Source organism: Sphingomonas sp. 37zxx, assembly GCF_000786205.1.
Lineage (GTDB): Bacteria > Pseudomonadota > Alphaproteobacteria > Sphingomonadales > Sphingomonadaceae > Sphingomonas.
Window position 1 is genome coordinate 1 of the sequence record NZ_JROH01000027.1, and the last position, 46,066, is coordinate 46,066.

Below are 46,066 nucleotides of genomic sequence, written 5' to 3' on the forward strand. Positions count from 1 at the left end.
TGCACGACGCGCCGGACACCGCGGTTCGGGTGCGGGTGTTGTGAGGGGGGCTCGATCGTCGGGAATGAAAGCGACAACTCGTAGCTTTTAGCCCACCGACTGCATTCCCTGTGCAATAGCGCCATTCAAAAAAGTGGGTGGGCAAAATGTAAGCAAATCCAAAAATGACTTGCCAAAACCGTCCTCGATACAGATTTTATGTATTGTGGCTTAGGCCATAGATTAATGGCTTATTGCCTTTAATCGCTCTGCCAATCGCAATGACCTATTGGCCAACTCAGTATCTGACATGGTTCGTATTGAACTCAAATCTTGCTTCGACGTAACATCAGCAGACATGTCAGAATTGACATTCTCGCCTGTATCTTCATCTAACTCAAAGTTCATGAATTGTATCGCGGCGGCCTCCAGCAACAACAAGTCGGCGCCGTTCAGGGGGTGTGGCCATCGATTCTGCGTTACGTCCGCTAGCAACCGTCCGAGGGCACCTTGGCAGAACAGCGAGGTAACAGACGAGCCTTGGTCGGACAAACCATTGGCCAGCGAAATCGCTGCTACAGACACGGCATGCGGTGACGGATACAATTTCCCATTTATTAGGTCCGCTTCACGATACCATGCGCGTTCTACCAATGCGTTTGCTAACTTCGCGCGAGTTAAAGGTAGTATCCACGGAATGGGCAAACATTCAAACATGGTCTGAATAATCGCCGCAGCCTTCGACTTCTTCACAGCGTCACGCGCCCAGCCAAGCATCGTTCAAACCCCGCTTTTCTCAATTGCCTACAATTGAGCATACACAAGCGTGCTGCAAGCAATGAGTGTGTCAGGTAGTGCTTCCAGTTCGGAAAAACTCCGCCGCTCTATCAGCGGCATCGACGTTATGGTGGAGCCGAGGGGGATCGAACCCCTGACCTTTCGCATGCCATGCGAACGCTCTCCCAGCTGAGCTACGGCCCCACAACGTCGGGAAGGCGGCTCAACTAGGCGGGCCGCGATGCTTTGGCAAGCGGCGTTTTGCGCTTGCCAAAGAAAACTTCCCCGCCCCGATCGAACCGACCGGGGCGGGGACAAAGCATCAGGTTTCGTGCTCGTCCGAAGGCGTCTCGACACCCAGATCCTCGTCGCCACCCAGATCGACATCGTCGTCGGCGGGGGTGTCGTCGTCCTCGACGTCCAGGTCTTCGCCCAGATCCGAATCCTCGTCCTTTTCCTTCATCGGCGCGGCCTTGGCCGCTTCGAACGGCAAGGGCTGCTTCGACTTCAGGATCGGCTCAGGGTTCCAGGTCACGCCGCATGCGATGCAGCTGACCGGGTCTTCCTTGCCAAGATCATAGAAACGCGTTCCGCATTTCGGACAGGCCCGCTTTGTGCCCCATTCCGGCTTAACCATGCCGCAAGTCGCCTTTCAGAGATGTTTGATTTCGGAAGAGTACCTTCCGCAAAGTGGAGCGCGCCTTGCCATAGCATAACCGCGCTGTCAAAAGCCCGCCGCTATGTCGCATGCCATCCCCCTGCCCGTTTCCGTCGTCGCGCGCGGCCCGCTTTTGGGCGAGGTCGTGCTGCCCGGCGATAAATCCATCAGCCACCGCGCGCTGATGTTCGCATCATTGGCGGTCGGCCGCAGCCGGATCGTGGGGCTGCTCGAGGGTGAGGATGTGCTGGCGACGGCAGCGGCGATGCGCGCGATGGGCGCGACGATCGAACGCGATTCGGACGGGGTGTGGCACGTCGACGGCGTCGGCGTCGGCGGATTGCTGCAACCAGCGCAAGCGCTCGACATGGGTAATTCGGGCACTTCGACCCGGCTGCTGATGGGGCTGGTCGCCAGCCATCCGATCACCGCGACCTTCATCGGCGATGCCTCGCTTTCGTCGCGGCCGATGGGGCGGGTGATCGAACCGCTGACGCAGATGGGGGCCGACATCACCGCATCGCCCGGCGGCCGCCTGCCGCTGATGCTGCGCGGCGTCGCGCCCGCCGTGCCGGTCGAATATGTTTTGCCCGTCGCATCGGCACAGGTGAAGTCGGCGGTGCTGCTGGCGGGGCTGAACACGCCGGGAATCACCCGCGTGATCGAGCCGGTGCCGACGCGCGACCATAGCGAGCGGATGCTGGCAGGCTTCGGGGCGGAGCTGACCGTCGAGGAAGGCCCGAACGGGCGAATCATCTCGATTCGCGGCGAGGCCGAATTGCAGCCGCAAGATATTCAGGTGCCCGGCGATCCTTCATCGGCGGCGTTCTGGCTGGTCGCGGGGTCGATCGTGCCCGGATCGGCGATCACGATCCGCAATGCCTGTATGAACCCCACGCGCACCGGCTTGCTCCAGGTGCTGCGGATGATGGGCGCCGACATCAGCGAAACCAACGCGCGCACTGTGGGCGGCGAACCGGTGGCCGATCTGGTGGTGCGCCACGCGCCGCTGACCGCGATCGAGGTGCCGGCGGACGTCGCGCCGAGCATGATCGACGAATATCCCATCCTGTTCGTTGCCGCCGCCTGCGCCACCGGGCGCACAACCGCGCGCGGGGCGCATGAACTGCGGGTCAAGGAATCGGATCGGATCGCGACGATGGCGGCGGCGCTTACCGCGATCGGCGTATCGCTGACCGAGCATGACGATGGGCTGTCGATCGAAGGTTCGGGCGGCACGGCGCTGAAGGGGGGCCTGCCGGGCGGGGCGCAGATCGCCTCGAAACTCGATCACCGTATCGCGATGAGCATGACGGTGGCAGGACTTGTCGCGCGCGCGGCGGTCAGCATCGACGATGCCAATCCGGTCGCCACCAGCTATCCCGCCTTTTTCGAAACGCTTGACGCCCTCACCCGCGCAACCGATTGACCCAAGCATGATTATCGCCGTCGATGGACCCGCCGCTTCGGGAAAAGGCACGATCGCCCGCGCGCTGTCGCGGCATTTCGGGCTGCCGCATCTCGATACCGGGCTGCTGTACCGCGCCGTGGCACAGCGGGTGATGGCCGAAGGGCTGGATCCCACGCGCGAGGCCGATGTGGTCGCGGTGTGCGATTTCAACGATCGGCTGCTCGACGATCCGGCACTTCGCACCGATGAAGCGGGGAAGCTGGCATCGGTGGTATCGGCACACCCGCTGGTGCGCGCCGCGCTGTTGCAGCGGCAGCGGCGCTTTGCCCAGCAGCCCGGCGGGGCGGTGCTCGACGGTCGCGACATCGGCACGATCATCGCGCCCGATGCCGAGGTGAAATTGTTCGTCAAGGCAACGCCGATGATCCGCGCCCAGCGCCGCCACGCCGAATTGCGCGCCAACGGCAGCAATGTCAGCCTCGACAAGGTGCTGGGCGACATCCGCGCCCGCGACGATCGCGACGCCCGCCGCACCGAAGCGCCGATGCGCCAGGCCGCCGACGCCGCACTGCTCGACACCAGCTTCCTGTCGATCGACGCTGCGGTCCAGCGCGCGATCGCGCTGGCCGATGCCCGGATAGCCAAAAAAAATGCCGATTTAGCAGCCCCAAAAGGATTGCCCGCGCCGCGTTAACCTTTCTTTCCGGCGAAGCTTATATGTGGGCTGCGGGGGTATAATGGCGCACATCGCAACGTTCTCGCAAGCCGGACTAAGACGACTGGACAGGGTCGAGCGGATTGCCCTCGCGGCGATTTATGTGTTTCTGTTATATCGTTTTATCGACAGCCTTTCGGACAACAAGTTCAACCTTGTCTATTTGGTTGCCGAAGGGCTCGTGATGATCATGGTGCTGTGCCGCCGATCGACCAACCAGATCAGCATCGCGCCTTTGGATTGGGCGGCAGCTTTTGGCGGATCCTTTATCGGCATGATGATGACGCCCAGCGATTCGCCGGCCGGTCCCGTTGTGGCAGCGGTAGCACCAGTGGTGATGTTGAGCGGCCTCGCGATCAGCATCCTGGCAAAGGTGCAATTGCGGAGAAGCTTCGGGATCGTTGCCGCCAATCGGGGTTTAAAAACGCGCGGTGCCTATGGGCTGGTGCGGCATCCGATGTACCTTGGCTATTTCCTTATCTATTTTGGTATGTTGGCGATGAATGCGACGATCTGGAACGCCGCCGTCGTGTGCCTGTGGAGCATCCTTCAATTGGTGCGGATCACGGCGGAAGAACGCCTGTTGGGCGCTGATCCTGCGTATCGGCTGCACGCTCAGCATGTTCGCTATCGACTACTGCCCGGCGTTTATTGATCGATGCTTGCCGACGCGCTTTTGCTCCTGGCGTTTACCGCGCTGCTGTTCATACCGCTCGAAGTCCTGGTTCCGATGCATCGCGACAAGGCGCTGCGACGTCCCGGATTGGCGACCGATTTGCTGCATGTTCTGCTATCGGGTTTTCTGATCCGCGCTGGATTTGCCACGAGTGTTGCAGGGATCGGCATGGCGACTGCCCATCTGGCCCCCGTAGCAATCGGGGCGACGATTCGCTCACAACCCGACTGGCTGCAATTTATCGAATTGTTCGTGCTTTCGGACCTGTGCTTTTACGTCGGCCACCGCCTTGTCCATGCCGTGCCCTGGCTATGGCGCTTTCACGCGGTGCATCATTCCAGCGAACAGTTGGATTGGTTGGCGTCGTTTCGGGTTCACCCGGTCGATCAGATACTCAACGCTTCGCTGATCGCCTTGCCGGGCATCGCGCTTGGCTTTGGCGGCGAACCGTTGCTGCTGTATGCGCTGCTATATCGCTGGCATTCGTTGCTGCTTCATTCCAACGTTCGGATCAGCCTGGGGCCACTCGACCGTCTGATAGCCACTCCACACTTTCACCATTGGCATCACGCCGATCAGATCGAGGCGCATGACCGTAATTTCGGGGGGCAGACGCTGATTTGGGATCGCCTGTTTCGCACGGCTTACGTGCCACCAAACTTGCCGGATCGTTATGGCGTGAGTGATCCCTTGCCCCGCGACTATGTCGGCCAGTTGCTCGCACCGTTTACGTCGACCGCATCAACCAAAGACCAAGGCCGCGAAACGTCGACGTTGGCAGCAGCCACTCCCGAACGCTGCTAGCTTGCTTCTGGCGGCATGGAGCGCTATGCGCGCACGGTCCGACAAGCGGGTGCTTAAGACGGGGCGGCGCGAGGATTTATCTTTCGCGCCATTATCGCGTTCAAAACGCGATACTCCTTCGGTGGCCCGCTTCTGCTGGACGTCGCATCCAGCATTCGGCTGCTGCGGCACATCGGCCGAAAGACCGCCGGAAAAACCGGCTGGCCGGAAATGAACGACACAGGAACCTGATCCTTTATGGCAACCCAGCCCAACCCTACCCGTGACGATTTCGCTGCAATGCTGGACGATATGTTCGGCGCTTCGGAAAGCTTCGAAGGCCGAGTCGTTATCGGCACCGTCACTGGCATCGAAAATGACCTGGCGGTCATCGATGTCGGCCTGAAGAGCGAAGGCCGCGTGCCGCTGCGCGAATTCGCAGCGCCGGGCCAGAAGGCCGATCTGAAGGTCGGTGACGAAGTGCAGGTCTATGTCGACCGCGTCGAGAACGCCAATGGCGAAGCGATGCTGTCGCGCGACCGCGCCCGCCGCGAAGCCGCATGGGACACGCTGGAAACCGAGTTCGCCAAGACCGCGCGCGTCGAAGGCGTGATCTTCGGCCGCGTCAAGGGCGGCTTCACCGTCGACCTCAGCGGCGCCGTCGCATTCCTGCCCGGCTCGCAGGTCGATATCCGCCCCGTGCGCGACGTCACCCCGCTGATGGACATTCCGCAGCCGTTCCAGATCCTGAAGATGGACCGCAAGCGCGGCAACATCGTCGTGTCGCGCCGCGCCGTCCTCGAAGAGACGCGCGCCGAGCAGCGCAGCGGCCTGATCCTGAGCCTGGCCGAGGGCCAGATCATCGACGGCATCGTCAAGAACATCACCGATTACGGTGCGTTCGTCGACCTGGGCGGCATTGACGGCCTGCTCCATGTCACCGATCTCAGCTACAAGCGCGTCGGTCACCCGAGCGAGATGCTGAACATCGGCGACACGGTGAAGGTGCAGATCATCCGCATCAACCGCGACACCCAGCGTATCTCGCTTGGCATGAAGCAGCTCGAGAGCGATCCCTGGGATGGCGCATCGGTCAAATATCCGGTCGGCGCGAAGCTTTCGGGCCGCGTCACGAACATCACCGAATATGGTGCGTTCGTCGAGCTGGAAGCCGGCATCGAGGGCCTGGTCCATGTCAGCGAAATGAGCTGGACCAAGAAGAACGTGCACCCTGGCAAGATCGTATCGACCAGCCAGGAAGTCGACGTCATGGTGCTCGAGGTCGACCAGGAGAAGCGTCGCATCTCGCTGGGCCTCAAGCAGGCACAAGCCAATCCTTGGGACAAGTTCGCCGAAGATCATCCCGTGGGCAGCCAGGTCGAGGGCGAAGTCAAGAACGCCACCGAATTCGGCCTGTTCATCGGCCTCGACAACGATGTCGACGGCATGGTCCACATGTCCGACATCGCCTGGGGTATTTCGGGCGAGGACGCACTCAACCTGCATCGCAAGGGCGAGACCGTCCAGGCGATCGTGCTGGCGATCGAGCCTGACAAGGAGCGTATCTCGCTCGGCATGAAGCAGCTCGAGCGTGGTGCGCCTTCGGTCGCGACCGGCGGTGAAGTTACTGGCGGCACCGGTTCGCGCGTCAACAAGAACGAGATCGTCACGGTCACCGTGCTCGAAGTCCGCGATGCGGGTCTTGAAGTACAGACCGGCGATGATGGTGCCACCGGCTTCATCAAGCGCACCGATCTTGGCCGCGACCGCGACGAGCAGCGCCCCGAGCGCTTCCAGGTTGGCCAGAAGTTCGACGCGATGGTCACCGGCTTCGATCGTTCGAAGAAGCCAACCTTCTCGATCAAGGCGATGCAGATCTCCGAAGAGAAGCAGGCTGTCGCGCAGTACGGTTCGTCCGACTCGGGCGCATCGCTCGGCGACATTCTTGGCGAGGCGCTGAAGGCTCGTAACGAGAAGAAGTAAGCAATACCCAAATAACGACGAAAGGCGGGGTGAAAGCCCCGCCTTTTTCGTTTCCGCGGCGTAGCTTGGCAGCAGCATGCCTCAGGGTTCCTACGGATTGATTCAGATCAATTATCGGGAGTATGACTGGCGTTACACAAGGGCCGGCGGAGCGACGTTGCAACAGGTGACTTGGCAGTCACGCCGCCCCGGAGAACTAAGTCATGATCCGTTCCGAACTCGTCCAGCTGCTGGTCCACGACAACCCAGAGCTGTCGGTTCGCGACGTCGAGCATATCGTGAACGTTTTCTTCGATGAGATCGTCCAGCGCCTGTCGACTGATGGTCGCGTGGAGTTGCGCGGCTTCGGGGCATTCAGCACCCGCGCCCGCGATGCGCGCAACGGTCGCAATCCGCGCACCGGCGAAACCGTCGCGGTCGATGCCAAGCGCGTCCCCTATTTCAAACCCGGCAAGGAAATGCGCCTCCGCCTCAATATGTGAGCCGCGCGCGCATCGCGATCGCGATTCGCCGACATGCTGGATGCACAGACCATCTCGACGCAGGCCATGTTGCCGCGCTAGGGCGTGTTTGCCCGGCGGACGTGGCGAAATGGTAGACGCAGCGGACTTAAAATCCGCTTGAGCAATCAGTGTGGGTTCGAGTCCCACCGTCCGCACCAGCAAACCCCGAGTCGGCCAGGGGTTGGCATCGTGTGTCGCGAGCCATAGACGGGGTCTCTCCTCGTCGGGAACGCCATGAACCGCCTGTCCGCCCGCCTGCCCCGCTGCCTCCCCGCCCACCTGCCGGTCTGCCTCGTCGCGGCTGCACTGACGCTTGCCGGGTGCCAACGTCGCCCCGATGACGTGCCCGTGGTGGTCAGCGTGATCAACGAACCCGCGGGCAATGCATCGCGCGGCCGAGTCGGGCCGACTGCCGCCTTGCTGGGTGCCACCGCACAGGGGCTGGTCCGCTTCGATGCCAATGGCCGGATCGAACCGGGCCTGGCGGCACGCTGGACGGTGATCGAGGACGGCAAAAGCTATATCTTTCGCCTCGCCGACGCCGAATGGGCCAACGGCACCGAAGTCACCGCGCGGCAAGTGGTGACCGCGCTTCGCCGGGCGGTGCGGCGCGGCGGGCGCAATCGCCTGCGCCCGTTCGTCAGCGCGATCGAAGAAATCGTCGAAATGACCCCGACCGTCATCGAAGTCCGCCTCAGCACCCCGCGCCCCGACATGCTGATGCTGTTCGCGCAGCCCGAAATGGCGATTTTCGAATCGCGCCGACTGGGTGGCTCGGGACCATTCCGGGTGCAATCGCGCGGCCCCGACGGCATCCTGCTTCGCCCCGCCTTTGACCCTTCGCGCCTTGCCGAGAGCGAGTTCGAGGAGCCCGACCCCGCCGAATATATCCGGCTGCGCGCCGAGCGGGCGGCGACGGCGATTGCGCGCTTCGGGGCACGCCAGTCCGATCTGGTCGCGGGCGGCACCTATCGCGACTGGCCCCTGCTCGAACATTCGACGGTCGCGCCGACTAATCGCAAGGTCGATTTCGCTTATGGGTTGTTCGGCCTGTCGGTCGTCTCGCGATCAGGCTTCCTCGCCACCGCCGCCAATCGCGAAGCCGTGGCGATGGCGCTCGATCGCCGCGCGCTGACCGCCGCGTTTCTGCCGAACTGGCCGATTGCCGAAAGCCTGTTGCCCGAACAGTTCGATTCAGGCCGGCCACCCGCGCAGCCCGGCTGGGCCACCGCAGACCTTGCCGCGCGCCGCGACGCGGCGACGCTTCGCGTCCAGCAATGGCGGCGCGACAATGACGATCCGGCGCCGACGCTGCGGATCGCGCTGCCCGACAGTCCCGGCGGCACGCTGATCTGGGCGCATGTCGGCGCATCGCTGGCGGCGGTCGGCATCCGGCCCGAGCGCGTGAGCGCGCGCGATGCCGCCGATCTTCGCCTGATCGATCGGTTGGCCCCCTATGACAGCGGTCGTTGGTATCTGGTCACCGCCTGCCAGCCCTGCGCCGCCGATGTCGCGCGCATCATCCTGGCGGCCCGCGACGCGCCCGATCTACTCACGCGGCGGCTACGCATTGCCGAGGCCGATGCCGCGCTTGCCGCCGACGTCGCCTTCATCCCGATCGCGCGCCCGATCCGCTGGTCGCTGGTGGCGCTGCGCCTGCGCGAATGGCGCGAAAACGCGCGCGCGGCGCACCCGTTGAATCACCTGCGCGGTAATCCCACCTAAAGGCGATGGTAAAGCCCACCCCAATGAAATCCGGTCCTTTTGCAAAGATGGGCGGCAATCTGCCGATCGGTGTCGATGCCGCATCGGTGCGGCAGCGGGTCGAGGTACTCGAACAGGCGCTGGAACGCATGTTCGTGATCCCCGGCATCAACCGCCCGATCGGCATCGATGCCATGCTTGGGCTGCTGCCGGTGGGCGGCAGCTTCATCGGCGCGGCCTTTGGCGCCTATATGATCTGGGAAGCGCGCAACCTTGGCATGGGCAAGCTTGCGATGACCCGCATGGCTGGCAATGTCGGCGTCGACTGGCTGTTCGGGTTGGTTCCGGGCATCGGCATCATTCCCGATTTCTTCTTTCGATCGAACACGCGCAACCTGCGGATCATCCGCAAGCATCTCGACAAGCATCACCCCGCGACGGTGGTGATCCAGGGATAAGTCGCGAGCGTCAGCGCGGCCCGCGCCAGATCTTCAGCGGCAGATTGGCGGCACGCCCCGCACGCGGGCAGGCGCGATACTGGAACTTGGTATCGAGACAGACCCATAGTTCATCGAGCCAACCCTGCCGGTCGGCAGTGACCTTTACCATCGCTGCAGTCATGCCGGGATTGGCGCGCGCCACAGCCTGCGCGAACTGGCCCGTCGTCAGCTTCTTCCGCCGCGACAGCGCATCCATGTCGGGATAGCGAATCCGCGCATACAGGCCGCTGGCGCGATCGAAATAGGCCGCCGGCGCGATATTCATGCAGGTGCCGTGCTTGGCATATTCATGCTGCAACAATTGCACCGAAGGCGTCGTGCACAGATTGCGCTCGATCACCCGCTGATCGAGCAAGGCCGCCGGCTGGCAATATTGCGGCCATTGCGTGCCCTGCCCGTCGGGCCACAGGCCGTGCAGCGTGAAGCCAAACCGGTTGCCGCCGCCGCACTGCATCTTTGCCGAAGCCTGGGTGCCATTCTCGCGGCAATATTGCGGGCTCCAGCTCAGCGCCAGCGTATAGCTGCCGATCGGCACCACCCGGCGCGGTTCGCGCGCGCTGGGGCCGTCGGGGCGTGGCCGCGCGATGTCGCCGGCGGGGATCGCACAGCGATAGGCTTGCGCGAGTGCTGGCATCGGCGCTGCCAATGCAAGCGCGGCGAGCCCGAGGCGCACGGGCCGCGCGGTCATTCGAACGTGTCCGCGCTGATTTCCTCGCCATCGGCGAACCATGCCCGCGCATCGGGGCGGAACAGGAAATACAGCGCCGCGATCTGCAACGCAGTCGCCACCACGCTCAGGAACCCGGAAATCCCAGGGGCCTCAGCGCCCACCGCAAAGGAATATGCCGTCGACATCAGCCCGACGATCAGGAAGATCACCAGGATCCAGCGCGCGATATTGCTGCCCTGCCGCGCGGTGAAGAACCACAGCAGCAGCGAGATCGTCAGGCTGAACACCAGCGACCCGATCAGAAACCCCGGCCCCAGCATCGCCCCATTGGGATCGCTGGCATAAGCGGCGTTGAGCGTATCCCACAGCAACAGCCAGTTGATGACGCCCAGCAGCACTTCAGCCAGATACACTTGCTCGAAGCGCACGATCGATGTTGGTCGCATGGCCGATTCCCCCCCGTTTCCCCGTTGCTACGATAGCCCAGCCGGGCCGGCATGCAACGCCTTCAATCGAGCGCGAAATCGAGGCCGATATCCGCCGCCGGTGCCGATTGCGTCAGCCGCCCGACGCTGACGAAATCGACGCCGGTCGCGCCGATCGCGCCGATCGTCTCCAGGCTGACCCCGCCCGACGCTTCGGTCGGCACTCGCCCCGCCACCAGCGCGACGGCCTCGCGCAGCATCGCCGGACCCATATTGTCGAGCAGCAGGTGAGTCGCCCCCGCTGCCAGCGCAGGCTCGATCTGGTCGATCCGGTCGACCTCGACGATGATCCGCTCGATCCCCGCCGCCACCGCGCGCTCGACCGCCGCCTCGACCGATCCGGCGACCGCGACGTGATTGTCCTTGATCATCGCCGCGTCCCACAGCCCCATGCGGTGGTTGGTCGCGCCGCCCATGCGCGTGGCATATTTTTCGAGCAGCCGAAGGCCTGGGATCGTCTTGCGCGTATCGAGCAATGTCGCCCCGCCATCGCCGATCGCATCGACATAGGCGCGCGTCATCGTCGCGATTCCCGACAGATGCTGGACGGTGTTGAGCGCCGATCGCTCGGCAGTCAGCAGCGCGCGGGCATTGCCATGCACCCGCATCAATTCGCTGCCCGCCGCGACCGATTGGCCCTCGCCCACCAGTATTTCGACCGCCGCATCGGGATCGAGCGCGCGGAAGAACGCCGCCGCGATCGGCAGCCCGGCGACGACGATCGCATCGCGGCTGTCCATCACCCCGGCAAAGCGCGCCGCCGCCGGGATCACCGCCGCCGATGTAACGTCGCCCCCCGGCCCCAGATCCTCCGCCAGCGTCGCAGCGACAAAGGCGTCGAGGTCGAAGCCGCCGTTCGCCAAACCGTCAGGCACCCGACACCCGAAACGGTCCCAGGTCGCCCAGCCCCACCGTCCCGCTCGCCATCTCGAGCATCCGGTCGAGCGACACCTTGGCCTTGAGCCGCATATCCTCGGGGATCTCGATCCGCGGCGTCAGGTCGCGCAGTGCGACGTAAAGCTTCTCGACGGTGTTAAGCGCCATATACGGGCAGATATTGCAGTTGCAGTTCCCATCGGCCCCCGGCGCGCCGATGAAGCGCTTGTGCGGCACCGCCTTTTCCATCTGGTGGATGATGTGCGGTTCGGTCGCAACGATCAGCGTGTCGCCGGTGAAGTTTTCGGCAAAGGCGAGGATGCCGCTGGTCGATCCGACATAATCGGCATGGTCGATCACATGCGGCGGGCATTCGGGATGCGCCGCGACCGGCGCGTCGGGATATTGCGCCTTCAGCTTGAGCAATTCGGTTTCGCTGAACGCTTCATGGACGATGCACACGCCCGGCCACAACAGCATGTCGCGGCCCATCTTGCGGTTGATATAGCCGCCCAGATGCTTGTCGGGGCCGAAGATGATCTTCTGGTCCATCGGGATCTGGCTGAGAATCTTCTCCGCCGACGATGAGGTGACGATGATGTCGGACAGCGCCTTCACCTCGACCGAACAGTTGATGTAGGTCAGCGCGATGTGATCGGGATGCTGCGCGCGAAACGCCGCGAACTGATCGGGCGGGCAGCTATCCTCCAGGCTGCACCCGGCGTCCATATCGGGCAGGATCACGGTTTTTTGCGGGGACAGCACCTTGGCGGTCTCGGCCATGAAGCGCACGCCGCAAAAGGCGATGACATCGGCATCGGTATCCGCCGCCTTGCGGCTGAGGTCGAGGCTGTCGCCGACGAAATCGGCCAGATCCTGAATCTCGGGCTTCTGATAATAATGCGCCAGGATGACCGCGTTGCGCTCCTTGCGCAGCCGGTCGATCTCGGCGAGCAGATCGACGCCCCCAAGCGTGCCGCCGATGCCGTTGCGTGCGTCCATGTGTTCCAACCCTCCGTTTGGGGGCGATGTAGAGAGGGGCCGCGTGATTTACCACCGTCGAACGGGCCGACAACTGCACGCACCGCTCGTGCCAGCCACCTAGCGCCGGTTCGCCAACACCTTCTCGACCGACTTCGAAACGTCCCACCGCTCGCCATCGCGATAGCCACGCTCGGCCGGAAAGGTCACCAGCACCCGCGCCCCGCCATAGCCTAGCGCCTCAAGCGGCGTACCCATCAATGCCGCCACCGACCGCCTGGCATATTCGCGCGCCTGCGCGATCCGCTCGGGCGACCTGGCACCTGATTCAGCTTTCGCCTGTGCCGCCTGTGAGGTGCGGCGGCTCAGTTCCTCGGCAGCCGTTCGAGTCACCACCAGCCCGCTGGTCCGCACCAACGTCCGCGCGCCTTCGTCGGTGTTGGGCTTGCCCACCGTCACGTCGGGCGCATCGACCACCAAGGTGCGCGTTTCCGCATTCCATTGCACATCATCCGGTCCGATCGCCGAGACATCGACGAAATAATCGACCGAATAGGGCATCTTGATGATCTGGTTCGACCTCAGCCAACCAAAGCCGCGCGTGTCCGACGCGGTGCTCTGCACCGTCCCCGCCAGTTCGGCGACCTTCAGCCGGCTCATCCCCGACAGCCGCGCCGTCACCAATTGCGTCACCGCCGGCCCGCCGGGCTCCTCGGCCTCGGTCACGACATAGCGTTCGTTATACCGCTCCCACAAAGTGAAGCCGACCAGCGCGATCACCGCCGCCGCCGCCAGCATCACCAGCAGCCGGACGGTGGGTGTCGCTATACGCTGCGCCATGACGTCCCCTCCTCGATCGCCAGCCCGCGCCGTGCGAGGTCGATCAGATGCGCCAGCACCGATCGTTCGGCGGCGGGCCACATTCGCCGGTCGATCCCGGCATACATCCGCTCGACCATTGCGGGCACGTCGCCGGTGCCCGCGTGGAGCAGCCGCAATATCTGCCCCTCGCGCTGCTTGCGATGCCCCAGCATGCCGCGCACCAGCCGGCGGGGATTGTCGATCGCCTCGCCATGCCCCGGATAATACACCCGATCCTCGCGCTGCATCAGCTTTTCCAGGCTGGCCATATACGCCGTCATGTCGCCATCGGGGGGCGAGACGATCGTGGTCGACCAGCCCATGACATGATCGCCGCTGAACAACGCCTCCGCTTGCGGCAATGCAAAGGCCAGGTGGTTCGACGTATGCCCCGGCGTCGCCACCGCCTCCAGCGTCCAGCCGTCACCCGCAATCGCCTCGCCATCGGCGAGCACGCGATCGGGGGCGTAATCGAAATCGAACGCGGCATCGGCGCGCGGCCCCAGATCCTCCATCGCCAGCGGCGCACAGCCGATGATCGGCGCACCCGTCGCCGCCTTTAGCGCGCGCGAAAGCGGGCTGTGGTCGCGATGGGTGTGAGTGATGACGATCGCGGTGACGGGCCGCGCATCGATCGCCGCCAGCAATGCGGCAAGGTGGCGGGGGTCGTCGGGACCGGGATCGATCACCGCCAGTGTTTCGCGGCCCACCAGATGCGTCTGCGTGCCGGTGTGGGTGAAGGGTGAGGGATTGGGTGCCAGCACCCGCGCCACCAGCGGGGCTAGCGTGATGGCCACGCCGGTCGGTGCTTGGGTCATGCACCCGAAATGGCCGGTCCAGCGCCAGGGCGCAAGGGTGGTTGGCGCATCCACCCTCCACCCCTGCTCACTCCCTTGGGTATCAATCGGGCGTCTGCAGCTCCGCCAGCGCTTTTTCGATCCCCGCCAATGCTTTGCGGCGCTGTTGATCGCCCAGCCCTTCCTGCGATTCGATCGAACGTCGGGCTATTTTCAGGCTTGATAGCGCAGTTGCCTTGCTCAACCAGGCTGATTGGGTCGCCTTCGCAGCCAGCTCGGCCGTCATCTTGGCCCGATCGGCACAGATCGTCACGATCCGCTTGTTGCCCTCGACGACATCTTTGGTGATCGAGGTGCCCTCACCGCAGCGCCCCTCCCGAATTTCGGTTACCTCGACTTCACGCTCCGAACCATTTGTACGCTCGATGCGGCGGATTTCGCTGGTCTTGCCGTCGCGGGTGTAGCGATACACTTGGTTGTTCACCCCCGCTACCGGCCAGGGCGGGCTCACAGCCGCGGGCGGGATCGGTGGCATTGGCGGTACCGGTGCGGTGGGTTCAGCCGGGACCGGGGGGAAAACGGGAACCGGCGGGCTCGGCGGCGGCAGCGGCACATCGGCAAGCTGGAATGGCGCGTCGAACGGCGCGGCTACAGCCTCGGGCGAAGCGGGTATCGCGGGCATGTCGGGCATTTCCGGCATCTCGGGCATCTCCGGCATCGACAAACCGACCTCGTCGAGCGGCATGCCGATCCGCGTCTCCACCCCGGCGCGAAGTTCGTCGGCGGCGGCGGTGCCCGACGCGGTTAGCGCCAGCCCCGCCAGGGTCAGCGCACCGATCCCCGCCGCGCCGATCATCCGCCGCCCCCGCGACGGCTTGCTATGCTTGGTCAACATCCGCAGCCTCCCCTTGATCTCGTTCACGCTGTGCAGGTGGCACGCGGCGGAAACCGCGCCGCCATGCGCCGATTTGACGATCGCGCGGCCATAGGCATGGCGCAGCGCCGGATGACGGTCGCTCAGCACCAATGCGTCGCACGCCATTTCCTGATCAGCGCGAAAGGCGCGATAGGCGCGCCACGCCACCGGATTGAACCAATGAAACCCCAGCATCGCCAGCGCGACCCAATTGGCGATCAGATCGCCGCGCGCATGGTGGCCAAGCTCGTGCGCCAGCGCCAGATCGCGCTCCAACTCGTCATAGCGCTCGTCGAAATCGGCGGGAAACGCGACATATTTGCGCCAGATGCCAAAGGCCAGCGGACCATGCGCGATCGGCGATCGGATCATGCGGACATGGCCGCCCGCAACCGTCACCGCATCGCCCGCATCCGCCATCAGCCGGCGGCAAAAATGCCAATGCGCCAGCAAATGAAAACCCAGAAACCCGATCGCGCCAATCGTCCAGATACCGACCAGCACCAGCAGGATCGGCGCACCGCCCTCGACGATGCTGGGCGGCACCAGCGCCATTTGGGGCGCGTGCTCGAAAACCCATCCCTGCTCGATCACCGCCGGCGGCACGGCTTCGGTCGCCAGCGCGCCAAAGGCGACCGGCGTGGTGGCGGCGTCGGCAATGGTTGGCTGCAGCGCCATGCTCCATTGCGACGCGCCGGGAAGGGCGGGCAGCAGCATCCGGCATACCGGCAATGCCCATAGCAGATAGGCGATGTTCGGCCCGAACGCGCGGCGCACCGGCTCGCGCAGCAGCAGGACCAGCGCCATGAGCAGCGTGGTCGCCACCAGCGTCTCGATGATCCAGCCGGTCATTGCTTCAGCTCCTTCAGCAACGCCTCGATCTCGGCAATGTCGTCATTGGTCAGCGCGTCGCGTTCGGCCAGATGCGCCACCAGCGGGCTAAGCCGGCCGCCGAACAGCCGGTCGATCATCCGCTGCGATTCACCAGCGACATAGGATTGGCGCGCGACGATCGGACGGTACAGATAGCGCCGCCCGTCTTCCTCATGCGCGATCACCTGCTTGCCCAGCAGCCGGCCGAGCAGGGTCTTGACGGTGTTCGCGCTCCAGTCGCGATCGGCGGGAATCCGCTCGGCGACTTCCTGCGCGGTGAGCGGGCTTTCGTCCCACAGCACCTCCATCACCGCATGTTCGGCATCACTGATTCGCTCGGCCATACGCACCTCCTCGACTACGCATGTAATCACACTGATTACGCCCGTAGTCAAGCAGCCGCCCGGCCTGTCGGCTGGCTTTACAGCCGCCGGTTTGTTTATTGCCCGGTTAACGCTCGCGAGCCGCGACCAAGGCGGCGCTGGCCAAACTGGCACGCCCCCTGCAAAGCTACTAGCGTACCTGTCGCGCAAGTGCGCTTCAATGGCGGGTCGTCGCCTCCCCCCTCCAGCGACGACCCGCCTACCCGGTCCAGGCCAAAAGCTGGACGCACAAAAAACCGCCGACCATAACCCCGCAAGGATCACGATCGGCGGTCAAACCCTTCCGAGGGTAGAGTTCAGGCCGCTTGCGCGACGCCCTTGTCTTCCATCAGTTGCTGCAATTCACCGCTTTCGAACATCTCCATCATGATGTCCGATCCGCCGACGAACTCGCCCTTGACGTAGAGCTGCGGGATCGTCGGCCAGTCGCTGAACGCCTTGATGCCCTGGCGGACGCCTTGGTCCTGCAACACGTCGACACTTTCAAACGCGACGCTCAAATGGCCCAGGATCGCGATCGCCCGGCTGGAAAACCCGCATTGCGGGAACAGCGGGCTGCCCTTCATGAACAGCACGACGTCGTTGGCGTCGACCAGCCCTTGCAGGCGAGCGTGGATGTCGTCGGTCATCGATATTACTCCTTGGGGACTGCGGTGGTCAGCTGAAGTGCGTGCAGCACCCCGCCCATCCTCCCGCCAAGTGCGGCATAGACCGCCTGATGCTGGCGCACGCGCGGCAGCCCGCGAAAGCTTTCGGCCACGACATGCGCGGCATAATGATCGCCGTCGCCGGCCAGGTCGGTGATCGTGATCTGTGCATCGGGGATCGCGGTGCGGATCAGCGTTTCGATATCGTTCGCGGCCATCGGCATCGGATCAGCGCACTTCCATCATCTGGCGGCGCGCTTCGATCGTCTGTGCGGCAAGCGCCTCGCGGACCGCCGCTTCTTCGACCTCGACGCCAGCGGCGGTCAGGTCGCCCAGCACCTTGCGGATGACGTCGTCATCGCCGGCTTCCTCGAAATCGGCCTGCACCACCGCCTTGGCATAGGCGTCGGTCTCTTCGGGGGTCAGCTTCATATGGCCGGCGGCCCATTGGCCCAACAGCCGGTTGCGCCGCGCGGTGATGCGGAACTCCATCTCGCCGTCGCGGGCGAACTTCGCCTCGAATGCCCGATCGCGATCGTCGAAATTCGTCATGTGCTTGCTTTCCCTTCAGGCCGTATGAACGGGAGATAGGATACCCGAAACGACCGCGCTAGTGCCCACCGGCACTTTGGACCGCTAGCGCGGTCAGCTCCGCGATGCTTGCCTTCCGCCCGTTCGCGATAAGCGCGGCCAAACGAGCCTTGGCGGTCGTGAGATCAACCATGAGAGCTCTCGAAAGGCTCGAAATAGACATAGTATTGCCATTGCGGCTGCCCGACGCCGAAGCTTGAGCGGTACGCGATCATTGCTTCTTCGATGAGATGCCGACTCTCTGCGTATCGTGGTGAGTCAAGTGCTCCACCGCTGTAGATCTTCCAACATGGCTGTTCATTTGGGGACGGATCAGCATCGCCGAACGCGCTTCTCGTCGAAGTCAGCATTGCATGAAACGAGATCTCCCGATCATTACCTTTGATTTTAAAGGCCATGTACCCGGAAGACCCCCCACCCACGCCTTCACGCACCAACTCAAGCCCGCGGACCGGATCATATGTGCGATAAGCGTCTGGATCGGAAACGAATGGCATAGCGTTCTTTCTTGCAAGCTGCATAAATACTGCGCCACTCGAATACCAAGTCTATCCCACCTGCACCACCAGCTTGCCGATCGCCTGCCGCGCCGCCATTGCCGCTATCGCCTGCCCGCCGTCTTCGAACGCGAAGGTGCGGGTGACGCGCGGCGCAATCGCGCCATTGGCCCACAGCTCGAACAGCCGCTCGACATGCGCGGCATTCGCCTGCGGGTCACGCGCCGCGAACGCGCCCCAGAACACGCCGCACACGTCGCAGCTTTTGAGCAACGTCAGGTTGAGCGGCAATTTGGGGATGCCCGCCGGAAAGCCGACGACCAGATAGCGCCCCTCCCAGCCGATCGAACGAAGCGCGGGCTCGGCATAATCGCCGCCCACAGGGTCATAGATCACATCGGCCCCGTTCGGCCCCAGCGCCGCCTTGAACTGGTCAGCCAGCGCCTTGGACTGCGCCTTGTCGAACGGCGCGCGTTCGTACACCAATGTCTCGTCGGCCCCCGCCTGCGCCGCCGCCTCGGCCTTTTCGGGCGACGACACCGCCGCGATCACCCGCGCGCCGAACGCCTTGCCAAGCTCGATCGCCGCCAGCCCGACGCCGCCCGCCGCGCCCAGCACCAACAGCGTCTGCCCGGGCTTCAGATGCCCGCGATCGAGCAAGGCGTGGATGGTGGTGCCATAGGTCAACAATAGCGCCGCGCCATCCTCGAAGCTTCGCCCCTGTGGCAGCCGATACAGCCGCGCCGCCTCGACCGCGACTTTCTCGCTCAAGCCCCCATGTCCGGTCATCGCGATCACCCGATCGCCCACCGCCCAGCCCTCGACGCCATCGCCGATGCTGTCGATCACCCCGGCGATTTCGCTGCCCGGCGCAAAGGGGCGCTGCGGCTTGAACTGATATTTATCCTCAATGATCAGCACATCGGGAAAGTTGATCGAACACGCCTTTACCGCGACCACGACCTGTCCCAAGCCCGCCACCGGATCGGGCAGCTCGGCCAGTTCCAGAGTTTCAGGTCCGCCCGGCGCCCTTGACAGCAATGCCCGCATTTTGGCTCTCTCCCGCGATCCACGGGCGCGACATCATTGCCTGCGCCTCGTAATTTGAAATCGCGGTATCTCTTGCCAGCGTAATGCCGATCTCGTCCAGCCCTTCCATCAGGCATTGGCGGCGAAACGGGTCGAGCGCAAAGGTGAAGCGATCCTGGAAGCTCGTCGTCACCGTCATCGTCTCCAGATCGACGGTGATCGGCTGGCCCTCGCGCGCCACGTCGATCAGCCGGTCGATCGCGTCCTGCGGCAGCACGACGGGCACGATGCCGTTCTTGATCGCGTTGCCCGAAAATATGTCCGAATAGCTCGGCGCAATCACCACCCGCACCCCCATGTCGGTCAGCGCCCAGGCGGCGTGCTCACGGCTCGATCCGCAGCCGAAATTATCGCCCGCGATCAGGATCGGGCTGCCCGCATAAGCGGGATCGTCGAACACATTGCCCGCCACCGCGCGCACCGTCTCGAACGCGCCCTTGCCCAGCCCTTCGCGACTGGTGGTTTTCAGCCAGTGCGCGGGGATGATGATGTCGGTGTCGACATTCTTTACACCATAGGGATAGGCCTGACCCTCGACGCTGATCACCGGTTCCATGTTACTCAAACCTCTTGCCTATAGGGATGGCCGAACGCACCCGGCGATCAGGCGTCGATCGCCGCCGCATCGGGCGCAGCAGAAACCGGCGCGGCCGCACCGCGCTTGGCGGTCCCGGCATAAGCCGCCGCCAATCCGCTGACCAACGTGCCCGCCACCAACAACACCAAAACCCGACGCATATGTTCAACCCTTTTCCGCCGGCTTCACCCCGGCCTTCGCAGCGCGCGCCGATGGCGGCACCGATTAATTCGCAGCGATCAGCTCGCGCACATCGGCAAGCCTGCCGGTGATCGCCGCCGCCGCCGCCATCGCCGGCGACACCAGATGCGTCCGCGCGCCCGGCCCCTGCCGCCCCACGAAATTTCGGTTCGACGTCGATGCACATCGCTCGCCCGCCGGCACCTTGTCGGGGTTCATCGCCAGGCACATCGAACAGCCCGGCTCGCGCCATTCAAAGCCCGCCTCGACAAAGATGCGGTCCAGCCCCTCGGCCTCGGCCTGGCGCTTCACCAATCCCGATCCGGGGACCACCAGCGCCTGCTTGATCCCGCCCGCGATTTTGCGCCCGCGCACGACGGCGGCGGCGGCACGCAGATCTTCGATCCGGCTGTTGGTGCAGCTACCGATAAAGATATGCTCGACCGCGACGTCCTGCATCCGCATGCCGGGCGTCAGCCCCATATAGTCGAGCGACTTGCGCGCCGCCGCCTGTTTCGACGGATCGGCAAAGCTTTCGGGCGCGGGCACCACGCCGGTGATCGGCACGACATCTTCGGGGCTGGTGCCCCAGGTCAGCGACGGCGCGATGTCGTCGGCATGCAGCAGCACCGTCTTGTCGAATACCGCGCCGGCATCGCTCGGCAGCGTCCGCCAATAGGCGACCGCGCGCTCCCAATCCTCGCCCTGCGGCACCATCGGCCGCCCTTTCAGATAGGCGAAGGTCGTCTCGTCGGGCGCGATCAGCCCGGCGCGCGCGCCGCCCTCGATCGACATGTTGCTGATCGTCAGCCGCCCCTCGATCGAAAGCCCGCGAATGACTTCGCCGGTATATTCGATGACATGGCCGGTGCCGCCAGCCGCGCCGATCTTGCCGATGATCGCCAGGATGACGTCCTTGGCCGACACGCCGAAGCCCAGCGTGCCGTCGACGCGCACTTCCATCGTCCTGGCCTGTTGCAACAGCAGCGTCTGCGTCGCGAGCACATGCTCGACTTCGCTGGTGCCGATCCCGAACGCCAGCGCCCCCAGTGCGCCATGCGCCGACGTATGGCTGTCGCCGCACACCAGGGTCGTGCCGGGCAGCGTAAAGCCCTGCTCCGGCCCGACGACATGCACGATCCCCTGCCGCGCCTCGATCGCGTCGATATAGGTGATGCCGAATTCGGCGACGTTGCGCTCCAGCGCGGCAAGCTGTTCGGCGCTGGCGGGATCGGCGATCGCCAGCCGCTGGCCATCGGCCCCCACCCGCGCGGTGGTGGGCAAATTATGATCGGGCACCGCCAGCGTCAGCTCGGGCCGCCGCACCGCGCGGCCGGCGGCACGAAGCCCCGAAAACGCCTGCGGGCTGGTGACTTCGTGGACGAGGTGACGGTCGATATAGATCAGGCAGGTGCCGTCATCACGCCGTTCGACGACATGATCGGCCCAGATCTTTTCGTACATGGTTAGCGGACTGGCCATGCCGCCGCGCTCTAACGTTTTTGTGCGCCAGGGCAAGCGCGCGTGGCAGATTGTTTCGCGGGTGGGGTGAGTAGGGGGTGAATGAAAAGGGGTTTGTGAGCGCAGTTCGTGGTTGAACGAATGCACATGCTATTTGAGCTACCCTCGCGCTCACCGGCAGCTGTAACGCGCTAATCTGAAGCAGCAACGATTTACCCGCTTGCCCGTACGGGGATTTCGGCACAATCTACTATGGTAGCGACACCCGATAACGTGTCCCCATTGGGAATGTTACCTGGGAGCTGCCATCACTCTTCGCACGGGTTGATGACGAACGGGCTGGTAGTTTTTGCAATGGGTTCCCACTGGTCCCCCTTCCAAAAGGGGAGCAGCTATCACAAATTACCAGCCCGCTCTCTCCGCAAGGCTATCATTCAGGCATCGGTTAGCAAACTAATTTTGCGTCACTGCGGGATCGTCGCGGCAACGCCCCCCTACCGCCCCACGCCCACTATCGAAGCGCGCCGCCAGCGCCTATGTGCAACCCGCATGAACGTCGCGACCCAATCCTCTGAGCCAACCGCGCGCCATCGCTGGGCCGCGCCGCATCAGGCGTTGATCGGGACCACGTTGGCGGCGGCGATCTGCGCTACCTGGCTTGCGGTCCATTTCTACGCGATGTTCGGGCTCAGCGTCGAACTCGCCACGCTGCCGCTGGTCGTGGTGCTGATGGCGCTGCAATGCTGGCTGTCGGTGGGGATGTTCATCGTCGCGCATGATGCGATGCACGGATCGCTCGCGCCCGGCTGGCCCCGGCTGAACGCGCGCGTCGGGGCGGCGTTGCTGTTGCTCTATGCGGGCTTTGGCTGGACCAAGATGCGCGACGCGCATTTGGACCATCATCGCCACGCCGGCAGCGAGCATGATCCCGATTTCGACGCCGCCAACCCGCGTAATTTCGTTCGCTGGTATACCACCTTCCTGAAACGCTATTTCGGCTGGCAATCGGGCGTGTACGTCCTCAGCGTCGTCAACGTCTATTGGCTGGTGTTCGGGGTGCCGCTCACCAATATCGTGCTGCTCTATGGCCTGCCCGCGATCCTGTCGTCGCTGCAACTCTTCTATTTCGGCACTTTCCGCCCCCACCGGCACGACGATCACGGCTTTGTCGATCGTCACAATGCCCGCAGCGAAGGCTTTGGCACGCTGGCCAGTCTGGCGAGCTGTTTCCATTTTGGCTATCATCACGAACATCATGTAAATCCAGGCGTGCCGTGGTGGGGGCTGCCCGCCTGCCGCCGCGCCGCGCTGCGCAGTGGAACTGTCCAATGACCGCGTTCGACAAGATCGTCATCGTCCTCGCCGCCGTCGCCGGCATGGAGCTGTTCGCGTGGACCGCGCACCGATACATCATGCACGGCTGGGGCTGGGGCTGGCACCGCGATCATCACGAACCGCACGATAATACCCTGGAGCGCAACGACCTCTATGCGGTGGTGTTCGGCAGCTTCGTCAGCGCGATGTTCGTCGTGGCGTATCTCAATCCGCAGGCGGGCTGGTCCGATCCGCTATGGTGGACCGGGTTCGGCATCAGCGTGTACGGGCTGATCTATGCCTTCATCCATGACGGGCTGGTGCATCAGCGCTTCTTCCGCTGGGTGCCAAAGCGCGGCTATGCCAAGCGGCTGGTGCAGGCGCACAAGCTGCACCATGCGACGATCGGCAAGGAAGGCGGGGTCAGCTTCGGCTTCATCATCGCCCCCGATCCGCAGCGGCTAAAGGCCGAACTCAAGCGGCAAAAGGCGGCGGGCATCGCGAAACTACGACCCGCCGAGGTCGATTAGGACCACCTAGATTCTGTTCGCACTGAGCCTGTCGAAGCACGAACGGCGAGCGGGCAGGTCTAGCGCATGATGACTTGATGCCAACGCATTTTCCTCGTCATTCCCGCGTAGGCGGGAATCCATAACCACTGCACTGGCAGATGGATTCCCGCCTTCGCGGGAATGACGGGGGAGCCGACCGATGGATCAGCGTAAAGTCACGCCGCGCTAACCCTAACGCGCTCAGGCCACCGTCAGCCCGACATCGACATTCCCGCGCGTCGCATTCGAATACGGGCACACTTCATGCGCGGCGTGCATCAGCTTTTCGGCATCGGCGCGATCGACGCCGGGCATGGTGATCGTCAGATCGACGGTGATGCCATAGCCGCCCTCGGATCGCGGCCCGAAACCCACTTCGGCGGTGACGGTGGCATCGGCGGGGACCGACACGCCCTGCTTGCCCGACATCGCCTTCATCGCGCCCAGGAAGCACGCCGAATAGCCAGCGGCGAACAGTTTTTCGGGGTTGGCGCCGACGCCGCCCGGTCCGCCCATTTCCTTGGGCACCACCAGCTTCACATCGACCGAACCATCGTCCGATCGCGCCGCGCCGTCGCGCCCGCCGGTGGCGGTTGCCTTGGTCTTGTAGATCACATCGACTGGCATTGGGGTTCCTTTGCATGGTTGTCTGGTTCGGCGATGTCGTCCCGCCGACCCGCTTCGGCAATGCACGCCGCCGAATAATCCTGCCACCGGCACCCTATCGCCGCCCGGCGCGTTCTTCCCCCGAACCAGCACAGGAGCGGTAGCGCATGAGCATTTTCGGCAAGATCAAGGACGCGATTTTCGGGCAAAATGGCGGCCCGATGGGCGAAGGCTATATCGGCGGCAAGCCAGCCCCCGCCCCCACCGCGCCGACGCCGCAACCAGCCCCCGCCGCGCCGACTGCGCCTGCCGCTCCCTCCCCCGCCGCCCCGGTGGCGCAGTCCGCCGGACAGCGGCTGGTCGAACTCGCCGCGTTCAAGGGCAATCCCGACCTCAACTGGCGCACCTCGATCGTCGACCTGATGAAGCTGCTCGACCTCGATTCGAGCCTCGACAACCGCAAGGAACTGGCGACCGAACTCGGCTATACCGGCGCGAAGGACGGGTCGGCTGAAATGAACATCTGGCTGCACGCCGCCGTCATGAAACAGCTCGGCGCAGACACCGCCGCCTGAACCACTCCCCTCCCCGTTCGCACTGAGCTTGTCGAAGTGCCGTCCTTCCTTCTCACTGGGGTAGCGAAAGAAGTATGGTGCTCCGGCAAGCGCGCCGACCAACGAATGGGTTCTGGCACCAAAACACCCCACCCCGATTCCGCTTCGCTTCGCCGAACCCGCGCGCTACCTTCGGCGCATGCACCTCCCCCGGCTGGCGTCGTTGCCCCTGCTTTTCGCCGTCACAGCGGCCCCCGCGCAATCGCCCCCCGCCGCGCTGTCGACCGCCGTGGCGGGGGTATCGCTAACCGCCGACAGCGAAGCCCGCTGGGTCGATTTCACCCTAACCCCCGGCAACCAGCTTCGCTTCACGATACAGGTGAACGGCCAGAGCGCCACCGCCATCCTCGATACCGGGGTCAGCTTCAGCGTCGCCTCGCAACGTTTCGCCAGCGCCGCCCGGCTCGAATCCGCCCGCGCCCCCGCCGCACAGGCCGAAGCGATCGGCGGCACGGTCCCGGTCAATTGGGTCGCCACCCGTACCCTCGGCTTTGGCGGCTTGCAGCGCACCGGCGGGCGCTTCGCGGTGGTCGATCTCAAGGCGATCGCCACCGGCAGCGCCCAGCCGGTCGAAGTGCTGGTCGGCAGCGACATTTTGTCGTGCTGCGCGCTCGACATTGATTTCGACGCCAGCCGTTTCCGCCTGCTCCCCAGCGGCCGCATGCCGTTCAAGGGCGCAAGCGTGCCGCTGTCGATCGGCCCGCGATCAAAGGTGTTCATCAGCGAAGTGACGATCGGCAATCGCCGCCTGCGCCCGCTGATCGTCGATACCGGCGACGGATCGGCGCTGACGTTGTCGCGCGCCGCCTGGGCCTTGTCGGGCGCGCGGCCCGCCGCCCTAACCAGCGCGGTCGCCTTTGGCCTGGGCGGCCAGATCGAAACCGACCTCGCGATCCTGCCCACCGCCCGGCTGGGCAGCCAGCCGCTCACCAATGTCGAAGTGCGGATCGAGGGCAAGGGCGGTTTTTCCGACCTGACCGGCACCTCGGGCCGCATCGGATCGGCCCTGTTGCAGCGCTATCGCGTCCTGCTCGATCCGCGCGCCGGGCATATGGTGATGCTGCCGGGCAAGAATGCCGATCGCGTGCCGGTGCGCTCAACCAGCGGCTTGCTGGTGGGCTATGACCATGGCCGCCTGCGCGTGCTGCACGTCATGCGCCGAAGCCCGGCGGCGGCGACAGGCTGGCGCACCGGCGACCTGATCTGCACCGTCGATGGCACCGCGATCCCCGCCGTCGCTGCGGGCGGCAGCGTCGACACCGGCTGGTCGGCGGGCAAGGCCGGGCGCACCGTGAAGCTTGGGCTGTGCAACGGCACCGAGCGGCGGCTGACGCTGAAGCAATTCTATTGACCCGCGCTCAACCCCGGATCGCCAGCAATGCGGCGATGAACGCGCCGATCAGCGCGAACATCTGCACGCTTGGCCAATATACCACGCCCACCCGATCCCAATCGGCGCGGCGCGTGCGGCGATGCTCGGCAACCCCGGCCAGCAGCGCTACCGCCAGCAATGCAGCCACCGCGACCCAGGCCTTATGCGTCCAAAACCACGCTTGCATCGTTACGCCACCAGCCTAATTTTCAAACGCACTCCATCGCCGAAGGAATCGTCATGCGCCAGTCCCTTGCCGCCATCGCCCTTGCGACCACCGTCGCCGCCGCCGCCAGCGTCGCGATCGGCGCGCCGCAGCCACAACAGCCCCCGCTAAAGGCAGCGATCGAAGCCCCCAGCCGGACGCCGGCGAACAAGCTGCGCGATCGCTATCGCCACCCCGCCGCAACGCTGGCGTTCTTCGGCGTGCGCCCCGGCAATACCGTGGTCGAGCTATATCCCGGCGGCGGCTGGTACACCGAAATCCTCGCCCCCTATCTCAGCGCCGGCGGCACCTATTACGCCGCCGCGCCGATGCCCAATGGCGTGCGCGCCGTCCAGGCACTGATCGCCAAAGACGCCGCCACCTATGGCAAGGTGAAGGTCGCCGCCTTCCCCGCCAAGCCAGGCGAACCCACCGTCCCAGCCGGCACGGCGGACGTCGTGCTCACCTTCCGCAACGTCCATAACTGGCGCTTCGGCGGTGCCGACGCGGCCCAGGCGGTGTTCAACGAAGCATTTGCCATGCTCAAGCCAGGCGGCACCCTCGGCGTGGTCGAACACCGCCTGCCCGAAGCACGCGATTCAGCGCTCGAGGAAAAGAGCGGCTATATGAAGACCAGCAGCGTCATCGCCTTCGCGACAAAGGCAGGCTTCGAAGTCGCTGGTCAGTCCGAGATCAACGCCAATCCCAAGGACACCGCCGACTGGGCCGACGGCGTGTGGACGCTCCCCCCCTCATTCCGCCTGAAGGACGTCGACCGCGCCAAATATGAAGCGATCGGCGAAAGCGACCGCATGACGATCAAGTTCCGCAAGCCCAAATAACCCCGGTCCTGCGATGGCGTTCGCCGCTAGAGCGGGATGACGATAGGTTGATCCATCGATCTTCTGTTCGTCATTCCCGCGAAGGCGGGAATCCATATGCCAGTGCAGTGGTTATGGACTCCCGCCTTCGCGGCAAGGACGCCCCATCCGCGTCGGCGCCAAGTCATCATACTTCAGGGGCGAGCGAACGCCATTGCCTGCCGGTTGGCTGCGCAAGCCGTACCACCGCTCGGACGATAGCTGGCTTCGAACCGAAATCCCTTGGCGGCATCGACCGCTGCGTCGCTGAAGGTCAGCGGCGGATAGGCGAAAAGCGCGCGCGGCTGAACCGTCCTTCCATCGGCGGCGACGTCGAACTCCAGGTTGACCCATCCTTCAAAGCCCATTTGCTGTGCCAGCATCGGATAGTCGTTCGAACTGACGTTGGTCTTGCGTAGCGCAGGCTTGACCCCGATCAGCGCGCATTGCTGCTCGGTCAGCCCGGTCTGCTGGAATTGCGCCTGCGCGGTAGCGAGATCGCCCGCCTTGGCGGCAAGATTGGCGCGCCGCAGCAATGCCGCGATCTTGAGCGAATGCTGCGCCGGCAGCGCCGGCTCCTGAATGACCGCATCGAGCAATGCCGTCACATCCTCGGGCTGGCGCAGGCCATAGCCGGATGCCGCGATCTGCAGGCGCAGCGTCGATGCGATAAGCGGATCGCCAGCATAACGCGGGTCGGCAAGCAGCGCGCGAAACTGTTGCCGCCGCGCAGCCGGCCGCATGTCCGGTTTTTCCGGCACTTCCAGCGCCAAACGCCCCTTCACCGCTGTCGGCGCGGAAAGCGCATCGGCCAGGGCAACTGCCCGAACCAGATGCGCTTGGCGTTCTTTCGGCTCGACCAGTTGGGATCTGCCCAGCCACCAGCTTGCCGCAAATTCGCCCGCCTGGTCGCCGTCGGCACTCGCCTTCAGCAGGGCCGCCTGCCACAACGGCAATTGCTGCGCGTCGGGCAGGTCCGGGTTGACCCCGGCCACCCCTTTTCCGTCGATCCAGGCGGCGGTTACTTCGTCGAGCGGCGTGAACACCGACTCATTGCCATTGGCCCCGGTGGTGCACCGCATTTCGATCCGGGTCGCCGCACGATAAAAGACCGGGATGTCCTTGATCTGGTCGGGCGCCCATGACCATGCGGCCACCGCCTTGGCAAATGCCAGCGCGCCGGCGCGACCGCCGGTGGCATAGATGGGCTGGGGATCGACCACCGAACCGTCTTCGCGTATCCCGAATTCGACGATCGCAAGGTCCTGAGGCGTCAGCCCGGTCGTTTCGCCGCAAGGCGGTGCATCCATCGACACCGCGCGCCGGAACGGGGCATCGGCAATGCGTCCCGCACCGGTGTAGGCAAGGTACTTGCCCGCTTCTTCTCGCTTCCCCAGCAAGGACGCCGCCAATGCCAGGTCGCCGCGCGTCGCCACCTGCGCCAGGCTCACCTGCATCGTCAGCCCGCCCTGATTGGCCAGCGCTTCCTTCAATATCGGATAGGCGGCTGCCGCTTGCCCCTGGTTTAACAGCGCAAGCCCATGCTCGGTCTGGATCAGTGCCAGGGCAGTTTTGTCACCCCCGCCTGCCTTCGCCAGCGCAAACGCCTCCTTGGCATAATCGACCGCGTCACCGCCGGTATCGAACCTCGCCAGCGACGTCAGCAAGATTAACGGGCTAAGGCGCGCCGTACCTTGCGACAGCGCCAGCGCAGCCTTCGCCTCGACCATCGCCGCGTCGTAATCGAGCCGCGAGCGCGAAAGCTGTGCCAGCGTCAGATGCACCTCGCGCACCTCGGCGTTGAAGCTCTCGCCCGCCTTCGTCAGCGCGGGCAATCCGGCGCGCAGCAATCCTTCGGCCTCGTCCCCGCGCCCCAGCCTGGCCAGGCAACGCCCCTTCCGCACCGCGATCGCCGATTTCAGAAATCCTTCGCGGCGCGCGGCGGGTAGTTTCTCGATCGTTTCAAACCGCGCCACCGCCTCGGTGCAATTGCCGTCCTCCACCGCGGTCGATGCCGCATCAAATTGCTGCTGCGCCGTCATCGACGATGACGAAGCCTCTTGCGCGCGAGCCGTCATCGCGGCCATCATGGTCGTGGTGGCAAGCGCCATCGACGAAATGATCGTGCTGTTTTTCATGTCCGAATCCCCCGATTATCAGCAACCTAGGCTGGCAAACCCAACGTCGTCGAGGGGGTTTCTTTCGCGCGAGCGATCAATCGTATCAGCATTGGCGGCCTGCCTCGCGGCCGCCTCGCCAGGTTTCGCGCAGGAGCCGACCATCCCGCGCGATACCGTGCTGCTGTTCGTCGCATCCTGGTGTGCGCCATGCCATGCCGAGCTTCGCGAGCTCGACGCCATCGCCGCCGCTGCCCGCCCCGCGCGAACGATGGTCGTCGCCTATGATGACACTCGCGCCACCCGCGCCATGCTGCGCGATCTGCCCCCGCAAAATCGCTGGCCGATCAATAGCGCCGCAGACCGGCAACGCCGCCGCGCGTTGACGCAAGCCGCGGTCGGCCTGCCCTATGCCGTGCTGACCGACGGCAAGGGCAAGCCCTGCGCCGCCAGCAATCGCGGGCTGAACGCCGAACGCGCCCGCCAGCTGCTGCAACGCTGCGCGGCGGGCGAACCCTGACCGCACAGCGCCGCGCAGCGATCATGCCAGCTTGTCGACCTTGGCCTGCAACGCCGATAATTGCGATTTCAGCGCGGCGATCTCGTCGTCCTTGCTCGCACTCGGCGCGGTAGCAGTCCCGGCAGCGGGTACGACGCCCGCATTCTTGAACGCCGCAGTCGCTGCCTCGAACATCTCCATGTTGCGCTTGGCGATTTCGGCGAAGGGCGAATGGGCAAATGCCCCCTCGACCGCCGATTTGAACTTTTCCTGGTTGCGGCTGAAGCTGTCCATCGACGCTTCCAGATAGCCCGGCACCATCGCTTGCATGCTGTCGCCATACAGGCTGATCAACTGGCGCAGGAAGCTGACCGGCAGCATCGTCTGCCCGCCGCGCGATTCCTCTTCCATGATGATCTGCGTCAGCACATTATGGGTGATGTCCTCGTCGGTCCGCGCGTCGACCACCTTGAAGTCCCGCCCCTCGCGAGTCATCACCGCGAGATGTTCGAGGGTTATGTAAGACGACGTCTCGGTATTGTAGAGACGGCGGTTCGCGTACTTCTTGACGATGACGGGCCCACCGTCTGGCGTTGACTTCTTCATGGACGACCCTCGCAAGTGACTGACGTAACCGTAACACCGTTCGATACTGCGCCGCAACAAGTGCCGCGACCACTGCCGTTGTTTCTGGAAATGCTCCGAAATGAGACCGAAGGTGCGCCCGAACGCCGCGCCCGTGCGCTCGCCGGGCTTCGCGCGTACCAGACCGCGCCCCGCGCGCCGCGTATCGAAACCGGCACGATCATCGCCAGCGCCGGCCGCGCAACCTTGCGGCAGTACGCCGATGCCGGCCGTCCGGTGGTGTTCATCCCCTCGCTCATCAATCCGCCGCACATCCTCGACCTGTCGCCTGAAACCTCGCTGCTGCGCTGGCTGGCGAGCCAAGGCTTTGCCCCGTTGCTGGTCGACTGGGGTGAGCCCACCCCCGCCGATCGCGCGCAGGATCTCGATTGGCATGTCGAACAATTGCTGCGGCCTTTGCTGCACCGCATCGGCAAGCCGCCCTTGCTGGTCGGCTATTGCCTGGGCGGCACGATCGCGCTCGCCGCCGCCGCGCGCCTGCCCGTTGCCGGCGTCGCGCTCATCGCCGCGCCCTGGCATTTTTCGGGCTTCGGCAAAGCCGCCCGCGCCGACATCGCCAGCCTATGGACCGACGCGCAGCCCGCCTGCGACCAGCTCGGCCTGGTGCCGATCGAGGTGCTGCAGGCAGGCTTCTGGCGGCTCGACCCCGCGCGCACGATCGGCAAGTTCGAGTCCTTTGCCGATACCGCTCCCGACAGCGAAGCCGCACGCCGCTTCGTCGCGCTCGAGGATTGGGCCAATGGCGGCGCGCCGATCGCCTATGCCGCCGCGCGCCAGATGTTCGGCGATCTGTTCGACGCCGACCTGCCCGGCACCCGGCGCTGGCATATCGGCGGCACGCTGGTCGATCCGCACGCGCTTGCCTGCCCGCTGGTCGAGTTCGTCTCGGCCAACGACCGGATCGTCCCCGCCGCCAGTGCGATCGGCCTGCCCGACTCGCGCACCTTGGGCGCAGGGCATGTCGGCATGATCGTCGGTTCATCGGCTCGCACGCAATTGTGGGAACCACTCGCCGACTGGCTAACCACCGTCCCCTCGCGTAGATAGGCGCAAACGTTCAAGGAGAGTCTGCATGCCTGAAATCGTCATCGCCGCCGCCAAGCGCACCCCCGTCGGCAGCTTCCTCGGCGCGTTCGCCGCCACCCCCGCACACGAACTCGGCCGAATCGCGATCGAAGCCGCGCTCGAACAGGCGGGCATCAAGGGCGAGGACGTATCCGAAGTCATCCTCGGCCAGGTGCTCACCGCCGCACAGGGGCAGAACCCCGCGCGCCAGGCATCGATGGCCGCCGGCATTCCCAAGGAAGTCCCCGCCTGGGGCGTCAACCAGGTCTGCGGCTCGGGCCTGCGCGCGGTAGCACTGGGCATGCAGGCGATCGCCAATGGCGACGCCACGATCGTCGTCGCGGGCGGCCAGGAAAGCATGTCGCTGTCGGCGCACGCGCTGCCGATGCGCGCAGGCACCAAGATGGGCGACGCCAGCCTGGTCGACACGATGATCAAGGACGGTCTGATCGACGTCTTCAACGGCTATCACATGGGCATCACCGCCGAAAACCTCGCCGAGCAATATCAGGTCACCCGCGCCGATCAGGACGAGTTCGCGGTCCGCTCGCAAAACCGCGCCGAAGCCGCCCGCACCGCCGGTCGCTTCAAGGACGAGATCGCCCCGGTCACGATCAAGGGCCGCAAGGGCGACACCATCGTCAGCGACGATGAATATATCCGCGCCGGCGCGACCGTCGACGGCATCACCGGCCTTCGCCCCGCCTTCAAGAAGGACGGCAGCGTCACCGCCGCCAACGCCAGCGGCCTCAACGACGGTGCCGCCGTGCTGGTGCTGATGACCGCCGACGAAGCCAAGCGCCGCGGCATCACTCCGCTGGCGACGATCAAGAGCTTCGCCAGCGCCGGCGTCGATCCCTCGATCATGGGAATAGGCCCCGTCCCCGCCAGCCGCCGCGCGCTCGAAAAGGCCGGCTGGAGCGTCGGCGACCTCGACCTGATCGAAGCCAATGAAGCCTTCGCCGCGCAGGCGCTGGCCGTTGGCAAGGACATGGGCTGGGACGCCGAGCGCGTAAACGTCAATGGCGGCGCGATCGCCATCGGCCACCCGATCGGCGCATCGGGCGCGCGCGTGCTGACGACCCTGCTGTACGAAATGCAAAAGCGCGATGCGAAAAAGGGGCTGGCAACGCTGTGCATCGGCGGCGGCATGGGCATCGCCATGTGTGTCGAGCGGTAAAGTCCGAAACGCGGCGTGTGACGTTTTGGTCACACGCCGCGACCGAAAATTACGTTACCTCAGAAACTACCTTGCCGGTCGCACCCGCTTACGCTTCTTTTTAGCAATCCTGTGTTCAGGAAATGATAAAATGGGGGACTCGAGATGAAGCTTTCAAGATGGATGTCGGCGACGATGCTCGCCGGTGCCGCATTTGCCGTTCCGCAGGCAGCGTTCGCGCAAACTACTGCCGACGCGGCCGCGCCGCAGGATACGGCGCAAACCACCACCGAAGAGGAAGACGATGGCCAGACCGTCATCGTCACCGGCTCGCGCATCCGCCAGCCGAATCTCGAATCGACGGTGCCGATCACATCGATCGCTGGTGCAGAGTTCTTCGAAACCGGGCAGGTCTCGATCGGCGACATCCTCAACAATCTGCCGCAACTGCGGAATACGTTCAGCCAGCAGAACTCGACTCGGTTCCTGGGAACGCGCGGCATCAACCTGATCGATCTTCGCGGTCTGGGTACGCAGCGTTCGCTGGTCCTCCAGAACGGCCGTCGTCATGTCGCTGGCGACATCCTGGTCAACGGCGTCTCGCCTGACATCAACACCTTCCCAACCGACCTGATCGAGCGTGTCGACATCACCACTGGCGGCGGGTCGTCGATCTATGGATCGGACGCGATTGCCGGCGTCGTGAACTTCGTCCTGAAGGATGATTTCGACGGTCTCCAGATCCGCGGGCAAAGCGGTCTGAATGTCGATCACGCCGATGCAGGCAATCAGTATGTCTCGATGCTTGTGGGTAAGAATTTCGCCGAAGGTCGTGGCAACGTCGCGGTCAACGTCGAATACGCGCATCAGTCGCAATATTTCGGCTCGGGCCGGCCTGCCTTCCGCACGCCTGAAGGCTTCATCATCGTCGATGCCGATCCTGCTGGATCTCCAAACGGATCGGATGGCGTTCCCGATCGCGCTTTCTTCCGCGACTTCCGTTCGTCGACAATTTCACCCGGTGGCCAACTCGGCTTCGCCAGCCCTTCGGGTGCATGCGGGCGAGACGGCGCGGGTGCAGCGTTCAATTGCAATTTCCTGTTTCAGCCAGACGGCACGCTGGTGTCGCAGACCGGACAGCGCATCGGCCTTGCCCCGAACGGCAACTACGTCGGCGGCAACGGACAGACCGGACGCGAAGGTCAGCTACTGACTCTGTCGCCCGACCTGGAACGCATCTCGGTCAACCTGCTCGGCAAGTTCGAAGTGTCGCCAGCTTTGGTAACCTTCGTTGAGGCCAAGTATGTTCGGACGCGGGCGTTCGGTTCGGTTTCGGGTCCATTGTTCGCGCAGGGCACGACGCTCGGTGACAATCCTGCAAATAATCGTGAGCGTCCCCGACTCGACAATCCGTACCTGAACCCACAGGCACGCGCCACGATCGAGGCACAGCTTCGCGCTGGTGGGGCGACCGCAATCACCGACGCGACTCGCTTCTCGCTCCGCAAGAACTTCGTTGAGTTCGGCATTCGGGACGAGGAGATCACGCGCGAGACCTACCGCATCGTCGGTGGCATCCGTGGCGATTTCAACGACGACTGGAACTACGAACTGTCGCTCAACTATGGTGAGCATCGCGAGCAGAACGAGATCGCCGGCAACATCAACCTCCAGCGGTATCTTCTGGCGATCGACTCGGTTCGCAATCCTGCGAACGGCCAGATCGTTTGCCGCTCCTCGATCGATCCCGCAGCGCGGATCGACTATGTCGGCGGCAATCCAGGCATTCTCGCGACTGACGTTGCCGCTTGCGTTCCGCTCAACCCGTTTGGCGCAGGTGCCTCTTCTCAGGCGGTACGCGACTATCTGACCGTACAGTCCAATGCAGAGGGCAAAATTACGCAGTTCGTCGCATCGGGCTATATGTCGGGTGATCTCAGCCAGTTGTTCGAGCTGCCCGGTGGCCCGATCGCATTCTCGGTCGGCTCGGAATATCGTCGCGAGACCAATTTCTACGATCTCGATGACATCACTCAGGCCGGCTACGCCTTCTACAACGCGATTCCCACCTTCGATGCGCCGGCATTCGAGGTGAAGGAAGCGTTCGCGGAGGTTTCGATCCCCCTGCTGAAGGATGTTCCGTTCTTCCACGCGCTGACCGTTATCGGTTCGGCACGCGTTGCTGATTACAACAATGCTACCGGCACCGTGCTCGCCTGGAGCGGCGGCGTCGACTATGCGCCGATCCCCGATCTGCGTCTGCGCGGCAGCTATTCGCGGTCGATCCGTTCACCGAACCTGTCCGAACTATTCTCGGCGCAGAGCCAGAACTTTGCCACCGTCGGCGATCCCTGCTCGGCGCGAAACATTGCCACCGGTTCGCAATTCCGCGCGGCTAACTGCCTCGCGGCAGGCATCCCGACCGGGTATGACTTCGTCTATGTCCAGTCGCTCGAGATCATCAGCGGCGGCAACCCTAACCTCCAGCAGGAAACGAGCACCAGCCTGACGCTTGGCGGCGTGCTTGAGCCGCGGTTCATGCCAGGGTTCTCGCTCTCGGTCGATTATTACGACATCACGGTGGATAACGTGATCGAATCCGTGGCTGCACAGACCATCCTCAATCAATGCTATGATCAGCCGACCCTGGGGAATCCCTTCTGCTCGCTGTTCCAGCGAGCAGGTTCGGGCGGCGGTCCGCGAGGCGAAGTCGCCAATCAGGTTCTCGAAGCCTCGCTGCTGCAGTCGACGCTGAACTTCGCGAAGCTCAAGGCACGCGGCATCGATACCAATCTGAGCTATCGCAAGAAGTTCTCATGGGGCGAGCTGTCGTTCCGCGGCATCTACACGCACGTTCTGCAGCGGGATAACTTCCTTAATCCGGCACAGCCTGATTTCGCCAATCGCCTGCGCGGTGAACTCAACGATCCGATAAACCAGTTTAACATCAACGTCGGTGCAAAGTTCGGCAGCTTCAGCTTCGGCTATGAAGGCCTTTGGCTAGACAAGCAGTTCCTGAATACGTTTGAGGACTTTAACTCGTTGCAGGGTCGTGCACCCGAAAACCTCGACTATGCTCCAATTCAGTTTTACCCGGAGGTCATGTACCACAACCTGCGTGTCGACTATGACATCAGTGAGAAATTCAACATGTACCTCGGTGTCGACAACATCACCGAAAAGCTGCCGCCGCTCGGATTGACCGGCGTCGGCGCAGGCTCGGGCATCTACGACGTTCGTGGCCGCTACGGCTATGTCGGCTTCGTCGCCAAGTTCTGATCTACCGATCAGACTGGCTGGATCAGGGGTCGGGCTTCAGCCCGGCCCCTTTTTTTGGCCGGTTCCGGCGGATTGGCGGGCAGCAAACCGCTCCAACTATCCCCAAACCCGCGCAAACCGCCGGCCCAGCCCCGTCAGCAACTCGTACTGCGACAGCCCGCTAGCGACACTCGCCGCCGGCAGCGCATAGTCGATCGTCACCCAGTCACCCTCGGCCAGGTCGCGGGCCGCCGATACGTCGATCGCGGTCAGGTCCATCGATATGCGCCCGATCACCGGCAGTGCCGCGCCACCCGCGCTCGCCATGCCGGTCCCCGAAAAGCCGCGCAGATAGCCATCGGCATAGCCAAGGTTCAGGATCGCTACCTCGGTATCGTGCGGCGCGATCCAGGTCGCGTTATATCCCACTGCGCCGCCCGCCGGCACGTGCCGCCGCTGCAATATCTGCGCCTGCGGGAACGCCACTTGCGCGATCCGCCCCGCCAGCGCGGCACTAGGCACGCCGCCATATAATGCGATCCCCGGTCGCGTCAGATCGAAGCAATAACCCTGCCCCAGCGCCACCCCCGCCGAATTGGCAAGGCTCATCCGCCGCGCCCCGGTTCGCCCCGCCAGCTCGGCAAAGGCCGCGCGCTGGCGCTCGTTCATCGACGAATCCTCGTCGGCACAGGCCAAATGGCTCATCAGCGTCTCGATCGTCAGGCCATCGAGCAGCCCGTCGGCGATCTCGGCCACCGACACGCCCAGCCGGTGCATCCCGCTATCGACCATCACGTCGCAGGCACGCCCGCCACCGCTCTCGCGCCAGCGCGCCAATTGCGCGGCAGTATTGAGCACCGGCCGCGCCGGGCCGGCAATCGCCGCCGCCATATCTTCGGCGCGAACCCCGTGCAGCACCGACAGCGCAATCCCTTGCGCCGCAACCAGATCGGCCAGCCCCTCGGCCTCGGCCCAGGTGGCGACAAAAAAGTCACGGCATCCCGCCGCCGCCAGCCGCTGCACCACCGCGCGCGCACCCAGCCCATAACCATCAGCCTTCACCGCCGCACCGCATGCCGCATCCCCGCTGATCGCCGCCATCATGCGCCAATTCGCGACCAATGCCGCGCCGTCGAGGTGAAGCCGAAGGGGGGCGGGAATATCAGTCATGCCCCAGCGCGTACCGGCCCGGCACGCGCTGGGCAATGCCGCCGCGCGGACATGCCCTATCCGCGTCCGCCGGTGCCCTTGGTCCCCTTGTCTCCCCCCGACAATCCCCGCTACGCCGCGCGGCGGGGGAAACACATGCACGCAATGACGCTTACCGAAACCTTTCTGATCGCGATGCTGCTGATCTTCAGCGTGCCGTATCTGGTCTGGCGGCTGGGCCGCACCGATTATTGGGCACCGTTGGTGGTGGTGCAGATCGTCGGCGGGGTGCTGCTTGGCCCCGGCGTGCTCGGCGCGGCCTTTCCCGATTATTATGCCTTCGTCTTCAGCCCACAGGTGATCACCACGCTCAACGGCATCGCCTGGTGGGGGGTGATGATCTTCGTCTGGATCGCCGGGATCGAGCTCGATCTGGGCCAGGCCTGGGCCAGCCGCCGGGAAACGGGGATTACCGCGGGGCTGGCGCTGGTAACCCCGCTGATCCTCGGCAGCCTGGCCGCGCTGATCATGTTGCAGACCCCCGGCTGGACCGGCCCCGCCGGCCAGCCCTGGCAAGTCATCCTCGGCATCGGCATGGCCTGCGCGGTCACCGCGCTGCCGATCCTGGTCTTGTTCATGGAAAAGCTCGACATCCTGCGCCAGCCGCTGGGCCAGCGGATATTGCGCTATGCCAGCCTCGACGACATCGCGATCTGGGGCGTGCTGGCGCTGATCCTGCTCGATTGGGAGCGGGTCGGGCGGCAAGTCGCGTTTCTGGCGGCCTTCGCGGTCGCCACCTGGGCGATCCGCCGGCTGATGCGCCGAATCGCAGAGGCCGATCGCTGGTATGTCAGCCTGGTGTGGTTAGCGGCCTGCGGGTTCGCCGCCGACTGGGCGGGGCTGCATTATATGGTCGGCGCGTTCCTGTCGGGCGCGGTGCTCGACGCCAAGTGGTTCGATCAGGAACGCATGGACCGTTTCCGCGAGACGATTCTGCTGGCGATCATGCCGGTATTCTTCCTGTCGACCGGGCTTCGCACCCAATGGGATGTCGGCGGGCTGGCGGTGTTCGGCGCGGCGGGGCTGCTGCTGGCGGCGTCGGTCGGCGGCAAGCTGCTCGGCATCGGCATCGCCGGGCGAATCCTCAAATGGGCACCGGGCGAGGCGTCGATCATCGGCTGGCTGCTCCAGACCAAGGCGCTGATCATGATCATCTTCGCCAACATCCTGCTCGATCGCCGGATCATCACCAACGAGACCTTCACCGCCTTGCTGCTGATGGCGGTCGCGAGCACGATGCTGACGGTGCCGATGGTCGCGCCCCGGCTGAAGCGGATGGCGGGGCTGATCGGGCGCTCAACCTAAATCCTCCCCGGCACGGGGAGGGGGACCAGCGAATCTGGTGGAGGGGGGCTGCCTCAGGCGATGCGCTCGCGGCGGTGCCCCTCCCCACGCTGCGGAGGATTTCGTCAGTCCAGATTCGGCCGCAGCCAGCGTTCGGCCTGCGCCAGATCGACTCCGCGCCGCCCGGCATAGTCCTCAAGCTGGTCGCGCCCGACGCGCGCCACCCCGAAATACGAAGCCTCGGGATGCCCGAAGTAAAATCCCGACACCGCCGCCGTCGGCCACATCGCAAAGCTTTCGGTCAGCGTCAGTCCAGTGGTCGTGGGCGCGTCGAGCAGGTCGAACAGCATCGGCTTGGCCGAATGATCGGGGCACGCCGGATAGCCAGGCGCCGGGCGGATGCCGCGATATTGCTCGCGGATCAGCGCCTCGGTGGTCAGTTGCTCGCCCTGCGCATAGCCCCACAATTCCTGCCGCACATGCTGATGCAGCCGCTCGGCAAAGGCTTCGGCGAAGCGATCGGCCAGCGCTTTCAGCAGGATGTCCTGATAATCGTCATGCCCCGCCTTGAATCGCGCGATATGCTCGTCGATTCCGTGAATGCCCACGGCAAAGCCACCGATCCAGTCGCCATCGAGATCGACGAAATCGGCGAGGCACATATTGGGCCGGCCCTCACGCTTGGCGATCTGCTGGCGCAAGAAGGGGAAGCGGGTCTCAATTCCCCCCTCCCGCTTGCGGGAGGGGTCGGGGGTGGGACTTTCTTCATCAGGCCCACCCCCGGCCCCTCCCGCAAGCGGGAGGGGGGGAAGCAGCGGCGTGCACCACCACATCATCACCATCACGAACACACGGCCACAGCCCAACCACCCCGCGCGCGGTGAGCCATTTCTCCGCAACGATCGTATCGAGCATCGCCTGCGCGTCCTCGTACAGCGACCGCGCACTTTCTCCCACGATCTCGTCATCAAGGATCGCGGGGAAATTGCCCGCCAGCTCCCACGAACGGAAGAACGGCGTCCAGTCGATCACATCGCGCAGATCGCTCAAGTCCCAGGCGTCGAACACATGCAGCCCGGGCTGCTTGGGCGCGCCAGGCTTCAGCGTGAAATCGGCGGCGAAGCCATTAGCGCGCGCGGCCTCGAGCGGGATCAGCTCGCTCTGCCCCTTATTCGCGCGCGCGACCCGCACCGCTTCATATTCATCGGCGATCTTGGCAACATAGTCGTTGCGCTGGGTATCGCTCACCAGCGTCGTCGCGACACCCACCGCGCGGCTGGCGTCGAGCACATGCACCACCGGCCCGTCATAGACAGGCGAGATCCGAAGCGCGGTATGCACCTTCGACGTCGTCGCACCGCCGATCAGCAGCGGCATCGTCATCCCAGCGCGCTTCATCTCCTCGGCAACGGTCACCATCTCGTCGAGCGAGGGCGTGATCAGCCCCGACAGCCCGATCATGTCGGCATCATTCTCGTTCGCCGCTTCGATGATCTTGGGCCAGGGCACCATCACGCCAAGATCGACCACGTCGAAGCCGTTGCACTGGAGCACCACGCCGACGATGTTCTTGCCGATGTCGTGGACGTCGCCCTTCACCGTGGCCATGATGATCTTGCCCTTGCCCTTGGCACCGGGCTCCTTGGCGGCCTCGATATAGGGCAGCAGATGCGCCACCGCCTTCTTCATCACCCGCGCCGATTTCACCACCTGCGGCAGGAACATCTTGCCGCTGCCGAACAGGTCGCCGACGACGTTCATGCCGTCCATCAACGGCCCCTCGATCACCTCGATCGGCCGCGCGAACTGTAACCGCGCTTCTTCGGTATCCTCGACGACGTGCAGGTCGATGCCCTTGACCAGCGCATGTTCCAGCCGCTTGGTCACGCTCCAGCCGCGCCATTCGGCGGCGGCCTTTTCGGCGACGACGTCGGTGCCCTTGAAGGTTTCGGCAAGCGCGATCAGCCGCTCGGTGGCGTCGGGATCGCGGTTGAGGATGACGTCCTCGCACGCCACTCGCAGCTTGGGGTCGATCTGGTCGTAAATGTCGAGTTGCCCGGCATTGACGATCGCCATGTCCATCCCCGCCGGGATCGCATGGTACAGAAAGATGCTGTGCATCGCCTTGCGCACCGGCTCGTTACCACGGAACGAGAAGGACAGATTGGACAAGCCGCCCGAAATATGGACATGCGGGCAGCGCGCCTTGATCTCGCGGCACGCCTCGATGAAATCGACGCCGTAGTTGTTATGCTCCTCGATCCCCGTCGCGACCGCGAAGACATTGGGGTCAAAGATGATGTCTTCGGGCGGAAAGCCGATGCCGATCAACAGCTTGTAGGCGCGCTCGCAAATCTCGACCTTGCGCTCCTTGGTGTCGGCCTGTCCGACCTCGTCGAACGCCATCACCACCACCGCCGCGCCATAGGCCATGCACTTGCGCGCCTGCTCCAGGAACTGCGCCTCGCCTTCTTTCATGCTGATCGAATTGACGATCGGCTTGCCCGAAACGCACTTCAGCCCCGCCTCGATCACCGACCATTTCGAGCTGTCGACCATCACCGGCACCCGCGCAATGTCGGGCTCGGCCTGGATCAGCTTCAGGAAGGTCGTCATCGCGTAATGCGCGTCGAGCAATCCCTCGTCCATGTTGACGTCGATCACCTGCGCACCGTTTTCGACCTGCTGGCGCGCGACCTCGACCGCGGCGGCATAATCGTCCGCCATGACAAGCTTCTTGAAGCGCGCCGAGCCGGTGACGTTGGTGCGTTCGCCGATATTGACGAAATTGGTCGAAGAGGGGGTGGTCATTGTAAATCCTAATTCGTCATCCCGGCGAAAGCCGGGACCCAGGGTCACAGGCGACGCCGCACTTGGCTCTGGGCCCCGGCCTTCGCCGGGGTGACAGGGAGATCAGGCCGCCATCACGAACGGCTCCAGCCCGGCCAGCTTGGTCTGCACCGGCGGCACCGGCATCGCGCGCGGCGGCAGCCCGGCCACCGCATCGGCGATCGCCTTGATATGCGCCGGCGTCGATCCGCAGCAGCCGCCCAGCACGTTCACCTGCCCCGCATCGGCCCATTCCTTGACCAGGCCGGCGGTGGTCACCGGCATCTCGTCATATTCGCCCAGCTCGTTGGGCAGCCCGGCATTGGGATAGACCATGATCAGCGTGTCGCAGGAGTCAGAAAGCGTGCGAACGTGCGGGCGCAACTGCTCGGCCCCGAACGAGCAATTCAGCCCGATCGTCAGCGGCCGCGCATGACGAACGGCGCACCAAAACGCCTCGACCGTATGCCCCGACAGGTTGCGCCCCGACAGGTCGGTCAGCGTCATCGACAGCATGATCGGCACGTCGCGCCCCATGTCATTGCCCGCCTCGATCGCCGCCATGATGCCTGCCTTGGCATTGAGCGTGTCGAACACCGTCTCGATCAGGATGAAATCGGCCCCGCCTTCGAGCAGCGCGTCGATCTGTTCGCGATACACGTCCTTGAGGTAATCGAAATCAATCTCGCGAAACCCCGGATCATTGACGTCGGGGCTAAGCGACAGCGTCTTGTTGGTCGGCCCGATCGCGCCGGCTACGAAGCGCGGGCGGCCATCCTTGGCCGCGAACTCATCGGCCAGCCGCCGCGCCAGCTTCGCGCTTTCGACATTGATCTCGCGCACCAGCCCCTCGGCACCATAATCGGCCTGGCTGATCCGATTGGCCGAAAAGGTGTTGGTCTCGGCGATATCGGCCCCCGCCTCGAAATAGGCGCGGTGGATCGACTCGGGCACTTCGGGCTTGGTCAGCGCCAGGATGTCGTTGTTGCCCTTCTGATCGCGACCCAGCGTCAATGTCCCGGCATAATCCGCCTCGGACAATTTCCAGTTCTGAATCTCGGTCCCGAACGCACCATCGGTGATCAGGATACGCTGCGCGGCTTGGGCGAGAAATTGTTGGCGTGGGGTCATTTCAAATCTCCCCCCTCCCGCTTGCGGGAGGGGTCGGGGGTGGGGAGTGTCTCACCGAGCATGAAGCCATTGAAAGCCCCACCCCCGGCCCCTCCCGCAAGCGGGAGGGGAGGAAAAAGCTACGCCGCCGCGCGCACCTCGCCCGGCTGCGGCCGAAGCCCCAGCAAATGGCAGATCGCGTAGCTCAATTCGGCGCGGTTGAGCGTGTAGAAGTGCAGATGCCGCACCCCGCCAGCATACAGCTTGCGGCTCAATTCCGCCGCCAGCGTCGCCGCCACCAATTGCCGCGCCTCGGGATGCGCGTCGAGCCCTTCGAACAGCCGCCCCATCCATTCGGGGACATAGGTGCCGCACATCGCCGACATGCGCTGGACCGCCGCAAAGTTCGTCACCGGCATGATGCCCGGCACCAATGCCGCATCGATCCCCGCCGCCGCCGCCGCATCGCGAAAGCGAAAGAAGGTCTCGGCCTCGAAGAAAAACTGGGTGATCGCTTGGGTCGCCCCGGCATCCAGCTTGCGCTTCAGATTGTCGAGGTCGGCGGCCTGATCGAAGGATTCAGGATGCGCTTCAGGATAGGCGGCGACCGAGATTTCGAACGGGTGCAGCCGGCGCAACCCTTCGACCAGCGCGGCGGCATTGGCATAGCCATCGGGCCTTGGTTCAAATTTCGCACCGGGCACCGGCATGTCGCCGCGCAGCGCGACGATGTGGCGAACGCCTGCCGCCCAATATTCCTCGGCCACCGCATCGATTTCGGCGCGGCTCGCCTCGACACAGGTCAGATGCGCCGCCGCCGGGATCGGCGTCTCGCGCACAATCCGAGCCACAGTCGCATGCGTCCGCTCCCGCGTCGATCCGCCGGCACCATAGGTAACCGATACGAAACGCGGATTGAGCGGCGTCAGCGTCTCGACCGATTGCCACAATGTCGTTTCCATCTTCTCGTTCTTGGGCGGGAAGAATTCGAACGATACCGCGCAATCGCCCGCCACATCGGCAAACAAGGGCGCATCCAGCGCGCGCCGCGCTTCTTCGAGCTGTCCAACCGACAGGTTCATGCCGCAACCTCCAATTTGCGCTGCCCAGCCCCGATGGGGCGCTTGCGGGCAAGCCATAATTTCACGGTCAGTTCGCCACCTTCCAGCGTCTCGGTCTGCACCGGCGCCAGCCCGGCAGTGCCGAACCATCCCAACATTTGTTCATCTGAAAAGCCCAGCCGCGCATGCGCGTCGCGCAGCCGCAGTTCCTCGCGCTCATGCGGCGCGAAATCGACGATCAGCAGCCGCCCGCCTGGTCCCAGCACTCGCCCCGCCTCGACGATCGCGGCACCCGGTTGCTGCGCGAAATGCAGCACATGGTGCAGGATCGCGGCATCGGCATCGCCATCGCCCAGCGGCAATGCATAGAGATCGGCCTGACGAAGCTCGGCATGTTCCAGCCCGCGCTCGGCCAGCTTGGCCCGCGCCAGCCGCAGCATTTCCGACGATCGGTCGATGCCCAGCGCCCGTTCAGCGCGCGGCCCGAACAGCTCGAGCATCCGCCCGGTGCCAGTGCCGATGTCGATCAACTGCTCGATCGCGCGGTCGCCCAGCACCCGCAGCATCGCTGCCTCGACCTGGCTTTCGGCGACGTGCAGCGATCGGATCGCATCCCATTGCCCGGCATTCGCCTCGAACCATTCGGCCGCCGACGCCGCCCGATCGGCGCGCACCGCCGCCAGCCTCGCGCTATCGGCGACCGCCCAGTGATCGGGCGAATCCTCGTTCCACGCATCCAGCGCGTCGAGCGCGGGCATCACGCGCCGCGCCTCGCCCAGCGCCACGAACACCCAGCTCCCCTCCTTGCGCCGCACCGCCAGCCCGGCGTCGCACAGGATTTTGACATGCCGGCTGACGCGCGGCTGGCTTTGCCCCAGCACTTGCGCCAGCTCGCCCACCGACAATTCCATCGACCGCAACAGCGCCAGGATGCGCAAGCGCGTCGAATCCGCGAGGGCGCGGAAGGTCTCTGTAGCGGTTTCCATGGATCGACATATAAAGATATCTTTATATGTGGTCAATCGCCGTCTTACCTGTCCTTTGGGAACCACCGCGCGGTTTGCGCGCTTGGCCTGGCAACAGTACAGAGGCTCCTTCAGCCCGTGTCGGCGTTGTCGCCTTGGGCCGGAATGTTCGTATCGAAGAAAGGTAATCCTATGAAGAACCTGTTCCTGCTTCCGATCGCCGCCGCCGCCGCCCTGGGCCTGGCCGCTTGCAGTGAAACCGCGCAGAACGAGACGGGTGAGGCCGCCAACGCGATCGCCACCGACGTCGAAACGACCGTCAGCGAAGCCGCTTCGGACGTCGAAGCCGCCAGCGAGCAGGCATTTGGCGCGGCCGAGAACGGTATCGATCAGGCCGGCCAGTCGCTCGAGAACGCCGGCGACCGCAGCGAAGCCGCTGCCGACAACGCCGCGCGCGAAACCGGCGAAGAGGTCGAGAAAGTCGGCCGCGACATGCAGCGCTGATCGCTTCGGCCAACGGATCGATCTGCCAGGGGGCCGCGTTGAAAGACGCGGCCCTCTTTGTTTCACCCGCCCTACCCCCCACCCGTGCGAGGATGCCGATGCGCCCGATCCTGCTGTTGCTGCTCCCGCTAGCGCTTGCCGGCTGCGGCGAACCCGCCGCCACCGCCCCCGGCGGGGTCAGCCCCGACGAAGCGCGCGAACTCAACCAGGCCGCCGAGATGCTCGACACCGACAGCGTCTCGCTCAACGCCATTGCCAATGAAGGAACCGCGCCATGACCGGCCACCACGCCCCGATCGCCCTTCGCACGCTGGGCGCAACCACGATGCAGACACCCCCGATGGTGCTGGGCGGCAATGTCTTTGGCTGGACTGCCGATGAGGCGACCAGCGTTGCCATCCTCGATCGCTATGTCGAGCGCGGCGGGCGGATGATCGACACTGCCGACATTTATTCAGCCTGGGTGCCCGGCCATGTCGGCGGCGAATCCGAAGCGCTGATCGGCCGCTGGCTCAAGGCATCGGGCATGCGCGACCGCGTGCTGATCGCGACCAAGGTGGGGATGCTCCCCGGCGACGGTGGCACCGGCCTTGCCCCCGCGCGCATCGCCGCCGCCGCGCGCGCCTCGCTCGATCGGCTGGGGGTCGACCAGATCGACCTGTACTACGCGCATCAGGACGACCCCGATGTGCCGCAGGCCGATGTCCTCGCCGCCTTCGCTGCGCTGATCGACGCCGGCATGGTCGGCGAGATCGGCGCGTCGAATTTCGGCGCGATGCGGCTGAAATCGGCGCTGGACCTCGCGCGTGAACAGGGCCTGCCGCATTACCGCGTGCTTCAGCCCGAATATAATCTGGTCAGCCGCCACAAATTCGAAGGCGAGCTGCAAAATCTGTGCGTCGAGCATAATATCGGCGTCGCCCCTTATTACGGCCTCGCCTCGGGCTTCCTCACCGGCAAATATCGCAAGCCTGAAGACCTTGGCCAAAGCGTGCGCGGGCACGGCATGGCCGCACTACTCGAGGGCAAGGGCGCGCAAATCCTGAGCGCGATGGACTCGGTCGCCGACCAGACCGGCGCCACCCACGCCCAGATCGCGCTGGCCTGGCTAGCCGCGCAGGAAGGCGTCGTCGCCCCGATCGCCAGCGCTACCAGCGTCGCGCAGCTTGACGAACTGATCGACGGCTGGGAACTCGACCTGAGCCAGGACCAGTTGGAAGCCCTAAACGAAGCCGGCGTCTAACAGGCTGCTGAAAAAGGGCTTGG

At 64.5% G+C, this 46,066-nt stretch carries 47 protein-coding genes, 2 tRNA genes and 1 pseudogene; 22 read left to right on the forward strand and 28 right to left on the reverse strand.

The genetic code is table 11. The features are described 5' to 3' along the window. Nucleotides 1-222: 222 nt before the first annotated feature. The 3 genes from QU44_RS18250 to QU44_RS11425 all read right to left on the reverse strand — a co-directional run bounded on the left by QU44_RS18250 (nt 223) and on the right by QU44_RS11425 (nt 1,393). The gene (locus tag QU44_RS18250; protein WP_156141112.1) at nt 223-756 is read right to left on the reverse strand and encodes a hypothetical protein; all 534 of its coding nucleotides are present in this window, start codon (nt 754-756) and stop codon (nt 223-225) included. A 128-nt stretch (nt 757-884) separates the two neighbouring features. Beyond that, nucleotides 885-960, reverse strand: a tRNA-Ala gene (locus QU44_RS11420). 118 nt (nt 961-1,078) lie between these two features. Further along, nucleotides 1,079-1,393 (reverse strand): FYDLN acid domain-containing protein, encoded by a 315-nt coding sequence (locus tag QU44_RS11425; RefSeq protein WP_033922319.1) that lies wholly within the window; start codon nt 1,391-1,393, stop codon nt 1,079-1,081. A gap of 103 nt (nt 1,394-1,496) precedes the next feature. Here QU44_RS11425 and aroA point away from each other — a divergent pair, with 103 nt between their 5' ends. The 9 genes from aroA (at nt 1,497) to QU44_RS11470 (ending at nt 9,647) form a co-directional block, all read left to right on the forward strand. After that, the gene (gene aroA, locus QU44_RS11430; protein WP_033922320.1) at nt 1,497-2,843 is read left to right on the forward strand and encodes a 3-phosphoshikimate 1-carboxyvinyltransferase; all 1,347 of its coding nucleotides are present in this window, start codon (nt 1,497-1,499) and stop codon (nt 2,841-2,843) included. Nucleotides 2,844-2,850: 7 nt separating this feature from the next. After that, a complete protein-coding gene (gene cmk / locus QU44_RS11435) occupies nt 2,851-3,519 on the forward strand; it encodes a (d)CMP kinase (protein ID WP_052134726.1) in 669 nt (222 codons plus the stop codon). A 43-nt stretch (nt 3,520-3,562) separates the two neighbouring features. Then, complete coding sequence (locus tag QU44_RS17485) at nt 3,563-4,195, forward strand: methyltransferase family protein (protein WP_081988001.1); 633 nt, start codon at nt 3,563-3,565, stop codon at nt 4,193-4,195. Between the two features lie 3 nt (nt 4,196-4,198). Next, nucleotides 4,199-5,020 carry a sterol desaturase family protein gene (locus QU44_RS11445; RefSeq protein ID WP_052134730.1) on the forward strand — a complete coding sequence of 274 codons (822 nt, stop codon included), beginning with the start codon at nt 4,199-4,201 and terminating at the stop codon, nt 5,018-5,020. A 237-nt stretch (nt 5,021-5,257) separates the two neighbouring features. Next, on the forward strand, nt 5,258-6,982 hold the full coding sequence (rpsA, locus tag QU44_RS11450) for a 30S ribosomal protein S1 (RefSeq protein WP_033922321.1): 1,725 nt from the start codon (nt 5,258-5,260) through the stop codon (nt 6,980-6,982). Nucleotides 6,983-7,185: 203 nt separating this feature from the next. Then, nucleotides 7,186-7,464, forward strand: coding sequence for an integration host factor subunit beta (locus QU44_RS11455; protein WP_033922322.1), 279 nt, complete (start codon nt 7,186-7,188; stop codon nt 7,462-7,464). A gap of 95 nt (nt 7,465-7,559) precedes the next feature. Then, nucleotides 7,560-7,643 (forward strand) — tRNA-Leu (locus QU44_RS11460). 76 nt (nt 7,644-7,719) lie between these two features. After that, nucleotides 7,720-9,210 carry an ABC transporter substrate-binding protein gene (locus QU44_RS11465; protein ID WP_081988002.1) on the forward strand — a complete coding sequence of 497 codons (1,491 nt, stop codon included), beginning with the start codon at nt 7,720-7,722 and terminating at the stop codon, nt 9,208-9,210. 23 nt (nt 9,211-9,233) lie between these two features. Next, nucleotides 9,234-9,647, forward strand: coding sequence for a DUF4112 domain-containing protein (locus QU44_RS11470; RefSeq protein WP_052134731.1), 414 nt, complete (start codon nt 9,234-9,236; stop codon nt 9,645-9,647). A gap of 10 nt (nt 9,648-9,657) precedes the next feature. Here QU44_RS11470 and QU44_RS11475 read toward each other — a convergent pair whose 3' ends face one another. The 16 genes from QU44_RS11475 to leuC all read right to left on the reverse strand — a co-directional run bounded on the left by QU44_RS11475 (nt 9,658) and on the right by leuC (nt 21,594). Beyond that, a complete protein-coding gene (locus QU44_RS11475; RefSeq protein ID WP_033922324.1) occupies nt 9,658-10,377 on the reverse strand; it encodes a ribonuclease T2 family protein in 720 nt (239 codons plus the stop codon). Next, nucleotides 10,374-10,805, reverse strand: coding sequence for a hypothetical protein (locus QU44_RS11480; protein ID WP_033922325.1), 432 nt, complete (start codon nt 10,803-10,805; stop codon nt 10,374-10,376). The genes QU44_RS11475 and QU44_RS11480 overlap by 4 nt, the downstream gene beginning before the upstream one ends. A gap of 62 nt (nt 10,806-10,867) precedes the next feature. Continuing rightward, nucleotides 10,868-11,719: a carboxylating nicotinate-nucleotide diphosphorylase gene (gene nadC, locus QU44_RS11485; RefSeq protein ID WP_231621720.1), complete on the reverse strand. Its 852-nt coding sequence runs from the start codon at nt 11,717-11,719 to the stop codon at nt 10,868-10,870. Further along, the gene (nadA, locus tag QU44_RS11490) at nt 11,712-12,722 is read right to left on the reverse strand and encodes a quinolinate synthase NadA (protein WP_033922328.1); all 1,011 of its coding nucleotides are present in this window, start codon (nt 12,720-12,722) and stop codon (nt 11,712-11,714) included. Before nadA ends, nadC begins: the two co-directional genes overlap by 8 nt. 99 nt (nt 12,723-12,821) lie before the next feature. Continuing rightward, the gene (locus QU44_RS11495; protein ID WP_033922329.1) at nt 12,822-13,541 is read right to left on the reverse strand and encodes a DUF4230 domain-containing protein; all 720 of its coding nucleotides are present in this window, start codon (nt 13,539-13,541) and stop codon (nt 12,822-12,824) included. Beyond that, entirely contained in the window at nt 13,526-14,380 is an 855-nt protein-coding gene (locus tag QU44_RS11500) for an MBL fold metallo-hydrolase (protein ID WP_033922373.1), read from the reverse strand. Before QU44_RS11500 ends, QU44_RS11495 begins: the two co-directional genes overlap by 16 nt. An 82-nt stretch (nt 14,381-14,462) precedes the next feature. Next, nucleotides 14,463-16,127 carry a M56 family metallopeptidase gene (locus QU44_RS11505; protein WP_033922330.1) on the reverse strand — a complete coding sequence of 555 codons (1,665 nt, stop codon included), beginning with the start codon at nt 16,125-16,127 and terminating at the stop codon, nt 14,463-14,465. Continuing rightward, nucleotides 16,124-16,492 (reverse strand): BlaI/MecI/CopY family transcriptional regulator, encoded by a 369-nt coding sequence (locus tag QU44_RS11510; RefSeq protein ID WP_033922332.1) that lies wholly within the window; start codon nt 16,490-16,492, stop codon nt 16,124-16,126. Before QU44_RS11510 ends, QU44_RS11505 begins: the two co-directional genes overlap by 4 nt. 335 nt (nt 16,493-16,827) lie before the next feature. Continuing rightward, on the reverse strand, nt 16,828-17,160 hold the full coding sequence (gene grxD, locus QU44_RS11515) for a Grx4 family monothiol glutaredoxin (protein ID WP_033922333.1): 333 nt from the start codon (nt 17,158-17,160) through the stop codon (nt 16,828-16,830). A gap of 5 nt (nt 17,161-17,165) precedes the next feature. After that, nucleotides 17,166-17,402 (reverse strand): BolA/IbaG family iron-sulfur metabolism protein, encoded by a 237-nt coding sequence (locus QU44_RS11520; RefSeq protein WP_033922335.1) that lies wholly within the window; start codon nt 17,400-17,402, stop codon nt 17,166-17,168. Nucleotides 17,403-17,406: 4 nt separating this feature from the next. Beyond that, nucleotides 17,407-17,730 carry a DUF1476 domain-containing protein gene (locus tag QU44_RS11525; protein WP_033922336.1) on the reverse strand — a complete coding sequence of 108 codons (324 nt, stop codon included), beginning with the start codon at nt 17,728-17,730 and terminating at the stop codon, nt 17,407-17,409. A gap of 164 nt (nt 17,731-17,894) precedes the next feature. Further along, nucleotides 17,895-18,266, reverse strand: a complete 372-nt coding sequence (locus QU44_RS18255; RefSeq protein WP_156141114.1) for a hypothetical protein — start codon at nt 18,264-18,266, stop codon at nt 17,895-17,897. 51 nt (nt 18,267-18,317) lie between these two features. After that, on the reverse strand, nt 18,318-19,316 hold the full coding sequence (locus QU44_RS11530) for an NADPH:quinone oxidoreductase family protein (RefSeq protein WP_197054300.1): 999 nt from the start codon (nt 19,314-19,316) through the stop codon (nt 18,318-18,320). Beyond that, nucleotides 19,279-19,911, reverse strand: a complete 633-nt coding sequence (gene leuD / locus QU44_RS11535) for a 3-isopropylmalate dehydratase small subunit (RefSeq protein ID WP_033922337.1) — start codon at nt 19,909-19,911, stop codon at nt 19,279-19,281. The genes QU44_RS11530 and leuD overlap by 38 nt, the downstream gene beginning before the upstream one ends. 47 nt (nt 19,912-19,958) lie before the next feature. Beyond that, on the reverse strand, nt 19,959-20,093 hold the full coding sequence (locus QU44_RS18875; protein WP_269429172.1) for a hypothetical protein: 135 nt from the start codon (nt 20,091-20,093) through the stop codon (nt 19,959-19,961). A gap of 64 nt (nt 20,094-20,157) precedes the next feature. Then, nucleotides 20,158-21,594, reverse strand: coding sequence for a 3-isopropylmalate dehydratase large subunit (gene leuC, locus QU44_RS11540; protein WP_033922338.1), 1,437 nt, complete (start codon nt 21,592-21,594; stop codon nt 20,158-20,160). A 528-nt stretch (nt 21,595-22,122) separates the two neighbouring features. Between leuC and QU44_RS11545 the strand changes: the two genes are divergently transcribed. Both QU44_RS11545 and QU44_RS11550 read left to right on the forward strand, forming a co-directional pair. Then, on the forward strand, nt 22,123-22,905 hold the full coding sequence (locus QU44_RS11545; protein ID WP_052134733.1) for a fatty acid desaturase: 783 nt from the start codon (nt 22,123-22,125) through the stop codon (nt 22,903-22,905). Then, complete coding sequence (locus tag QU44_RS11550) at nt 22,902-23,417, forward strand: sterol desaturase family protein (RefSeq protein ID WP_033922339.1); 516 nt, start codon at nt 22,902-22,904, stop codon at nt 23,415-23,417. The genes QU44_RS11545 and QU44_RS11550 overlap by 4 nt, the downstream gene beginning before the upstream one ends. A 222-nt stretch (nt 23,418-23,639) precedes the next feature. Here QU44_RS11550 and QU44_RS11555 read toward each other — a convergent pair whose 3' ends face one another. Beyond that, nucleotides 23,640-24,065 (reverse strand): organic hydroperoxide resistance protein, encoded by a 426-nt coding sequence (locus tag QU44_RS11555; protein ID WP_033922340.1) that lies wholly within the window; start codon nt 24,063-24,065, stop codon nt 23,640-23,642. A 146-nt stretch (nt 24,066-24,211) separates the two neighbouring features. Here QU44_RS11555 and QU44_RS11560 point away from each other — a divergent pair, with 146 nt between their 5' ends. Together QU44_RS11560 and QU44_RS11565 are read left to right on the forward strand one after the other, a co-directional pair. Continuing rightward, nucleotides 24,212-24,619: a DUF3597 domain-containing protein gene (locus QU44_RS11560; RefSeq protein WP_033922342.1), complete on the forward strand. Its 408-nt coding sequence runs from the start codon at nt 24,212-24,214 to the stop codon at nt 24,617-24,619. A gap of 202 nt (nt 24,620-24,821) precedes the next feature. After that, complete coding sequence (locus tag QU44_RS11565) at nt 24,822-26,009, forward strand: aspartyl protease family protein (RefSeq protein ID WP_197054301.1); 1,188 nt, start codon at nt 24,822-24,824, stop codon at nt 26,007-26,009. Nucleotides 26,010-26,016: 7 nt separating this feature from the next. Here the strand turns inward: QU44_RS11565 and QU44_RS11570 are convergent, their stop codons facing one another. After that, nucleotides 26,017-26,217 carry a hypothetical protein gene (locus tag QU44_RS11570; RefSeq protein WP_033922343.1) on the reverse strand — a complete coding sequence of 67 codons (201 nt, stop codon included), beginning with the start codon at nt 26,215-26,217 and terminating at the stop codon, nt 26,017-26,019. Between the two features lie 53 nt (nt 26,218-26,270). Between QU44_RS11570 and QU44_RS11575 the strand changes: the two genes are divergently transcribed. Further along, a complete protein-coding gene (locus tag QU44_RS11575) occupies nt 26,271-27,077 on the forward strand; it encodes a class I SAM-dependent methyltransferase (RefSeq protein WP_033922344.1) in 807 nt (268 codons plus the stop codon). Between the two features lie 173 nt (nt 27,078-27,250). On the opposite strand, the gene QU44_RS11580 is transcribed toward QU44_RS11575, so the two are convergent. Further along, nucleotides 27,251-29,233, reverse strand: coding sequence for an energy transducer TonB (locus tag QU44_RS11580; protein WP_081988003.1), 1,983 nt, complete (start codon nt 29,231-29,233; stop codon nt 27,251-27,253). Nucleotides 29,234-29,324: 91 nt separating this feature from the next. Between QU44_RS11580 and QU44_RS11585 the strand changes: the two genes are divergently transcribed. Further along, a complete protein-coding gene (locus QU44_RS11585) occupies nt 29,325-29,732 on the forward strand; it encodes a TlpA family protein disulfide reductase (protein WP_081988004.1) in 408 nt (135 codons plus the stop codon). Nucleotides 29,733-29,753: 21 nt separating this feature from the next. On the opposite strand, the gene phaR is transcribed toward QU44_RS11585, so the two are convergent. Continuing rightward, entirely contained in the window at nt 29,754-30,317 is a 564-nt protein-coding gene (gene phaR / locus QU44_RS11590; protein ID WP_033922348.1) for a polyhydroxyalkanoate synthesis repressor PhaR, read from the reverse strand. 15 nt (nt 30,318-30,332) lie between these two features. On the opposite strand from phaR, the gene QU44_RS11595 reads away from it, so the two are divergent. The 3 genes from QU44_RS11595 (at nt 30,333) to QU44_RS11605 (ending at nt 35,859) form a co-directional block, all read left to right on the forward strand. Further along, nucleotides 30,333-31,403 carry an alpha/beta fold hydrolase gene (locus QU44_RS11595; RefSeq protein ID WP_331377464.1) on the forward strand — a complete coding sequence of 357 codons (1,071 nt, stop codon included), beginning with the start codon at nt 30,333-30,335 and terminating at the stop codon, nt 31,401-31,403. A gap of 25 nt (nt 31,404-31,428) precedes the next feature. Next, complete coding sequence (locus tag QU44_RS11600; RefSeq protein WP_033922349.1) at nt 31,429-32,601, forward strand: acetyl-CoA C-acetyltransferase; 1,173 nt, start codon at nt 31,429-31,431, stop codon at nt 32,599-32,601. Between the two features lie 162 nt (nt 32,602-32,763). Next, nucleotides 32,764-35,859 (forward strand): TonB-dependent receptor domain-containing protein, encoded by a 3,096-nt coding sequence (locus QU44_RS11605; RefSeq protein ID WP_231621721.1) that lies wholly within the window; start codon nt 32,764-32,766, stop codon nt 35,857-35,859. 96 nt (nt 35,860-35,955) lie between these two features. On the opposite strand, the gene QU44_RS11610 is transcribed toward QU44_RS11605, so the two are convergent. Beyond that, complete coding sequence (locus QU44_RS11610) at nt 35,956-37,008, reverse strand: alanine racemase (RefSeq protein WP_033922351.1); 1,053 nt, start codon at nt 37,006-37,008, stop codon at nt 35,956-35,958. A 135-nt stretch (nt 37,009-37,143) separates the two neighbouring features. On the opposite strand from QU44_RS11610, the gene QU44_RS11615 reads away from it, so the two are divergent. Then, on the forward strand, nt 37,144-38,352 hold the full coding sequence (locus QU44_RS11615) for a cation:proton antiporter (RefSeq protein ID WP_033922353.1): 1,209 nt from the start codon (nt 37,144-37,146) through the stop codon (nt 38,350-38,352). Nucleotides 38,353-38,456: 104 nt separating this feature from the next. Here QU44_RS11615 and metH read toward each other — a convergent pair. The 4 genes and pseudogenes from metH to QU44_RS11640 all read right to left on the reverse strand — a co-directional run bounded on the left by metH (nt 38,457) and on the right by QU44_RS11640 (nt 44,317). Continuing rightward, nucleotides 38,457-41,142 (reverse strand): annotated as a pseudogene (gene metH / locus QU44_RS11625) (methionine synthase). A gap of 102 nt (nt 41,143-41,244) precedes the next feature. Further along, nucleotides 41,245-42,291, reverse strand: coding sequence for a homocysteine S-methyltransferase family protein (locus QU44_RS11630; RefSeq protein WP_033922358.1), 1,047 nt, complete (start codon nt 42,289-42,291; stop codon nt 41,245-41,247). A gap of 119 nt (nt 42,292-42,410) precedes the next feature. Next, nucleotides 42,411-43,352, reverse strand: coding sequence for a methylenetetrahydrofolate reductase [NAD(P)H] (gene metF, locus QU44_RS11635; RefSeq protein ID WP_033922360.1), 942 nt, complete (start codon nt 43,350-43,352; stop codon nt 42,411-42,413). After that, the gene (locus QU44_RS11640; protein ID WP_033922362.1) at nt 43,349-44,317 is read right to left on the reverse strand and encodes an ArsR/SmtB family transcription factor; all 969 of its coding nucleotides are present in this window, start codon (nt 44,315-44,317) and stop codon (nt 43,349-43,351) included. Before QU44_RS11640 ends, metF begins: the two co-directional genes overlap by 4 nt. Before the next feature lie 171 nt (nt 44,318-44,488). Here QU44_RS11640 and QU44_RS17815 point away from each other — a divergent pair, with 171 nt between their 5' ends. From QU44_RS17815 to QU44_RS11655, 3 genes are all read left to right on the forward strand, one after another. After that, entirely contained in the window at nt 44,489-44,800 is a 312-nt protein-coding gene (locus QU44_RS17815; protein ID WP_033922364.1) for a hypothetical protein, read from the forward strand. Between the two features lie 98 nt (nt 44,801-44,898). Continuing rightward, entirely contained in the window at nt 44,899-45,078 is a 180-nt protein-coding gene (locus tag QU44_RS11650) for a hypothetical protein (RefSeq protein ID WP_156141118.1), read from the forward strand. Then, entirely contained in the window at nt 45,075-46,043 is a 969-nt protein-coding gene (locus QU44_RS11655) for an aldo/keto reductase (protein WP_033922368.1), read from the forward strand. Before QU44_RS11650 ends, QU44_RS11655 begins: the two co-directional genes overlap by 4 nt. The last annotated feature ends 23 nt before the right edge of the window (nt 46,044-46,066 follow it).

Bases quoted from the DNA above. Each gene is read 5' to 3' on its own strand.
- QU44_RS18250 (WP_156141112.1), bottom strand. From the start codon at position 756: ATGCTTGGCTGGGCGCGTGACGCTGTGAAGAAGTCGAAGGCTGCGGCG.
- QU44_RS11425 (WP_033922319.1), bottom strand. From the start codon at position 1,393: ATGGTTAAGCCGGAATGGGGCACAAAGCGGGCCTGTCCGAAATGCGGA.
- aroA (WP_033922320.1), top strand. From the start codon at position 1,497: ATGTCGCATGCCATCCCCCTGCCCGTTTCCGTCGTCGCGCGCGGCCCG.
- cmk (WP_052134726.1), top strand. From the start codon at position 2,851: ATGATTATCGCCGTCGATGGACCCGCCGCTTCGGGAAAAGGCACGATC.
- QU44_RS17485 (WP_081988001.1), top strand. From the start codon at position 3,563: ATGGCGCACATCGCAACGTTCTCGCAAGCCGGACTAAGACGACTGGAC.
- QU44_RS11445 (WP_052134730.1), top strand. From the start codon at position 4,199: ATGCTTGCCGACGCGCTTTTGCTCCTGGCGTTTACCGCGCTGCTGTTC.
- rpsA (WP_033922321.1), top strand. From the start codon at position 5,258: ATGGCAACCCAGCCCAACCCTACCCGTGACGATTTCGCTGCAATGCTG.
- QU44_RS11455 (WP_033922322.1), top strand. From the start codon at position 7,186: ATGATCCGTTCCGAACTCGTCCAGCTGCTGGTCCACGACAACCCAGAG.
- QU44_RS11465 (WP_081988002.1), top strand. From the start codon at position 7,720: ATGAACCGCCTGTCCGCCCGCCTGCCCCGCTGCCTCCCCGCCCACCTG.
- QU44_RS11470 (WP_052134731.1), top strand. From the start codon at position 9,234: ATGAAATCCGGTCCTTTTGCAAAGATGGGCGGCAATCTGCCGATCGGT.
- QU44_RS11475 (WP_033922324.1), bottom strand. From the start codon at position 10,377: ATGACCGCGCGGCCCGTGCGCCTCGGGCTCGCCGCGCTTGCATTGGCA.
- QU44_RS11480 (WP_033922325.1), bottom strand. From the start codon at position 10,805: ATGCGACCAACATCGATCGTGCGCTTCGAGCAAGTGTATCTGGCTGAA.
- nadA (WP_033922328.1), bottom strand. From the start codon at position 12,722: ATGGACGCACGCAACGGCATCGGCGGCACGCTTGGGGGCGTCGATCTG.
- QU44_RS11495 (WP_033922329.1), bottom strand. From the start codon at position 13,541: ATGGCGCAGCGTATAGCGACACCCACCGTCCGGCTGCTGGTGATGCTG.
- QU44_RS11500 (WP_033922373.1), bottom strand. From the start codon at position 14,380: ATGACCCAAGCACCGACCGGCGTGGCCATCACGCTAGCCCCGCTGGTG.
- QU44_RS11505 (WP_033922330.1), bottom strand. From the start codon at position 16,127: ATGACCGGCTGGATCATCGAGACGCTGGTGGCGACCACGCTGCTCATG.
- QU44_RS11510 (WP_033922332.1), bottom strand. From the start codon at position 16,492: ATGGCCGAGCGAATCAGTGATGCCGAACATGCGGTGATGGAGGTGCTG.
- grxD (WP_033922333.1), bottom strand. From the start codon at position 17,160: ATGACCGACGACATCCACGCTCGCCTGCAAGGGCTGGTCGACGCCAAC.
- QU44_RS11520 (WP_033922335.1), bottom strand. From the start codon at position 17,402: ATGCCGATGGCCGCGAACGATATCGAAACGCTGATCCGCACCGCGATC.
- QU44_RS11525 (WP_033922336.1), bottom strand. From the start codon at position 17,730: ATGACGAATTTCGACGATCGCGATCGGGCATTCGAGGCGAAGTTCGCC.
- QU44_RS18255 (WP_156141114.1), bottom strand. From the start codon at position 18,266: ATGCCATTCGTTTCCGATCCAGACGCTTATCGCACATATGATCCGGTC.
- QU44_RS11530 (WP_197054300.1), bottom strand. From the start codon at position 19,316: ATGCGGGCATTGCTGTCAAGGGCGCCGGGCGGACCTGAAACTCTGGAA.
- leuD (WP_033922337.1), bottom strand. From the start codon at position 19,911: ATGGAACCGGTGATCAGCGTCGAGGGTCAGGCCTATCCCTATGGTGTA.
- QU44_RS18875 (WP_269429172.1), bottom strand. From the start codon at position 20,093: ATGCGTCGGGTTTTGGTGTTGTTGGTGGCGGGCACGTTGGTCAGCGGA.
- leuC (WP_033922338.1), bottom strand. From the start codon at position 21,594: ATGGCCAGTCCGCTAACCATGTACGAAAAGATCTGGGCCGATCATGTC.
- QU44_RS11545 (WP_052134733.1), top strand. From the start codon at position 22,123: ATGAACGTCGCGACCCAATCCTCTGAGCCAACCGCGCGCCATCGCTGG.
- QU44_RS11550 (WP_033922339.1), top strand. From the start codon at position 22,902: ATGACCGCGTTCGACAAGATCGTCATCGTCCTCGCCGCCGTCGCCGGC.
- QU44_RS11555 (WP_033922340.1), bottom strand. From the start codon at position 24,065: ATGCCAGTCGATGTGATCTACAAGACCAAGGCAACCGCCACCGGCGGG.
- QU44_RS11560 (WP_033922342.1), top strand. From the start codon at position 24,212: ATGAGCATTTTCGGCAAGATCAAGGACGCGATTTTCGGGCAAAATGGC.
- QU44_RS11570 (WP_033922343.1), bottom strand. From the start codon at position 26,217: ATGCAAGCGTGGTTTTGGACGCATAAGGCCTGGGTCGCGGTGGCTGCA.
- QU44_RS11575 (WP_033922344.1), top strand. From the start codon at position 26,271: ATGCGCCAGTCCCTTGCCGCCATCGCCCTTGCGACCACCGTCGCCGCC.
- QU44_RS11580 (WP_081988003.1), bottom strand. From the start codon at position 29,233: ATGAAAAACAGCACGATCATTTCGTCGATGGCGCTTGCCACCACGACC.
- phaR (WP_033922348.1), bottom strand. From the start codon at position 30,317: ATGAAGAAGTCAACGCCAGACGGTGGGCCCGTCATCGTCAAGAAGTAC.
- QU44_RS11600 (WP_033922349.1), top strand. From the start codon at position 31,429: ATGCCTGAAATCGTCATCGCCGCCGCCAAGCGCACCCCCGTCGGCAGC.
- QU44_RS11605 (WP_231621721.1), top strand. From the start codon at position 32,764: ATGTCGGCGACGATGCTCGCCGGTGCCGCATTTGCCGTTCCGCAGGCA.
- QU44_RS11610 (WP_033922351.1), bottom strand. From the start codon at position 37,008: ATGACTGATATTCCCGCCCCCCTTCGGCTTCACCTCGACGGCGCGGCA.
- QU44_RS11615 (WP_033922353.1), top strand. From the start codon at position 37,144: ATGCACGCAATGACGCTTACCGAAACCTTTCTGATCGCGATGCTGCTG.
- QU44_RS11630 (WP_033922358.1), bottom strand. From the start codon at position 42,291: ATGACCCCACGCCAACAATTTCTCGCCCAAGCCGCGCAGCGTATCCTG.
- metF (WP_033922360.1), bottom strand. From the start codon at position 43,352: ATGAACCTGTCGGTTGGACAGCTCGAAGAAGCGCGGCGCGCGCTGGAT.
- QU44_RS11640 (WP_033922362.1), bottom strand. From the start codon at position 44,317: ATGGAAACCGCTACAGAGACCTTCCGCGCCCTCGCGGATTCGACGCGC.
- QU44_RS17815 (WP_033922364.1), top strand. From the start codon at position 44,489: ATGAAGAACCTGTTCCTGCTTCCGATCGCCGCCGCCGCCGCCCTGGGC.
- QU44_RS11650 (WP_156141118.1), top strand. From the start codon at position 44,899: ATGCGCCCGATCCTGCTGTTGCTGCTCCCGCTAGCGCTTGCCGGCTGC.
- QU44_RS11655 (WP_033922368.1), top strand. From the start codon at position 45,075: ATGACCGGCCACCACGCCCCGATCGCCCTTCGCACGCTGGGCGCAACC.